This window comes from Kitasatospora sp. NPDC056138 (assembly GCF_042264695.1).
GTDB lineage: Bacteria > Actinomycetota > Actinomycetes > Streptomycetales > Streptomycetaceae > Kitasatospora.
The window spans coordinates 1-55647 of the sequence record NZ_JBHJVK010000036.1 but is presented as its reverse complement, the minus strand read 5'-3'; the positions used below and the strand labels follow the sequence as shown (position 1 = coordinate 55647).

Here is a 55647-nt window from a genome sequence, read left to right as displayed (position 1 = left end):
CTGTTCTCCAAGGACTCGCGCCGCTGGCGGATCCCCCGGGAGGGCAGGCTCAGGCCCGACTCCCGGCTGCTGCCGATGACCTCCTGGCGCCCCACCCTGCTCAACATGGACGGCTCCGAGCACCAGCGGCTGCGCGGCGCGGTCGCCGACACCCTGGCCCGGATCGACCACCGGCAGCTGCGGCAGACCACCGAGAACGCCGCCAACGCCCTGATCGACAGCTGGGGCCCGGACGGCACCGCCGACCTGATCACCCAGTACGCTCGCCGCCTGCCGCTGCTGGTCTTCACCCAGCTGCTGGGCCTGCCCGCCGAGGCGGGCCCCCATCTCATCGACCTGATCAGCCACTTCGTGGACAGCAGCGAGCAGTCGGTCCGGGCGAACGCCGAGTTCCAGGCCATCCTGTTCGACCTGGTCCGCAGCCGCCGGAGCACGCCCGGGGCCGACCTGACCTCCTGGCTGCTGGCCCACGACGCCGGGCTGACCGACGAGGAGGTGGTGCACCACCTGGTGGTGATCCTGGTCGCAGGCAACGAGACCACCATCAACTGGACCGGCAACACGCTGCGCCTGCTGCTCACCGACCGCCGGTTCCGGGCCACCCTCGCGGGCGGGCGGCTGACCGTCACGGACGCACTGGACGAGGTGCTCTGGCGCGACCCGCCCACCCAGAACTTCCCCGGCCGGTGGGCCACCGGCGACACCGTCCTCGGCGGCCAGTACATCAACGCGGGCGACATGCTGGTCCTCGGCCTGGCCGGCGCCAACGCCGACCCGGCCGTCCAGAGCCCCGACGGCCTCGGCGGCAACCGCGCCCACCTGGCCTGGGGCGCCGGCCGGCACGTCTGCCCGGCCCAGCACCCGGCCCGGCTGATCGTCGAGACCGCCGTGGAGACCCTGCTGCACCGGCTCCCGGACCTCCAACTGGCCGTCCCCGCCCATGAACTGTCCTGGCGACCGTCGCCGTGGTCGCGAGCACTGGTGTCCCTGCCGGTGCTCTACAGCGCCTTCACCCCGCCGCGCACACCCGCACCCGAAAGGCCCGTATGGACACCTCCGGTCCCCTCGACCGCACCCGCCCCGCACCCGTCCGACTCGACCCCTTCGGACACGACCAGCACGCCGAGAACGCCCGACTCAGGGAGGCCGGGCCCGCGGTCCTGGTGGAACTCCCTGGCGGGGTGGTGGTCTGGGCGATAACCCACCACGACACCCTCCAGCAGCTGCTCGCCGACCCCAGGGTCGGCAAGAACCCGCAGCTGTGGGACACCTTCCGGCAGGGGCTGCTGCCCAAGGGCTGGCCGCTGCTCAACTTCGTCACCGTACCCGGGATGACCACCGCCGACGGCGAGGACCACCGGCGCCTGCGCGGCCTGGTCAGCCAGGCGTTCACCCCGCGCCGGGTCAGCGCGCTCCAGCCCGGGATCGAGCAGCTCACCGAGCAGCTGCTGGACGGGGTGGCGCTGCTGGACGGCGAGTTCGACCTGCGCGAGCACTTCGCCTACCCGCTGCCGATGCAGGTGATCGGCAGGCTGCTCGGCCTCCCGCCCAAGCAGCAGGACGAGCTGCACGAGCTGTCGGACACCCTGGTGAGCAGCTCCGCCACTCCCGAGGCGGCCGTCGCCGCGCAGACCGGCCTGTTCGCGCTGCTGGCCGCGCTGGTCGAGGCCAAGCGGGCGGAGCCCGGCGACGACCTGACCACCGACCTGATCGCCGCCCGCGAGGACGAGGACCGGCTCAGCGAGCAGGAGCTGGTCGGCACGCTGCTGCTGATGCTGGTCGCCGGGCACGAGACCACCCTGAACCTGATCACCAACGCCGTGCGCGCCCTGCTCGCCCACCCCGAGCAGCTGCGGCAGGTGCTGGACGGGACGTACTCGTGGGCGGCGGTGGTCGAGGAGACGCTGCGGTACGACTCGCCGGTGGGGCAGTTCCCGCTGCGGTACGCGAGCGAGGACATCGAGGTGGGTGGCGCCGGCGGCGTGGTGATCCGGCGCGGCGAGGCCATGCTCGCCTCGTACGGTGCCGTCGGGCGGGACGGGGCGCACTACCCCGACGCGGACCGCTTCGACCTCTCCCGGCAGCCCGCCCGGCACCTCTCCCTCGGCCACGGCCCGCACTTCTGCCTCGGTTCGGGCCTCGCCCGGCTGGAGGCGGAGACGGCCCTGCGCGGCCTGTTCGAGCGGTTCCCCGGCCTGCGGGCGGCGGACGGCCCCGGGCCGGAGCCGATCGCGTCCTTCGTCAGCAACAGCGTCCGCGAGCTGCGCGTACGGGTGCGGTGAGCGGCCCCGCCCCCGCCCGGGGCCGCGACTGACCGCCGCGGCCGGGATCCGGGTGTCCGCCGGTCCCGGGCGCCCTGCCGGTGGGCGGGGCGCCCGGGACCGGCGGGTGGCTCAGCCCTTGGCCCGGCTCAGGTGCACGGCCACGGTCCGGTCCGCATCGTGGTGCCCGCGGCCAGCACCAGTGCGACCCCGAGCCCGGCCGCGGAGCGCGCCGGTACGGATCGTGTCAGCTTCATACGTGGTCCCCCCAGGGTGAAGCGTTGGGCCTGCGTCGGCGGCCTCCTGCCGCCGGGTCGCAGCGAGTGTTTCAGCCGTCACCTGGGCGGACAACTCGTTTTTGATCCACTGGAGTTGGGGGACCGGACCACCGTCGGGCGCGGCCGAACAACCGGGGTGCACCGGGCCGAGCCCGGTTGAACCGGGAGCACCCCGCGGCTGCGGCACCGGCTCGCCGGCTGCGGCGACCGGCGCCCCGTGACGCCGGTCACCACAGCCGGGAGGCCGACCTACTGATTCCCGGTCAGGCCGGGAACAGGCCGTTGAGCTCCGGATAACCGAGCCCGTCCGCGAGGCCGTCGTAGGTGCCGTCGGTGTAGACCTCGCGGGCGACCCGCCGGACCGCCGCGTACGCGACCTCGGCGAGCCCGGGGCCGAGGCTGATCCGGCCGACGCCGAGGGCGGCGAGTTCGGCGACCGCCGGGGCGTTCGGGGAGCCGGTCACGTTGAGCGGGACCGGCAGGGCCTTCGCGAGCGCCGCGATGACGGCCGGATCGGCCGTGCCCGGGACGAACACCCCGCTCGCCCCGGCCTCGACGTACGCCAGGCCCCGGGCGATCGCCTCGTCGAGACGGCCCTCAGGCTCGCCGACGCCGCGCAGGAAGACGTCCGTCCTGGCGTTGAGGTACAGCGGCACGCCCTCGGCGTCGGCGGCCGCGCGGGCGGCGGCGATCCGTTCGGCCGCCTCGGCGACCGGGCGCAGCTCGCGGGCCGCGCCGTCGGGGCCGTCCTCCAGGTTGACGCCGACCGCGCCGGTGGCCAGCAGGGCGGTGACGGTCTCGCCCACGTCCGCGGCGCTCGCACCGAAGCCGGTCTCCAGGTCCGCCGTGACCGGCAGGTCCACCGCGGCGACGATCAGGGCGGTCTGGGCCAGCGCCCGGTCCCGGTCGAGGCCGCCGCCGTCCCGGACTCCGAGCGCCCAGGAGACGCTCGCGCTGGCGGTGGCGATCGCCCGCGCACCGGCGGCGGCGACCAGCCGGGCGCTCACCCCGTCCCAGACGTTGGCCAGTACGAGCGGATCGCCGGGCCGGTGCAGGTCGTTGAGGAGCTTGGCCTTGTCGTGCTGAGTGGTCATGGTGACACCCTGTCGGTGAGGCGCGGGGGTGGGCCGGCGGAGATCGGACCCGGAACGGCGGGGCCGTCCGGAGGCCGGGGCGGGCCGGGGAGGGGGCCGTGCTCCGAGGAGCCCGCCGCCGCCCCGGGAGCGGAGGTCAGGACTGCTTGGGGGCCGGGCTGAGGCGGGTGGCGATGGCGATGCGGTTCCAGGAGTTGATCGTGATGATCATCGCGAGCAGCTGGGCCAGCTCCTTCTCCTCGAAGACCTTGGCGGCCTCCTCGAAGACCGCGTCCGGGACGTGCCCCTCGGTGACCTTGGTGACCGCCTCGGTCAGTGCGAGCGCGGCCCGCTCGCGGGCGGTGAACCACGGGGTCTCGCGCCAGGCCGGGAGGCTGAGCAGCCGGTGGTCCTGCTCGCCGATCTTGCGGGCGTCGGTGGTGTGCATGTCGAGGCAGAAGGCGCAGCCGTTGATCACCGAGGCGTAGGTCTTGACCAGCTCGGCGATGATCGGGTCCAGCCCGGCGGACGCCGCACGGTCCAGGTTGATCATCGCGCGGTAGAACTCGGGGGCCTGCTCGGGGAGCGAGATGCGCTGGATCGGGGCGGGGACGTAGGCGTTCTGGTTCGTCGTCATGTGTTCAACGGTAGATGCCGGATGGCCCGCCGGTATGGTTCATTTGAAGCATGGAATCCTGGGCCACTTTCGGTGGCGACCTGCACCTGGACCTGACCGCCGGACGGTCGCGCGGCCTCGGCCTGCGCGAGGCCCTGGAGGACGCGCTGCGTGCGGCGGTCCGCGACGGCCGCCTGCCGACCGGCACCCGGCTGCCCTCCTCGCGGGCGCTCTCCGGTGACCTCGGCATCGCCCGGAACACCGTCGCGGAGGCGTACACCCAGCTCGCCGCCGAGGGCTGGCTGGCCTCCCGGCAGGGCTCGGGCACGGTGGTGGCCGAACGCGGTACGCCGTCCGAGAGCACCGCACCCACGACCCGGCCGCTCAGGTCCGCGGCCCGCTACGACCTGCTCCCCGGCCGGCCCGACGTCTCGCTGTTCCCGCGCTCCGCCTGGCTGGCGGCATCCCGCCGGGCGCTGACGGCGGCCCCCAACGAGGCGTTCGGCTACTCCGACCGGCGCGGGCGGATCGAGCTGCGCCGCACCCTCGCGGAGTACCTGGCCCGGGTCCGCGGGGTGCGGACCGACCCCGAGCGGATCCTGATCTGCGCGGGCTACACGCAGGGCCTCGGCCTGCTCTGCGGGGCGCTGCGCGAGCGCGGCGTCCGGGCGGTGGCGGTCGAGGAGTACGGGCTGCCGCCGCAGCAGCAGGTGATCACGGCCGCCGGACTGGAGACCGTGGCACTGCCCCTGGACGAGGCCGGGGCCCGTACCGACCTGCTGGCGGACTCCGGTGCGGGCGCGGTGGTGCTCACCTCGGCGCACCAGTTCCCGACCGGCGTACCGCTGCGGGCCGCGCGCCGGGCCGCCGCCGTCGCCTGGGCCCGCGAGAGCGGCGGGATCATCGTCGAGGACGACTACGACGGCGAGTTCCGCTACGACCGGCAGCCGGTCGGCGCGATGCAGGCACTGGACCCGGAGCGGGTGGTGTACGCGGGCACCACCAGCAAGAGCCTCGCACCCGGACTGCGCCTCGGCTGGCTCGTCCTGCCCCGGGACCTGGTCGAACCGGTGGGGCGGCAGAAGGAGTTGGCCGACGGGCAGTCCGGCGCCCTGGAACAGCTGGCCCTGGCCGAGCTGATCTCCTCGGGCGGCTTCGACCGGCACATCCGCCGCTGCCGACTGCACTACCGGCGCCGCCGCGACCGGTTGACGAACGTCCTCGCCGAACGGGTCCCCGACGTCCGGGTCACCGGCATCGCGGCCGGACTGCACGCGGTCCTGCAGCTGCCGCCCGGATCGCTCAGCGAGGACGAACTGCGCCACCAGGCAGCCTGGTTGGGCCTCTCGCTGCAGACCATGTCCGAGTGCCGCACGCCCGCGGCCGGGCCGGCGCCGGACGCGCCGCCGGCGCTGGTGATCGGCTACGGGACCCCGCCGGAGCACGCCTTCTCCGCCGCGCTGGACGCGCTCTGCACGCTGCTCCGGCTGTGAGCGGGGCGCGGGGACGGCCCCGGCCCTACCTGCCCCGGCCGCCGAGCTCGAAGAGCAGGAAGAGGAACCCGGCGAACACGTGGCCCGCCACGGTGTAGAGGACTATGCGTACCCAGATACCGCGGTCCGGGACCCGACGGGCATCGATGGGTTGCTTGGCCATGATGGGCCTCCCTTCAGAGGCGTACGAGGCGTACTTGGGGCGGACGGGGACCTCGGGGCCTCAGTGCGCCCCGCCCAGGCAGAGTTCGCCGCCCGGGCTCTGCAGCAGGGTGTGCAGGAAGAGCAGCTCGACGCCGTCGGACGAGTCGGCGGCGATGCGGTGCGGGGTGAGCGAGTCGAAGTGGGCGGAGTCGCCCTCGTCCAGCAGGTGGACCTGCTCGCCGAGGGTCAGCCGCAGCCGCCCCCGCAGGACGTACAGCCACTCCTCACCGGGGTGCACCCGGACCACCGCGTCCTGCAGACCGGTCGGCACGTGGACGCGCAGCGCCTGCATCGCCCGTCCCGGGGTGCCGGCCCGCCGGTAGCCCCAGCCGCCGGCCCGGCCCGGCTCGATCGCACCGCCCCTGACCACCGGGTCCGGGTCGGCCGGCAGCTCGCCGAGCAGCCCGGCGACCGTCGTGCCGTACGCCCGGGCCAGCCCGAGCAGCACCGGCAGCGAGGGCTGCCGCTGCCCGGTCTCCAGGCGCGACAGATACGCTGGGGACAGGCCCACCCGGGTCGCCGCCGCTTCGAGCGTGTACCGGCTGCTCAGCCGGTGCTCCCGTAGTCTGGCGCCGAGGCCCTCGACCTCCTGGTCCGTACTCATGCGCCCAGTCCACACCTGCCCTGCCCCAGAGGCAAGGAAATTGCCTGTGAGGCAAGAGCGGCCGTCCTCTCCCCGGGCTCCCTCCCTGGGCTCCCTCCCGGGCCGCCGGGCCGCCGACGTCACATCGACGACGGACCGTCCCGCAGGCGATGCTGTGGGTCATGACGAAGTCGGACACCCGGGACTACCAGCGCGTACTCGATCTGGTCGTCGCGGTTCTGGAGACGGACGAGCCGGAGACCCTGTGGAACCTGCTCGCGGAGCACCTGCTCGACGTCTTCGGCAGCCGCACCGTGAGCATCACGCAGATGCACCCGGTCCACCGGCGGGCCCGCATCGAGGGCTGGGCGCCGCAGCGGATCGGACCGGCGATCAGCGAGCACGTCGAGCGGCAGATACGGCAGCAGCATCCGCTGGTCGGATACCTCTCCGCCGGTGAGGTCCGCCCGGTGTCGGTGGCCGGGATCTGTTCCGGGTGGCGCGGCTCGGCGTGCTACGACGAGGCGTACCAGGCCTTCGGGACCACCCACCAGCTGGGCCTCCCGCTGGTCACGGCCCGGCACACCATCCGGACCATCGTGCTCAGCCGCCGGGGCGCCGACTTCGGTGCCGACAGCCTGGCCATGGCCGACCGGATCCAGCCGCTGCTCGTCGGCGCGGACCGCCAGCAGCACAGACTGCGGCAGCTCCGCGAGGCCGCCGCGGCGGCCGGTGCCGGCGACACCGTGCAGCGGGCCGCCGGGTACGGACTGACGCCGCGCGAGGTGACCGTGCTGAGCCTGCTCACCGAGGGCCTCACGACCGGGGCCATCGCCCACCGCCTGGCCATCTCCCCGCACACGGTCAACCGCCACCTGGAGCGGATCTACCGAAAGCTCGACACCGACAACCGGGTCTCCGCCGTACGCATGGCCCACCGGCTGGGCCTGGCCCACTGAGGGCCCGCGGCCGGGGCCGGCGGGGAGCGGGGCCGGCGGGGAGCGGGGCCGGCGGGGAGCGGCGGTCGCCGCGTGCGGCTCATCGGCGGGAACGCACCACCGGATCCGGCCATAGGAAGTTCTCCCCATGGCACTGCCCCGGGCCGGTTGCCAGGATCTGGAGCGGGCGCGGGAGAGCGGCGGCGGCCGACCTCCCGCCCCCGGCCGCACGCGACCGCCCGGCCCTACGCGGGGCGGGACAGCCGCACGCGGGGCGGGACGGCACCCGACCCTGCCGCCTGGACCGCAGGGGAGTCCAGGGGGCGGGGTCCGGTGGATCCCCGGTCCCGCCGGCGAGCCCCCGACGGCACTACGGCCGGGGGATGTTCCGCAGGTTGCTCCGGGCCAGGTCGATCATCCTGCCGACACCGCCGGACAGGACGGTCCGGCCCGCCGCCAGGGCGAAGCCCTTGAGCTGGGCGGCGGTGACACGCGGCGGGATGGCGAGCGCGTTGGGGTCGGTGACCACGTCCACCAGCACCGGACCGGGGCGTTGCAGCGCCTCCGCCAGCACCTCCCGCACCTTCGCCGGATCGGTCACCCGCTTCGCCTGGATGCCCATCGCACGGGCGATGGCCGCGTAGTCCACGTCGCCGTTGTCGATCTCCCATTCGGGGTAGCCGGAGACCAGCATCTCCAGCTTGATCATGCCGAGCGCGCCGTTGTTGAAGACCACCGTCTTCACCGGCAGCCGGTGCTTGGCCACGCTGAGCAGTTCACCGAGCAGCATGCCGAGCCCGCCGTCGCCGGACATCGAGACCACCTGCCGCCCGGGGAAGGCGAACTGGGCGCCGATCGCGTGCGGCAGCGCGTTCGCCATCGAGCCGTGCAGGAAGGAGCCGATCACCCGGCGCCGGCCGTTGGGCGTCAGGTAGCGCGCGGCCCAGACGTTGCACATCCCGGTGTCGACCGTGAACACCGCGTCGTCGTCGGCGAGTTCGTCCAGCACGGCGGCCACGTACTCGGGATGGATCGGCACCTGGTTCTCGGTCTTCCTGGTGTAGGCGCTCACCACGCCCTCCAGTGCCCTGCAGTGCTTGTCCAGCAGCTCGTCGAGGAAGCGGCGGTCCTGCTTCTGCTCCAGCAGCGGCAGCACCGCCCGCAGGGTGGCCGACACGTCGCCGTGCACGGCCAGTTCGAGCGGCGTCCGGCGGCCGAGCCGGGTCGCGTCGTGGTCGACCTGGATGGTGCGGGCCCGCGGCAGGAAGGAGTCGTACGGGAAGTCGGTCCCCAGCAGCAGGACCAACTCGGCCTCGTGCAGCGCCTCGTGGCAGGCGCCGTAGCCGAGCAGCCCGCTCATCCCGACGTCGTACGGGTTGTCGTACTGGATCCACTCCTTGCCGCGCAGCGAGTGGCCGATCGGGGAGTTCAGCATGCCGGCGAGTTCCATCACCCCGGCGTGCGCGTCCCGGACCCCAGCCCCGCAGAACAGGGTCACCCGGTCCACCGAGTTGAGCGCCCGGGCCAGGGCCTGCACCTGGGACCAGGGCGGTGCGGCGACGGCCTGTTCGGTCAGGAAGTAGCTGCTGCCGGTCGGCCCGGCGGCCGGGAGGGCGGCGATGTCACCGGGGAAGACCAGCACCGAGACGCCGCGTGCGCCCAGTGCGTGCTGCACCGCGACCCGCAGCAGGCGGGGGAACTGCTCGGGGGTGCCGGCCAGTTCGCAGAAGCTGCTGCAGTCGGTGAACACCCGGTCGGGGTGGGTCTCCTGGAAGAACCCGGTGCCGATCTGGCCGGAGGGGATGTGCGAGGCCAGCGCCAGCACCGGGACGCCGCTGCGGTGGGCGTCGTAGAGGCCCTGGATCAGGTGGGTGTTGCCGGGGCCGCAGGAGCCCGCGCAGACCGCCAGGCGTCCGGTGAGCTCGGCCTCGGCCGCCGCCGCGAAGGCGCCCGCCTCCTCGTTGCGGACGTGCACCCAGTGCAGGTCGGGGGCGCGGCGGATGGCGTCCACCACGGGGTTGAGGCTGTCGCCCACCACCCCGTAGACCCGCTCGACCCCGGCCTGCCGGAGTACCTCCACCATCTGCTCGGCCACGCTGCCCATCGGGCCACCTCGTCTCACCGGCTGGTCACAGGACGCCACCAGCCTGCGGGCCCGGCGCCCGCCGGGCACCCGGCGCTGCGCCGGACGGGGTACGCCCCGGGGGTGCGGGGAGCCGTGCGACCGGGCAGTCGTCGAACTGCCCGGCTGCCCGCACCGCCCCCCGCGCCCCCGGACTCGCGCCGGGCGGGATCAGCCCGCGAAGGCGGTGGTGCCGTTCGGGGTGCCGAGACCGGTCGGGCCGTCGTAGCCGGAGCCCGCCTTGCAGAGGTAGGACGGCGAGCAGCTGCCGTTCGACCCGCTGGTCACGTCGTTCAGCGCGGAGGTGTGCGCGTACGGGAAGGACGCCGGGCTGCTGCCCGAGGACGGCGTGCCCGCCAGCGCGTACACGCCCGCGATGATCGGCGAGGAGGCGCTGGTGCCGCCGTAGACCGCCCAGCCGCTGCCGCCGTAGGTCTGGTAGACCGCGACACCGGTGGCCGGGTCGGCGACGGCGGAGACGTCCGAGACGGTGCGCTTGCCGCAGCCGGTGTCCTTCTGCCAGCTGGGCTTGGCGTCGTACGCCGAGCAGCCCGAGCCGGTGCCCTCGGTGCTGCTGGTGGACCACACCGACTCGCTCCAACCACGGGCGCCGGAGCTGCGGTTGAGCGCCGTGCCGCCGACGGAGGTGACGTACCGGGAGGACGCCGGGTACTGCGCGCCGTACGCCGAGTCACCCGCGCTGACGGTGATGGCGACACCCGGGTGGTTGAAGTAGGAGTTGTCGTACGAGGTGTCGGAGGAGGACTCCGGCCCGCCGTAGCTGTTGGAGACGAACTTGGCGCCGAGCTTGACGGCGGTGTTCACCGAGGTGCCGAGGTTGGCCGTGGTGGCACTGGTGGCCTCGACCAGGATGATCTTCGCGTTGGGCGCGACCGCGGAGACCATGTCGAGGTCGAGCGATATCTCACCGGCCCAACCGGAGTTCCTGGTCGGGTACTTGGTGCCACCGGTCTGGTTGACCTTCTTGAAGCAGCCGTTGGCGGTGGTGCAGGCCGGCAGGCCGTACTGGGAGCGGTAGACCGCCAGGTCGGACTCGGCGTTGGGGTCGTCGTACGCGTCCACGATGGCGACGGTCTGGCCCGCTCCGCCGCCCGCCGGGAGGTTGTACGCGCTGCGCAGGTCGCTCGGGCCGTAGCCGGACGGCGTCGCGTCGGGGGTGACGCCGAGCGCGTGGACCCGCTGGACCGTGCTGGTGACCCGCAGCGCGTCACAGGCCATGGTGTCGCCCTTGGCGAGGGTGTCACAGGCCCGCACCCACGACGTACCGCCCTTGGTGTGGACGGTGGCCGGTGCCGCACCGGCGGGAGCGGCGGTCGAGACGGCGGACACCGCGAGGGCTGCGGTGCCCGCGAGCGCCAGGACGAACCGGCGGGTGGACGCGGGCATGGTGGGGGAATGCACCGGACTGCCTCCTGTGGCTGGGCTGGTGAACCCTTGTGGGGCCGGGGGCCGTGCGTGGGGGCGGTCGCACGGGCACGGTGAGCGCCGGCGACCGGGCAGGCGGAAACGACGGCCGTCGAGGCCGCCACTCACCACCGGGAACCGGCGCCGACGCTAGCCAGCCATGGGCATGTCGAACAACGGGCCGGTCAGGATTCGACCATCCCTTTACCGCCCGGAGGGGAAAGCGGTGCCGAACTCACAGCTCCCGGTGATTGCGCCGGTGACCGCGAACTCCCCGGCCACAGAGGAGGAGTTGACCGTGTCACTCGGCAGGCAGGTGCTCCACCACGCCGATCGGCAGACCCGCCTGCGCCTGCCGTCTGGCCGGCTCACGGCCGGGCGGCTGGACGCACCGCTCGGGCTGGCCGGCGGGCGTCGCGGTCGGGCGGCCGACCGGCCTGCCCTGCTCCAGCTTCAGCTGCTCCCCCTCGTGCAGCAGGGTCATCACCGTGCCCCGGCGCAGCGTGTAGACGGTGCGCTGGTGGGTGATCTCCACGTGCAGCAGCTGGTCCCGCACCACCATGGCGAAGGACAACCGCCCCAGCCCTGCGGGCAGTCGGGGCCGGAAGGAGAGCTGTTCGTCGTGGTCGCGCAGGCCGCCGAAGCCGGCCACCAGGGCGATGCAGGCCCCGGCCAGCGAGGCCATGTGCAGGCCGTCCTTGGTGTTGCCGCCGAGGTCGTGCAGGTCCATCAGGGCGGCTTCGGCGGTGTAGTCGTAGGCCAGGTCCAGCTGGCCGACCTCGGCCGCGATGACCGCCTGGGTGCAGGCGGAGAGCGAGGAGTCGCGGACCGTGAGCCGCTCGTAGTAGGCGAAGTTGCGGGCCTTCTGCTCCGGGGTGAAGGCGTCGCCGCGCACCTGCATGGCCAGCACCAGGTCCGCCTGCTTGACCACCTGCTTGCGGTACAGGTCGAAGTACGGGTAGTGCAGCAGCAGCGGGTACTTCTCCGGCGGGGTGTTCTCGAAGTCCCAGAACTGGTGGTCGGTGAAGTTGTCGGCCTGCGGGTGGATGCCGATCCTCTCGTCGTACGGGATGTACATGGCCGCGGCCGCGTCCCGCCAGGCCGCCGCCTCCTCGGTGTCCACGCCGAGGCCGGAGGCCTGGTGCATGTACCGGGTGACGGTCTCGGCGGCGACCCGCAGGTTGGTCTGCGCCATCAGGTTGGTGAAGACGTTGTTGTCCGAGACGGCGCTGTACTCGTCGGGTCCGGTGACGCCCTCGATCCGGAACCGGCCGTCGGAGTCGTGGTGGCCGAGCGAACGCCACATCCGGGCGGTCTCCACCAGCAGTTCGAGCCCCAGGGTCCGTTCGAAGTCGACGTCCCCGGTGGCCCGGCAGTAGCGGGCGACCGCGACGGCGATGTCCGCACCGATGTGGAAGGCCGCCGTACCGGCCGGCCAGTAGCCCGAGCACTCCTCGCCGCGGATCGTCCGCCAGGGGAACAGCGCCCCGGCCAGGCCGAGTTGGGCGGCCCGGTCGCGGGCCATCGGCAGCGTCCCGTGCCGCCAGGTGAGCACCTGTTTGACCGCCGAGGGCATGGCGTAGGTGAGCACCGGCAGGACGAAGGTCTCGGTGTCCCAGAAGGTGTGCCCGTCGTAGCCGGGCCCGGTCAAGCCCTTGGCGGGGATGGCCCGCTCCTCGCTCCGCGCGCCCGCCTGCAGCACGTGGAAGAGCGCGAAGCGGACGGCCTGCTGCAACTCCAGGTCGCCGTCCAGCTGGACGTCGCTGGTGTCCCAGAACTTCTTGAGGAACTGCTGCTGTTCGGCGTACAGCCCCTCCCAGCCGGTGAACCGGGCGGCGGTCAGCGCGGCCTCGACCTGGTCGCGGACCGCGGGCAGCGAACGGGTCGCCGACCAGCCGTACGAGATGAGCTTGACCAGCCGCAGCTGCTCGCCCGGCTTCAGCACCGTGGTGACGCTGAACCGGCCCTGGTCCTCGGTGCATTCGGCGGTGGCGTCGAAGTGCTCGGGCCCCTCGACCAGGTGGTCCATCCCGGCCGCCACCCGCAGGCCGCTGAACCTGGTCCGGTGCACCAGGACGGCCTTCATCCCCGAGGCGTGCGCGGCCTCGCCGACCAGCGGCGCCTCCAGGACGGCCGCGGCCCGCGGATCGCCCGAGCCGTCCGGGAGCTGCTCGTTGGCGACCAGCTCGGACTGGAGCACGATCCGCACCGGACCGTCCACCGCGGTGACCCGGTAGTCGATCGCGGCGATCGCCCGCTGGGTCAGCGAGACCAGCCGGCAGGACTTGACCTTGACGGTCCGTCCGGCGGGCGAGGTCCATTCGGCGTCCCGTCGCAGGACCCCTTCGCGGAAGTCCAGCATCCGCCGGTGGCTGCGGAGTTCGCCGTAGCGCAGGTCGAAGGGCTCGTCGTCGACCAGCAGCCGGATGATCTTCCCGTTGGTGACGTTGATGACGCTCTGCCCGGACTCCGGGAAGCCGTAGCCGCCCTCGGCGTACGGCAGCGGGCGCAGCTCGAAGACCCCGTTGAGGTAGGTGCCGGGCAGACCGTGCGGCTCGCCCTCGTCCAGGTTGGCGCGCAGGCCGATGTGGCCGTTGGAGAGTGCGAACACCGATTCGGCGCGGGCGAGTCCGGGCAGGTCGAGGCCCTGTTCGGCGAGGCCCCAGGGGTCGATGGTGAAGACGTTGGAGCCGCTCATGCCGAAGCCTCCGCGTCCGGCCGGCCGTCGGACTCGATCAGCTCGGCGAGGTCGGTGACCACGATGTCCGCGCCGTGCTCGCGCAGCGCCCCGGCCTGGCCGACCCGGTCCACGCCGACCACCGTGCCGAAGCCGCCGGCCCGCCCGGAGACCACCCCGGCGAGGGCGTCCTCGAAGACGGCGGCGTGCTCCGGCGGGGTCCCGAGCGCCCGGGCGGCGGCCAGGTAGGTGTCGGGCGCGGGTTTGCCCGGCAGGTTCTCGCGCTTGGCGACCACCCCGTCGATCACCACGTCGAACAGCCCGTCGATGCCCGCGGCCCGCAGCACGTCCCGGCAGTTGGCGCTGGAGGAGACCACCGCGCGCGGCATTCCGAGCACCCGCAGCCGGTGCAGGTACTCCACCGAGCCCGGGTACGGCTGGACGCCCTGCTCCTGGATCATGCGCAGCACGGTGACGTTCTTGGCGGTGCTCAGCCCCTGGACGGTCCTGGCGCCCGGTGGATCGGCCGGGGTGCCCTCGGGCAGCCGGATGCCCCGGGAGGCGAGGAAGGCCCGGGTGCCGTCCTGCCGGGGGCGCCCGTCGACGTACGCGTCGTAGTCCCCGACGGCGTCGAACGGGACGAACTCCTCGCCGCTGCGGTCGGCCTCGGCCCTCAGGAAGGAGTCGAACATGTCCTTCCAGGCCGCCGCGTGCACCTTCGCGGTCTGCGTCAGCACTCCGTCGAGGTCGAAGAGGAATGCTCGGATGTGGTCCGGAAGTCCCAACATACCCGCCAGTGTGGCCCGTACGCCGCGCGAAGCCGCCCATTGGCGCTACGCCTGGCGCGTCGCGAACGGGCGGCTCCCGGGCCCCGTGGCCAAGGGGTGCCGGACCTACATCGGCTTGGCCTTGATCACCGCGAAGACGGCGCCCTGCGGGTCGGCGAGCACCGACATCCGTCCCGCGACCATGTCGAACGGCGGGACCAGTACCGTGCCGCCGCGCTTGACCAGCGCGTCCACCACGCTGTCGGCGTCGTCCACGGAGAAGTACGTCAGCCAGTGCGAGGGCGTGCCGGGCGGGTCGTTGGCGAGGTTGGCGACGCCGCCGACCCCGCGGCCGCCGACGTTGAACACGTGGTAGTCGCCGGCGCCCGGCATGTCCATCGGCGCGATCTCGGCCCCGAAGACGGCCCGGTAGAAGGCGGCCGCCGCGTCGAAGTCGGCGGTGTGCAGCTCGTTCCAGGTGAGCGCGCCGGGCTCGTTGACCACGTGCGCGCCGAAGAAGTCCACCGGCTGCCAGACCCCGAACACCGCACCGCCCGGGTCCGCCGCCACCAGCATCCGGCCGACCGTGCCGACGTCCGTCACCGGCATCAGCACGGTGCCGCCGTTGGCCGTGACGGCGGCCTGGGTGGCGTCCGCGTCGGCGGTCGCGATGTAGGTGGTCCAGACGGTCGGCGGCGTCGGCTGCCCCTCGGGCGCCATCGCCGCCATGACTCCCGCCACCGGCTTCCCGTTCAGCGTGCACATCGCGTACCCGCCGAACTCGGCCGGGCCGACCTCGCCCTGCCAGCCGAACAGATCCCGGTACACGTCCAGCGCGGCCTGCTGGTCCGGCGCCATCAGGTCCACCCAGCACGGGGTGCCGGGCGGGTACGCTTCGGTCACTTCAGGCATCTCGTCTCCCTCGCGGTGACCCCCGCCGCCCACCTTGACCGCAGCCGCCCGATCCTGCCACCGGAGAGTGCGTCGGCCGCCCGGCGACGGGCCGCTCCGCGCGCCCACGGCTCAGTTGCGGGCGTCGAGTTCGCGGCGCAGGAGTTCGCGGTAGGAGGCCCGGTAGGCGCGGGCGGCGATCTGGTTGCCGGCCGCGAGGTAGGCGGCGACGAGGGTTTCGTGGGCGCTCTCGCGCAGGCTGTCGGCGTGCACGGCGACCAGGGCGGCGTCCACGGCGGCGCCCGCCCAGCCGGCCTCGGCGAGGCGGGCGGAGAGGGTTTCCAGGGTGTGCAGGCGCTGTTGGCGCCAGCGCTCCTGGTGGGGGGCGAGCCAGTGCTCCTCCCAGTCGGGGAGCAGGTCGGCCCCGAAGTCGCAGGCGGCGGCCCGGCCGAGGTCCTCGGCGGGCATCGGCAGGGCGAGGTTGAGGACGCGGGCGGCGACCGCCCGCCGGCCGGCCAGGTCGACGCTGACGTGCGGGGCGAGCCGGAGGCGTTCGGGGGTGCCCTGGAGCAGGTGGGAGCGGTCGCCGGGGAGCCGGTGCAGGGCGGTGCGCAGCGCGGCCCCGGCCCTGGCCTGGTCGAGGGCGGGCCACAGCACGGCGGCGGCCCTGGCACGGGTGAGCCCGCCCGGTTCGACGGCGAGCAGGGCGAGCAGGCGGCGGGCCGCGATGGTGGGCTGGACCTCGCGCCCGTCCAGGTGCAGGGCGAAGCCGCCGAGCAGTTCGAGGCCGACCGCCGGCGGCGGCGGTGCGGGCGGCGGTGCGACGACCGGCAGCACTCTGGCCATGGCAGGACCTCCCCCTGTTCCTTCACCGGATGCACACGCTAGTGAGGGCGGCAGGGCGGCGGCGGGACCCATCGAGTCCTCTGATGCCCGCCATGGAAGAAACCGATCGCTCCTTGCCCCCGGCCCTTCCGGCTGACCAGCAAAAATACCGTCCGGCCTGATTGTTTGACGGGACGGAGACAAGACCGGGGCGGCGCCGTGCAATACCCGCGCAACGCTCCTGACACGCGCCGCAACCTACGGTCCCGGATGCCGGCCACGTCCCTGGCCGCCGCTCCCGAGCCCCAGCGTCGTGAGAAGGACCCCATGACCCCGCCCTCCGTACCCGCCCGCCCGCTGTCCCGCCGCACCGCGATCGCCGCCGCCTTCGGCGCAGCCGGTGCGCTCGCGCTGGCCGGCACCCCGTCCGCCTGGGCCGCCGAGACCCGTACCGGCCGCCGCGCCGCCGGTACGGCCGACGCCGACCCGAGCGTGGTCGTCCGCTGGAACCAGGCCACCATGGACGCGATCCTCGCCAAGTACCACGCGACCGGCGCCGTGTTCGGCCCGGCCACCATCAACGCCCGCTCGCTGGCCGTGGTGCACAACTGCATCTACGACGCCTGGGCCTGCTACGACCGCGTCGCCGTCGGCACCCGCTTCGGCGGGGACCTGCGCCGCCCCCGCTCCGAGCGGACCCCGGCCAACAAGAACGAGGCGATCAGCTACGCCGCCCACCGGGCGCTGTGCGACCTCTACCCCGACCAGACCCCCGCCGCCGACTCCATGCTGCGCAGCCTCGGCTACGACCCGGCGCGCACCGGCGGTCCGTCCACCAGCCCGGCCGAGATCGGCCGCCGCACCGCGCAGGCGGTACTGGACTTCCGCCACCAGGACGGCGCCAACCAGCTGAACGCGTACGCCGACACCACCGGCTACCAGCCGCTCAACCAGCCGCAGGACGTCACCGCGTTCGACCCGGGCCTGATCACCTCCCCCGCGCACTGGACCCCGCTGATCGTCAAGGGCGCCACCCAGCACTTCGTGACGCCGCAGTTCGCCACCACGGTGCCGTTCGCGCTGGAGCGCCCGGACCAGTTCACGGTGCCCGCGCCGCCCGCCCACCCGTCCTCCCGGCTGGCCGACGCGGTCGCCGAACTCGTCGGCATCAGCGCCGGCCTGACCGACGAGCACAAGGCCATCGCCGAGTTCTGGCTGGACGCGGACGTCACCCCGCCCGGCGCGCAGCAGGCCTGGGGCCGGTTCGTCTCCGCCCGCGACGGCTACACCGTGGATGAGGACGCCAAGCTGTTCTTCGGCCTCAACATGGCCGAGACCGACGCCGCCATCGGCTCCTGGGCGGTCAAGCGCCGGTACGACTTCGCCCGCCCGAGCACCCTGATCCCGTACGAGCTGCGCGGGCAGCAGATCAGCGCCTGGGGCGGCCCCGGCAAGGGCACCGTGACCATGGACGGCGTCAACTGGCGCGCGTACGTGCCGGTTCCGGCCTTCCCGGCCACCGTCTCCGGGCACAGCACCTTCTCCGGCGCCGCGGCCGAGTTCCTGCGCCGCTTCACCGGCTCGGACGACTTCGGCGACTCGTACCTGTTCAAGGCGGGCACCTCGACCATCGAGCCGGGACTCACCCCCGCCACCGACATCACCCTGACCTGGCCGACCTTCACCGCGGCCGCCGCCCAGGCCGGCATCTCCCGCCTCTACGGCGGCATGCACTGGAGCTTCGACAACGAGCCCGGCCTCGCAATGGGCCACCAGATCGGCCGCGTGGTGCACTGCAAGGCCGAGCGCTACTTCCGCGGCTACTCCAACTGACCTTCCACGGAGAGGAGTTGACTTCATGAGCAACTCGACCACCACCCGTCCCACCGCCCCGGGCACCGCCGCCAAGCCGGCCGCGCCGCCGATCCCCGGGGCTCGGGCCCTCGTCCTCGGGACCGTCACCACCACCGTCGCACTGCTGGTCCTGGTCGCCCTCGGGAAGGCCGCCGGCCAGGTCCTGCTGGTCGCGCCGCTGGCCGCCACCGCGATGATCGTCTGCGCCAGCCCGGCGCTGCCCCCGGCCCAGCCGCGCTCGGTCCTGCTCGGGCAGCTCGGCTCGGCCGCGCTCGGCCTGCTGGCCGGCGCGCTGGCCGGGCACTCGCTCTGGTCCGCGGCCGTCGCCGCCGGACTGTCGGTCGGGCTGATGGCACTGCTGCGGGCCGTCCACGCCCCGGCGGCGGCCACCGCCGCACTGGTGGTCCTCCAGCACCCGGCCCCGGTCCGTTTCCTGGTGCTGCTGGCCGTCGGCAGCGTGCTGCTGGTCCTGCTCGGGCTGCTGGCCTCGCGGGCCGGCGCGATCGGCAAGTACCCGGCGTACTGGTGGTGACCGCGGCCTCCGGCCGCCCGTCGCCCCGCCCACCGCGTGCATCCCCCATCAGCGCGAGGAACCGGCGCACCAGGACCGCCGCACGGCAACCGCCGCGTCGGACCCGTCGCACCGGAACCACCGCGCAGGAACCACCGCACAGGAATCGGAGTACCCATGGACCGTGACAAGTACCTGGTCAGCACCGACTGGGTCCGGGCGCACGCCGCCGACCGGGGTGTGGTCCTGATCGAGATCACCGACGGCGGCGAGAACCCCGCCGGGCGGATACCCGGGGCGGTCAGCCTCGACTGGAGCAGGGACCTGCAGGACCCGGTCCGGCGCGACCTGCTCACCCCCGAGGACTTCGCCGCCCTGCTCGGCCGGCACGGCATCGCCGAGGACGACACCCTCGTCTTCTACAGCGGCAACTGCAACTGGTGGGCCACCGCCGGGTACTGGCAGTTCCGGCTGTACGGGCACCGCGAACTGCGGGTGCTCGACGGCGGCCGGGGCCGGTGGGAGGCGCAGGGCGGCGAGCTCACCTTCGAGGTCCCGGTCAGGCCCGCCACCGACTACCCCGTCCGGCAGCCGGACGAGTCCATCCGGGCCCGGCGCGACCGTGTGATCGCCGGCATCGGCGGCACCAACCTGGTCGACGCCCGATCGCTGGAGGAGTACCTCGGCGAGAGCACCTCGCCGCCCGGCGTCCCCGAGGACCTCGGGGTCCGGCCCGGCCACGCGCTGTCCGCCCAGCACATCCCGTGGAACCTCGCCGTCCGCCCGGACGGCACCTTCCGCACCGACGAGGAGCTGAACGCCGTGTACGGCCAGCTCGACCCGAAGGCGCCGACGGTCGTCTACTGCCGGATCGGCTGGCGCTCGGCGCACAGCTGGTTCGTCCTGCACGAGCTGCTCGGGCTCGCGGACGTCCGCAACTACGACGGAGCCTGGCGGGAGTTCGGCTCGATGGTCGGCGCCCCCGTGGTGCTCGGCCCGCTGCCCTGGGGGACGGTACGGACCGGCAAGGTGGCGCTCGATGCCTGACGTGACCATCCTGCGCGACGTGCTGCGCAACGGCTTCGAACAGGACGGACTGCCCTGGGTGCCGTGGACCGAACCGGGCCGCGCGGGCGTGGAGTTCGTGGTGCTGTGGGGTCCCGACGAGGGCAGCGGCGAGGACTCCGCCGCGCTGCTGCTGCGCTTCCCGCCCGGCGCGCACGGGGACTTCCACGAGCACCTCGGGCACGAGCTGATGCTGGTGCTCGACGGGGTCCTCGACCACAGCGACGGCCGGCGCTTCCACCGCGGCGACCTGGTCATCGAGGAGCCGGGCACCCGGCACCAGATGTCTAGTGCCGAGGGCTGCACGGTGCTCGCCGTCCGCGCCCGCCCGGCCGCCAACCGGCAGCCGGAACCGGGCGAGATCACCACCGGCGTGGGCGCGGCGCTCCCCGCCGCGTGACCCGCACGCGGACGGCTGCCGCACAGCCGCGCCGACGTGCTCGCCAGGGCCAGGGACCTGCGCGGACGTGCAGGTCCCGACCCGCCCCGTACCCCCGGGGGCGCGGGGACCGCGCGAGCGGCCACGCACCTTCGCAGCGTGCCGATCGCACGGACCCCCGACCGCACGACTCCCCGCGCCCCCGGGAAACCCGTCCGCCCCGTGCCCCCGGAAGACACCTGACCAGCCCGTTTCGAGGAGTAGTCATGGCCCAGTCGGCCGCACCGCAACTGCTGCGTCCCGCACCGCAGGCCGCCCCGGCCGGCGGCCGCCGGGTCCTGCTCACCACCGGATCCTCCGACGCCCACACCTGGAACCTGGTGCACCTGCAGCTCTTCCTGGAGGAGCACGGCCACTCGGTGCTCAACCTCGGCCCCTGCGTGCCCGAGGAACTCCTCGTGGACACCGCCAGGTTGACCATGCCGGACCTGGTGGTGTTCAGCTCGGTGAACGGGCACGGGCACCTGGACGGGCTGCGCGCCGTCCGGGCGCTGCGCGCGGAGTCCGACACCCGGGACATCCCGATGATCGCCGGCGGTCTGCTCGGCATCTCGCCGGAGGGCGCCGCGCAGCGCAGCGCCGACCTGCTGGAGGCGGGTTTCGACGCCGTCCACCCCGACGGCACCGGGCCCGAGGTGCTGCTGGAGCGGCTGGCGGAGCTCGTCCCGCTCGCCGCCCCCGCCCCGGCCGGCCCGGCCCGTGCCGAACGGGTCGCGGCATGACCCGCTCGCTCCCCACCCGGAGCCGCCCGATCCCGCCCGACCTGGGCGGCTACGTCCGGGCCGCCGCCGAGGCGGGTGAACTGGTGGTGCAGCCCCGGATGGGCATGGCCCGACCGGAGGAGATGGCCGCCGGGGTCGCCGCCGTCGCCCGGCTGCCCGAACGCACCGTCGCCACCGTCACGTTGGACAGCTACACCCGGGTCGGCGACCACGCCGCCGCCACCGCGGCCGTGCGCGCGGGCCGACCGCTGAACGGCTTCCCGCTGGTCGCCCACGGCCCCCGGGCCGGCGCCCGGGTGGCCGCTGCGGCGGGCCCCGGCACGCCCGTACAGGTCCGGCACGGCTCCGCCGACCCGATCGCCATCTTCCGCACCATGACCGCCGCCGGGCTGTACACCAGCGAGGGCGGCCCGGTCTCGTACTGCCTGCCGTACGGGCGCACCCCGCTCGCCGAGTCGGTCGCCGCCTGGCGGGACGGCACCCGGCTGCTCGCCGAGGAGAGCCGGGCCGCCGGGGCCCGCGCCCACCTGGAGTCCTTCGGCGGCTGTCTGCTCGGACAGCTCTGCCCGCCCTCGCTGCTGGTCGCGGTGTCCGTCCTGGAGGGCCTGTTCTTCGTCCAGAACGGCATCACCAGCGTCTCGCTCAGCTACGCCCAGCAGACCCACGCCGGGCAGGACGCCGAGGCGCTCACCGCCCTGCGCCGGCTCGCCGACGAACTGCTGCCGCCCGATGTGGACCGCCATCTGGTGCTCTACACCTACATGGGCGTCTTCCCCAGAACCGCGCCCGGGGCCCGCCTGCTGCTGGCCCGCAGCGCCGAACTCGCCGTCCGGGGCGGCGCCGAGCGGCTGATCGTCAAGACCGAGACCGAGGCGCACCGCATCCCGACCGTCGAGGAGAACCTGACGGCGCTGCGCAACGCCGCCGAACAGGCCCGCCGCACCCGGCTGGAGCCGGCCGGCCCGGTGGCCGACGGCGGCGAGGTGCTGGCCGAGGCCCGGGCCCTGGTCACCGCCGTGCTCTCGCTCTCCGACAACGTCGGCACCGCCCTGCTCCGGGCCTTCGGGCGCGGCCTGCTGGACGTCCCGTACTGCCTGCACCCCGACAACCGGGGCGCCGCGCGGGGCGTGATCGCCGAGGACGGCCGGCTCCGCTGGGCCGACCTCGGCGCGATGCCGCTGCTCTCCGCCGGACGCCGGACCACCCCGGTCACTTCCGACCGGCTCTCGCTGATGCTCCGCCGGGTCGCCGAGCAGCACGACACGGCGGCCCGGCGGGAGCCGGACGGCCGCCAGGAACCGGGAGCACGGCCGGAGCCGGGGGCACCGCCACAGCCCGCCGCCGGCGCCGGGAGCGACGCCGGGCACGGACACCGGCCCGCCCCGCTGCGGGTCGCCCTGATCGGCGTCGGCCCGCGCGGCCTGTCGGTCCTGGAGCGGCTCGCCGCCCGCTGCCTGGAGCAGCCGCTCGCCCGCCCGGTGGAGATCCACGCCATCGACCCCTACCAGGCGGGTGCGGGACGGATCTGGCGGCAGTCGCAGTCCCCGCACTTCCTGATGAACACCCCGGCCCGCGAGGTCACCATGTTCTCCGGCCCCGGCGACGACGGGCCCGCCCGGCCCGGCGCCGGACCGACCCTCGCCGAGTGGTGGGCCGCGACCGACCCCGAGAACGCCGACCCCGACGGCTACGCGCCCCGGGTGGTCTACGGCCGCTACCTGAGCCACGTCTTCGACCGCGTCGTGGCCGCCCTGCCCGTCGGACTGACCGTGCAGCGGGTCCCCGCCCGGGTTCTCAGCGCCGACCGGATCCCCGACGGGGACGGCGGCACCAGGGCCCACCGGCTGCGCCTGGACCGCGGGGACGTGCTGACCGTGGACCGGGTGGTGCTCGCCACCGGCCACCCCTCCAACGATCTGGACGGCCCGCAGCGCGACCGTGCCGCCTTCGCCGCCGGCAGCGCCACCGTCCGCTACATCAACGGCGACTCCGCCGGCGAGATGCCGCTGAAGGACATTCCGCCGGGCGCCTGCGTCGGCATCCTGGGCATGGGCCTGACCTTCTACGACATCCTGGTCGAGCTGACCCAGGGGCGCGGCGGCCGGTTCGCGCCGGACGGCTCCGGCGGCCTGCGCTACCTGCCCAGCGGGCGCGAACCCCGGGTCTTCCCGGCCTCCCGCAGCGGGGTTCCGCTGCTGGCCCGGGGCGTCAACCAGAAGCCGCCGCTGCACCGCTACCGGGCCCGGCTGTTCACCCCCGAGCGGATGGGCGCGGTCCGGGCCAGGAACGGGGTGGACTTCCACGCCGCGGTACTGCCCTGGCTGATGGCCGAGGTGAACCTGGTCCTGCTGGCCACCCGGATCCGAACCGCGGCCGGGGACACGGCGATCGGGAACTTGGCAGCCGGGGCCACGGCAGCCGGGGCTACAGCAGCAGCCGAGTTCACCGAGCGGGCCGCGGCCGCGCTCGCCGATGTCGACACGCCCCTGCTGGAGCCACTCTCCCGGCTGGCCGCCGGGTACGGGGTGGACCCGACGGTGCTGGCCGACTTCGACACACTGGCCCGCCCGTTCCGGGGCCAGCGGTTCTGCACCGCGGCGGAGTTCCGCACCGCGCTGACCGACTGGCTGCGGGCCGACCTGGCCGACGCCCGGCTGGGCAACGCGGACGGGCCGCTGAAGGCCGCCTGCGACGTGCTGCGGGACGTCCGGCAGACGATCAGGTCGGTGGTCGACTTCGGCGGGCTCACCCCCGAGTCCCAGCGCCGCTTCCTGACCGAGTTCAACCCGCTGGCCGCGCTGATCTCCACCGGACCGCCCGCCGTGCGCTCGGAGCAGTTCCTCGCCCTGCTCGACGCCGGGATCCTCGAACCCGTGGGCCCGCAGGCGGTGTTCCGCAGCGACGGCACGGCCGGACGGTTCACCGTGGAGTCCCTCCAGGTGGACAGCTCCCGGGTCGGCCTGGACGCCCTGGTGGACGCCCGGGTGCCCGGCACCGACCTGCGCTCCGACCGCAACCCGCTGATCCGCGGCCTGCTCGCGGACGGCACCATCCGCACCTTCGTCAACTCCTGGGAGGGGCACGCCTACGACACCGGCGGGCTGGCCTCCACCGACTCGCCGTTCCACCCGATCCGGGCCGACGGGACGGTGGAACGCAGCATGCACGTGATCGGGATCCTCAGCGAGCACACCCGGTGGTTCACCCAGGTGGGCAGCGGACGGCCGGGGTCGTGGGGCGCCTTCACCCGGGACGCCGACGCCATCGCCGCCGCGCTGCTGGACGGGACGATGCTGGAGCCGGCTCTTCTGGCGGACCGGGCGGGTACGCGATGAGCGGCGACTACTGGCGCCATCGCAGGACGGCCGCGCACCGGGAGTTCCGGGCCGCCCGCGACCTGCTGCTGCGGCTGCGCGGCGACCGGGAGTCGGCGTACGCGGAGTTCCGGTGGCCGCGGGCCGATGAGTTCAACTGGGCACTGGAGTGGTTCGACGTGGTCGCCGCCGGGAACGACGGCACCGCGCTCGAAGTGCTCGGCTCCCCCGGACCCGACGGCCGGGTCACCGCCCGCGAACGGGTCTCGTTCGCCGAACTCTCCGCCCGCTCCGACACCCTGGCCACCGAACTGACCGGGCTGGGCGTCCGCCGGGGCGATCGGGTCCTGCTGCTGCTCGGCACCCGGGTCGAGCTCTGGGAGGCCCTGCTCGGCTGTCTGAAGATCGGCGCGGTGGTGGTGCCGACGTACCAGGACGTGACCCGCGAGGAGGCCACCGACCGGATCGGCCGCGGCCGGATCGCCCATGTCCTGTGCACGGGCGAACTCGCCGCGCTGGTCGACGACCTGCCCGTGCCGGGGTGCCGGATCACGCTCGGCGCGGAGCGGCCCGGCTGGCTCCGCTACCCCGACACCCGCGTGCGGCGCCCCTACCTGCCCACCGGCCCGACCCGCTCGGCCGACCCGGCGTTCTGCTACTTCACCTCGGGCACCACCTCGCTGCCCAAGCTGGTCGAGCACACCCACGCCAGCTACCCCGTCGGCCACCTCTCCAGCCTCTACTGGAACGGCCTGCGGCCCGGCGACCGGCACCTCAACCTGTCCGCGCCCGGCTGGGCCAAGCACTCCTGGAGCAGCTTCTTCGTGCCCTGGACGGCCGGGGCCACGGTGCTCGCACCGCCCGACGGCGGGCTGCCCGCCCACCTGCTGCCCCGGGTGCTCACCGCGCACCAGGCCGACAGCTTCTGCGCACCGCCCAGCGCCTGGCGCGCCCTGCTGCCCCATCTGGCCTCCGGACGGCCGAAGTTGCGCGAGGCGACGGCCGCCGGGGAACCGCTCACGGCCGAGGTGATCGAGCAGGTGGCCGCCGCCTGGGGCGTCCGGGTCCGGGACGGCTACGGGCAGACCGAGGCCACCGCGCTGATCGGCCGCACCCCCGACGAACCCGAACCGCTCTCACCGCTCGGGCACCCGCTGCCCGGCTACCGGATCGTGCTGCGCGACCCGGTGACCGGCGCGCCCGGGGAGGCGGGCGAGGTCTGCATCGACCTCACCGACCGGCCGGCCGGCCTGATGGCCGGTTACGCCGACGCTCCGGAGCGGACGGCGGCCGCCTTCGCCGACGGCCTCTACCGCACCGGTGACAGCGGCGAGCGCTGCCCCGACGGTTCGATCCGGCTGCTCGGCCGGACGGACGAGGTCTTCAAGTCCTTCGGACACCGGATCTCGCCGGTGGAGATCGAAGCGGTACTGCGCGGACACCCGGCGGTGGCCGACGCGGCCGTGGTGCCCAGGGCCGACCCGCTCGGGGGGTTGGTGCCGCACGCGGTGGTGGTACTGCGTTCGGGGCTGCCGACGGGGGCGGGAGCGGCGGCGCTGCGGCGTGCGCTGCTGGAGCGGGCGGCCGCGCAGCTGGCGCCGATCTTCGTCCCCCGGGGGCTGGACTTCTCGGCCGGCCTCCCGAGAACCCGCTCGGGCAAGGTCCGCCGGACCGAACTGGCCGCAGCCCTCCGGGAACAGGGGTGAACCTCCGGGGGCGGTGCACGGCAGTTCGAGTGCCGGAGCATCCCCCCACAGGGGGTTGCCCGCGCAGTTCCCCGCGCCCCGGAGTGGTGCACGGCCGAGCGGGTGCCGAAGGGTCAGCCGTCGGCCCGGGGGGCCGTGCCGAGCAGGGCCGCCGCGACCGTGCGGGCGCGGGTGGCGGCCTCCGGGGTGGCCTCGCGCAGGGCGGTGATGATCGCGCCGTCGCCGAGCAGGGCGAGTTGGCGGGCCAGCGCGAGGTGGTCCCGGTAGCCCCCGGCGGCGAGGAGCCGGTCGAGGAACTCGATCACCTTCTCCTTGTGCTCGTGGGCGACCCGGTGCGCCGCACTCTCGTGGTCGGCCTCCTCGACCATCGTGTTGATGAAGGCGCAGCCCCGGAAGTCGGCGGCGGCGAACCGTTCGGCCAGGCCGTCGAAGAGGGCGAGCGGGAGGTCCGCCGGGCCGAGCGAGCTGGCCGCAACCGTCTCGGCCAGCCAGGCCCGCCAGTTGGCGTCGCGGCGCCGCAGCACCTCCACCACCAGCTCGTCCTTGCTGGGGAAGTGGCGGTAGAAGGAGGCCCGGCCCACGCCGGAGTCCGAGAGGATCCGCTCGATCCCGACCGCGCGGACGCCCTCCTCGTAGAACAGCCGCTCGGCGGCGACGAGGAGTCGTTCCCTGGCTTGGCTCGGCATTCGAAAACGGTACCACTCGATTCTGAATCGCGGCACGGTCCACCACCCGACGCCGGATCGACCTCCGCCGCGCGACCTGACATTGACGAGAGCCCGCGTTGACCGAGACGGAACCGATCGGTACCGTCTTTTTCGGTACCGATCGGTTCCATATGATGCTGATCCGAGGAGACTCGCCATGTCCCGTCTGCCCCAACTGACCGTCGAGACCGCCACCGAGGAGCAGCGCGAGCTTCTGGAGGGCACCCTCAAGCAGCTCGGCAAGCTGCCCAACCTGTACGCGGCGATGGCCAACGGGCCGGCCGCCCTGCGCGGTTACCTGGCCATGCGGGAGGCCCTGGTCGGCGGCAGCTTCAGCACCAAGCAGCGCGAGCAGCTCGCCCTGTTCATCGCCCAGAAGAACAGCTGCACCTACTGCGTCTCGGCGCACACCCTGCGCGGCGGCAAGGTCGGCCTGAGCGAGGAGCAGCTGCTCGCCACCCGCAAGGGCCAGGACACCGACCCGCACATGGACCAGGTGCTCAAGCTCACCGACGCGGTGATGACCGAGCGCGGCCGGGTCAGCGACTCCGCTCTCGCCGAGGCCCGCGCGGCAGGTGTGACGGACGCCGAGATCGCCGAGATCGTGGGGCACGTCGCGCTCAACGTGCTGTCCAACTTCTTCAACCACGTCGCCGAGCCGGAGCTCGACTTCCCGCTGGTCGACGCCCACCTGGCCGAGTAGAGTCCAGCGCGACGAGCAACGGCGCCCGGCACGGAGACGAGCCGGGCGCCCCTGGGGCCCGTCCTCGAACTCCCGCCCACCGGGCGGACGGCGGGAGTTCGAGGACGGGCCCCGGCGTCTGTCTACGAGGGCCCCGCCACCAGCGTGGCGGCACGGGGGAGCAGCAGTGGATATCGACGTCAGAACCCTCCGCACCTTCTGCGAGGTCATCCGCACCGGGTCGTTCACCAGGGCCGCCCAGCGGCTCGGCTACTCCCAGTCGAGTGTGACCGCCCAGATGCGCGCACTGGAGCGCGAGGTCGGCGAACAACTCTTCCAGCGGCTCCCAAGCGGCGTCCAGCTCACTCCCGCCGGACTGACCCTGCGCGGCTACGCCGACCAGCTGCTCATCCTGGTGGGCGAGCTGGAGGAGGCGCTGCGCGGCCCGGCCACCACCGTGCCGCGGCTCACCGTCGGCGTCGTCCCGACCCTGGCGTACGGCGAACAGCTCGCCAGGATCGCCCACTTCGGCCGCGCCCAGCTCCCCGGCGCCCACCTGGCCCTGCGGGTCCTGGGGACCACCGAGCTCCAGGCCGCCCTGCGGAACGGCGAGCTCGACTGTGCGGTCGCGCTCACCGGCCCCGCGGCCGGCCGGGAGCCGGCCAGGACCTCCGCCGCCACCACCGCCCTCGCCGGCGCTGCCGCCCAGGCCGTCGCCGGTCCGCCGGCCGCTCCGGCCGCCACCCCGGTTCCCTCCCCGGCTTCCGCTCCGGCTGCCACCCCCGCGGCCGACCCGGCCCCCACGGGGCCGGTTCCGCAGGCGGTCACCGGCCCGGTCTCCGCAAGAGGGCACGAACCCCCGGCCGAGTGGAGACGGACCGGTGCGGGCCACCGCACCGCCGTGCTCGCCGAACGGGCGGCCCGGGCCGGCCACACCGACCGCCGCGCCGCCGAGGATCTGGTCGAAACCCCGGTCCGGGCACTGGACTTCGCGCCCGTCGCCGCCCTGCCGGGACACCGCAGGCCCGTCGGCCGCACCGGCTCCGCCGCCGCCCCCCAGGTCCTGCTCACCGACCCCGACTGCCCCTCCCAGCGCTGGCTCCCGGAGTTCCTCCGGCTGCGCTCGGGCGAGCCCCCGGACAGTCTCGAACTCGGCTCGGTGGAAGGCGTGCTGGCCTCCGCACAGTCCGGCCTCGGCTGCGCGATGCTCCCGTGCGGGCTCACCACCGCCCGCCACGGCCGCAGTCTGCTCCCGCTCCCCGGTGTGCCGCGGATGCGCTGGCAGATATCCCTGCTCTCGGCCCGTACGCCCGCCCTGCCGGAGCCGCACCTCCGGGGCCTGGCCGAGACCGTCCGCCAGGCTCTGGGCACCGAGGCGATCCGCCTGCCCGGCGGCCCCGCCTGACGCTCCACCGCCCGGCACCGCCGGGAACCGCCGGGAACCGCCCGGATCCCCCGCTACACGCCAAGGGTGTCGTGGACCAGTACCTGACGGGTGAGCTGGACCCGGCTGGAGACATTCAACTTCGCGAACGCGTGCCGGAGATGGGTGTCCACGGTGTGGGGCGAGAGAAAGAGTTCCTCGGCCACCGCGCGGTTGGTCATGCCCAGGGCCACCAGGCGGGCAACGCGCAGTTCGGCCGGGGTGAGGGCGTGCCATCCGGCGCTGATCCGGCCGGGACGGGCCCGCCGTCCCATCTCGATCGTACGCACAGTACCCCGCCTTTCTGATCTGTCGTCACTTCGGCTCCGGGCCGGCGGATCCGTGCTCCGCTGAATTCGATGCTGCCGCAGCGCGGAAAGCACCGGCAAGGCGGCTTTGGCGACAGCGACAGGTGACGGACAGAACGTCAGTTGCGGGTGAAAACGTCAGGTCGTGTGTCAGGTCTGCGCAGTCGGCCGGTACACCGGCCGACCCGGCCGGCCGGAACGCACCGGTCGGAACCCGCCCCCGGACACGCCGGAACACACGCCCCGAACGCACCGGGCGGAGCGGCCGCGTGCTGCGGCCGCTCCGCCCTCCGGTACGGCGGGGGTCAGGCGGTGGCGCCGCCGTCGATGACGTGGTCGTGGCCGACCACGAAGCTGGAGTCCTCCGAGGCCAGCCACAGGACGGCCGCGGCGATCTCCTCCGGCTGGGCGACCCGGCCGAGCGGGTTGGTCGGGGCGAGACGGGCGTCGCGCTCCTCGCGGGTCTCGCCCGGGAGGTAGGACATCGGGGTGTCGATCGGGCCGGGGCTGATCGAGTTGATCCGGACGCCCTGCGAGATCGCCTCACGCGCCGCCGTACGGGTCAGGAAGCTGACGCCGGCCTTGGAGGTGGCGTACGCGCTCATGCCCGCCAGGCGCCAGTGCGCACCCAGATTGGAGGCGGTGTTGACGATCACGCCGCCGCCGTTGACGCCCATGTGGGCGATCTCGTGCTTCAGGGCGAGGAAGACGCCGGTCAGGTTGATCGAGAGGACCCGGTTCCACTCGTCCTCCTCGTGCTCGCCGACGGGGGTGCCGCCGCCGAGGACACCGGCGTTGTTGAAGGCGATGTGCAGGCCGCCGTAGCGGGACACCGCGGTCTGGACCATGTTGGCGACCGAGGCGGAGTCCGAGACGTCCACCAGGACGCCGCTGGCCTCTCCGCCCTCGGCCTCGATCAGCTTGACGGTCTCGGCCACGCCGTCCTCGTTGCGGTCGGCGACCAGGACGGTGGCACCCTCCCTGGCGAAGGCGAGGGCGGTGGTCCGGCCGAGCACACCGGCGGCACCGGTGACGAGCGCGATCTTGCCGGCGAAGCGGGTCATGGGAATCTCCTTGATGATGAGGTGAGGTGTCAGGTTTCGGTACTGCTGGGTCATGTCGCGTGCCGTTAGGGCTGCTTGGCCCTGCCCCGCTGGAGCAGCGCGAGGACTGCGACGGCGGCGAGCGCTGCGGCGGCGACGGCGAAGGCGAAGCCGTAGCCCCCGGCGGCGGCCGCACCGGGGGTGAGCCCGGTGAGGGAGGCCGCGTGTGCGGTGGCGATCGGGACCAGGACGGCGAGGCCGACCGGCGGGCCGATCTCCATGGCGGTGTTCATCACGCCGCCGGCCAGTCCGGCCTGGTGTCCGGGAGCGTCGCTGACCGCCCACACGGTGGCGCCGGAGAAGGTGAATCCGGCGCCGATCGGGAAGATCACCAGGCCGGCCAGCAGCGGCCCGAAGTACGGGGTGTCCTGCTCCATCCCGGCCAGGATCAGCAGTCCGAGGGCCGAGACCCCCAGACCGGCCGCGGTCACCAGGCCGGGCCGGAAGCGCTGCAGGGCGCGCCCCGCCAGGGTGGCGGCGAGCAGGACGGACAGTGCGGGCGGTACGAAGGCCCCCGAGGTGGCGATCGGCGAGTACCCCCGGACCTGCTGGAAGAACAGGGTCAGCAGGAAGAAGTAGGTGGCCATGCCGGCCGCGGTGAGCGCGATCGCCACCAGTGCCGTCGCCCGTCGGGGTGAGGCGAGGAAGGGGAGCGGGACCAGCGGCTTGGCGGTGACCTTCTGGGAGAGGACGAAGGCCGCGATCAGCACGGCTCCGGCCGCGATCCAGCCGAACCGCAGTTCGCCCAGACCGAAGATCAGTGCTGCCAGGCCGGCCGTGATGAGCACCGCGCCGACGGTGTCCAGCCGTTCCCTGCGGACACCGGGGCCCGTCGGCAGCACGCGGGGTGCGAGCAGCACCACCACGGCGGCCAGGACGGCCGGGACCACGAAGATCCAGCGCCAGGACACCCAGGTCAGCACCACCCCGGAGAGAATGTTGCCGGAGCTCGCGCCGATGCTGGCCAGTACGCCCCAGACCGCCAACGCCCTCCCGCGTTCCACGGGTTCGGGGAAGACCGAGCCGAGGAGTGCCATGGCGGCCGGTGCGGCGCCCGCGGCGCCGACCCCCTGAGCGAACCTGGCCAGAACCAGCACCCAGAGCGAGGGTGAGGCGGCCGCCGCCGCCGAGGCCAGTCCGAAGACCAGCACTCCGGCGACGAACACCCTCCGGTGGCCGAACAGGTCGGCCAACCGCCCGCCCAGCATCAGCAGTCCACCGAAGGAGAGGCTGTACGCCGAGATCGCGAAGACCATCTCGGCCTCGGTGAGCCGCAGTTCACGCTGGATGGCCGGCAGCGCCACCGTGATCACCGTGATGGTGGCGATCAGGACGATCTGTACTGCGCCGAGCAGCACGAACGAGGCCCGTTGCCGCTCGACCCGGGGCGGGTCCTCCACGGCCAGCTCCACAGCCATGCCCACTCCTTAGAAGACTGATCGTTCTAGATAGAAGCGATGTCGGTGCAGTGAATCCGCAGGACCCGATGGCCAAAACCGTAGCAGCCTCAGAACGCTCGGTCTAGATAAGCCCGGACTGCGCCCTCCGAGTCGCCCGTTTCAGCCCCTCGGAGGTGCCTCCAGTCTGCCCGCCGAGCACCCGCCGAGTATCACGTGAACGAGCGATGTCCCGGCCGCCCGGACGCAGCAGACTCATCCTCAGCAATTCCGAGATCGAGAGGAACTCTCATATGTCTCAGCTGAGTTGGACTCTTCCGGTGGCAGCGCAACGCGGCGCCGGCGAATCCCGCGAAGTCCGTCTGGACCGCACCCAGGTGTGGCAGGGACTGGTGCGCAAGGCCGAGAACCCAAGCCCCTACGTGCCGGCCGTGACCGCCTGCCGAATTCTGGAACGCTTCGACAACGGCTTCCTGCGCGAGATCACCGTCCGGGACGAGATCCAGGTCCAGGAGCGGGTCACCTTCGAGCCCGACAGCCGGGTGGTCTTCCGCCCGGTGAACGACCCCTGCATCGCCGAGATCGTCAACGAGATGGGCGAGGGGCCGGACGGCGCGCCGACCCTCACCCTGCGGGTGACCCTCTCGCCGGAGGGCGTGACCAAGGCCGAGCGGACCCGCTACTTCCGGCACGAGACCGAGCGCTACTTCTCCGACGCGCTCCGGTTCATCGTCGACGGCCTGGTCGACCAGCACGCCGCCCCCTCGTTCGCTTGATCGTCCGTCACATCCCCACCCCCACAACGGAGGTTCGCACCATGGCCGGGTACTCCCGCCGCCTGTTCATCAGAGACACCGCCCTGGTCACCGGAGCGGCGGCGGTCCTGCCGACCGTGGCGTCCGTCGCCACCGCGTTGGCCGCCGACACGACCGCCGACGGTTCGGGCGTCAGCCCGGTGGTGACCGTCCGGCCCGCCGACCGGCAGTACCCCGACCTGGTCTGGGGTGCCAACCGGCGCTGGGTCGGCACCCCCGACTACGTGCACGTGGTCAGCTCGGACGCCCAGGTGGTGACGGCGGTCCAGCAGGCCGTCGACAGCGGCCGGGGCATAGCCGTGCGCAGCGGCGGCCACTGCTACGAGGACTTCGTCAGCAACAGCCGGGTCCGCGTGGTCATCGACATGTCCGCCATGAACAAGGTCTCGTACGACACGGGCCGCCGGGTCTTCGCGATCGAGGCCGGCGCCAAGCTGGGCGAGGTCTACCGCGGGCTGTACCGGAGCTGGGGCGTCACCCTGCCCGGCGGCAGCTGCCCCGGGGTCGGCGCCGGCGGGCACATCGCGGGCGGCGGCTACGGGCCGCTGTCCCGGCTGCACGGACTGATCGTCGACCACCTCTGGGGCATCGAGGTGGTGGTGGTCGACAGCACCGGTACGGCGAAGAAGGTGGTCGCCACCCGCGAGGCCGGCGACCCCAACCGTGAGCTCTGGTGGGCCCACACCGGCGGTGGCGGCGGCAACTTCGGGGTCGTGCTGCGCTACCTGATGCGCTCGCCGAACGCGACCGGCACCGCACCGGCGGACCAGCTGCCGAAGCCGCCCGCCGAGGTGCTGGTCGCGAGCGTGAGCTGGCCCTGGGCCGACATGACCGAGGCCGCGTTCACCAGGATCCTCGGCAACTTCGGCCGCTGGCACGAGAAGAACAGCGCCCCGGACTCCCCGTACGCGAGCCTGTTCAGCCAGCTCAAGCCGCAGCACAGGTCGGCCGGTTCGTTCGCGCTGACCGCGCAGATCGACTCCTCGGTGGCCGGGGCGGACAAGCTGATGGACGACTTCCTCGCAGCGGTGAACGACGGCTCCGGCATCTCGTTCCGCGTCGACGACCGGCGCCGGATCTCCTGGCTGCACGCCGTCACCCAGTGGCCGGGCTTCACCGGGACGGACACCTCGACCCGGTTCAAGGCCAAGTCCTCGTACATGCGCCAGGGCTTCACCGACGCCAACCTGAAGGCGTTCTGGACGCACATGACCAGAACCGACTACTCCCACCCGGCCTCTCTGGTGATGATCACCTCCTTCGGCGGGCGGATCAACACGGTCGACTCCGCCGCCACCGCGGTCCCGCAGCGCGACTCGATCCTCAAGCTGCACTTCGTGAGCTTCTGGACCGACGAGGCCGAGGACGCCGCCAACGCCGGCTGGGTCCGTGCCCTCTACCAGGACGTGTACGCGGCCAGCGGCGGGGTGCCCGCCGCCAACGCCTACACCGACGGCTGCTTCATCAACTACGCGGACGCCGACCTGGCGGACCCGAAGCTCAACACCTCCGGGGTGGCCTGGTCCGACCTGTACTTCAAGGGCGGCTACCGGCGGCTGCAGACCGCCAAGGCGCAGTGGGACCCCAAGAACGTCTTCCAGCACAGCCTGTCGATCAAGGCGGCCCAGTAGTGGCCCGGCCGGAGGGCAGCGCCCTCTCCCGGCGCCGGATGCTGGCGGGCACCTCCGCCGTGCTCGGCGCGGCGGCCGCCGCCTCGGTGGGCGCGGCCGGGCCCGCCCCGGCCGCGCCCGGCCCGGCCGCGCCGGCGGCACCGGGCGGCACGCCGTTCGGACCGGTCACCGTGGCGCCCGGTGACGCCCGCTACCCGGACCTGGTCTCCGGGATGAACCAGCGCTGGAGCGCCCGGCCCGAGGCCGTCCAACTGGTCGACTCCACCGAGCGGGTGGTCGCCGTGGTGCAGCAGGCGGTGCGGGCCGGCAAGCGGGTCTCCATCCGCAGCGGCGGCCACTGCTACGAGGACTTCGCGTACAACGCCGAGGTCCAGGTCGTGATCGACATGTCCGAGATGACCGCCGTGTACTACGACGAGCAGCGGGCCGCCTTCGCCGTCGAGGCCGGGGCGACCAACCTGCACGTCTACGAGCGGCTCTACAAGGCGTACGGCGTGGTGCTGCCCGCCGGGGTCTGCTACTCGGTCGGCGCGGGCGGCCACGTCAGCGGCGGCGGCTGGGGCCTGCTGGCCCGCAAGTACGGGCTGGCCGCCGACCACCTGCACGCCGTCGAGGTCGTGGTGGTGGACCGGGACGGCACTGCGCGCGCGGTGGTCGCCACCCGCGAGGCCGGCGACCCCAACCGCGAGCTCTGGTGGGCCCACACCGGCGCCGGCGGCGGCAGCTTCGGGGTGATCACCCGCTACTGGTTCCGCACCCCGGGTGCCACCGGCGCCCCCGGCGACCTGCTGCCGAAGCCGCCCGCCGAGGTCTACCTCAGCGCGGTCTCCTGGCCCTGGGAGCAGTTGACCGAGTCCTCCTTCACCACCCTGGTCCGCAACTACGCCGCCTGGCACGCCGCCCACGCCACCGCCGGGACGCCGTACGACGGGCTGTTCGCCAACTTCAACCTCAACCACCGCTCCAACGGCGAGATCAGCCTGCTCACCCAGATGGACGCGACCAGGCCCGACTCCCGCCAGCTGCTGAACGTCTTCCTCGCCGACATCACCGAGGGCGTGGACGTTCCGCACGGCGCGGCGACGGCACCGATGGGCGAGCACGGCCCGATGCCCGAGTACGCCACCCCGCAGCGGCTGCCCTGGCTCCAGGCCACCCGCTACCTGGGCACGACCAACCACATCCTGGTCGACCCGACGCTGCGCGGCGACCAGAAGTCCGCGTACATGCGCAAGGGCTTCCCGGACGGCCAACTCCGCAAGATCTACCGGCACCTGACCCGCACCGACTTCACCAATCCGGGCGCGATGCTGCTGCTCAGCGCGTACGGCGGCAGGGTCAACAGCCTCGCCCCCGGGGACACCGCCTCGGTGCACCGGGACTCGATCTTCAAGCTGCTCTACCAGACCTACTGGAGCGCCCCGGAGGACGACGCGCGCAACATCGGCTGGCTGCGGGAGTTCTACGAGGACGTCTACGCGGAGACCGGCGGCGTGCCGGTGCCGAACGACACCACCGACGGCTGCTACGTCAACTACCCCGACATCGACCTGAGCGACCCCGGCCGCAACACCTCCCAGGTCCCCTGGTCCACGCTCTACTGGGGCTCCAACTACCCCCGCCTCCAGCAGGTCAAGGCGGTCTGGGACCCGCGGGACTTCTTCCGCCACGGCCAGTCCGTCCGGCTGCCGGGCAAGTAGCGCGGGCAACCGGTCCGCTTCTAGTGGAACAAACGGTCTCGAATGCTGCTACGGTCGTGACATGGCGAGGACCAAGGATTTCGATCCCGACACCGTACTCACGCAGGCGATGGACCTGTTCTGGGAGCGCGGATACGAGGCCACCTCGATGGCGGAGCTCGTGGAGCATCTCGGAATCGCCCGCGCCAGCCTGTACGGAACGTTCGGCAGCAAGCACGACCTGTACCTGGCGGCACTGAAGCGCTATCTGGAGATCAGGGAGGCCGGGTTCGTCCGGGCGATGTCCCAGCCGGGCCCGGTCCTCCCCGCCGTCCGCGCCCTGGTGCACAGCTGGGTCGACGAGGCGCTGCACGACCCCGCGCAACTGGGCTGCCTGGTGGTCAACGCCGCCGTCGAGCTGAGTCCGCGCGACCCCAAGGTCGCCCACCAGGTGGAACTCAGCTGGGGTGTCCTGGAGACCACCCTGACCTCCGCGCTGATGCGGGCCGTCGCCCAGGGCGAACTCCCCGAGGACCGGGACCCGCAGACGCTCGCCCGCTTCCTGCTGGTGATGCTCCAGGGCATCCGGGTGATCGCGCGCGCCGCCCCCGACGCCGGCCGGCTCCAGGCCGCCGCCGCCCAGACCCTCGCCGCCCTCGACTGAGGCCGGTCCCGGCCGTCCGGGAGCGGCGGGGTCACCCCGAAGGGCCCGGGGCCGGGCGGGACGAAGAGCACCGGCCCGCCCCGGGAGGCAGGGTGCGACCTGCCCTCCGGGGCGGTCCGGACGAAGTCCCCGCTCCGTCCCGCACGGTTACCCGCGCCGCCCGAGGGGCACCGCGGGAGTCTCAGCGCGGTTCGCCGAACCAGCGGCTGAGCGCCTCCCGCAGCCGGTCCGCGTCGTCGTCCGAGCCCTGCGCGCTCCACGCCGCGTACCCGTCCGCCCTGACCAGCACCGCGTCGGTCGCCGCCTCGCCGCCGAGCCGCGCGCCCACCACGTCCACCCGGTCCGCCCAGCCCCGGGCGACCGCCCGCAGGTCGGCCCGGTCCGCCAGGTCGAGCAACACCGCCCGCCCGCCGTGCAGCAGTTCCGCCAGGCTCCCCACGCTCCCGTGCGCGGCCTTCAGCGCCAGGTCCGGCACGAACCGCCCGGCGACCGGGTCCTGCGGCAGGCCCACGTCGTAGACGGTACGGGTGCCGCTGACCATGCCCGCGAGGTAGTCGTTGACCTCGGGCATCTGCATCAGCTCGCCGAAGAGTTCGCGCAGCGCGTCGGTCCGCGGGTCCGGGTTCATCAGCGCCACCTGGGCGCGCACGTTGTACAGGACCTCGGCCGCCACCGGGTGCCGCTCCGAGTGGTAGCTGTCCAGCAGGCCGTCGGGCGCCCAGCCGGCCACCACACCGGCCAGCTTCCAGCCGAGGTTGACCGCGTCCTGGAGACCGGTGTTGAGCCCCTGCCCGCCCGCCGGGAAGTGGACGTGCGCCGCGTCACCGGCCAGCAGGACCCGCCCCTTGCGGTAGTGCTCGGCCTGCAGCGCGGCGTCGCTGAACCGGCTGAGCCACCTCGGCGAGTCCATCGGCACGCCCCGCCCCACGATCCGCTCGGTCTCGCCGCGCAGCTCGTCCAGGGTGACCGGTGCCTGCCGGTCGGGGTGCGGGCCGCGGAAGTCGTAGGTGCCGACCCGGCTGTGGCCGTACGGGTTGACCCAGAAGATGGTCCAGCCGCGCTCGGTGCGCTGCCAGCCCGCCGGAACGTCCTCCGGGTGCGCCAGCCGCACCTCGCCCATCAGGCAGGACATGGTGGCGGGCGTCCCGAGGAAGTCGATCCCGGCCGACTTGCGGACCACGCTGCGCGCGCCGTCGCAGCCGACCACCCAGCCGGCCTCCAGCCGCTCGGTGCCGCCGTCGGCGGTGCGCAGCGTGAGGGCGACCCGGTCACCGTGGTCCTCGACCCCGGTCACCTCGACCCCGCGCCGGACCTCGGCGCCCAGTCCGAGGGCACGACGGGTGAACACCTGCTCGGCGTACGCCTGCGGGCTGCCGATCAGCGCGGGCTGCTCGTCCACCACGGGGGCCAGGTCGAGTCCGAAGATCCCGCCGAAGTGGAACGGCACCCGCTGCTGCGGCCGCCGGGAGGCCGGGTACGGGCCGGGCTGCACCGCGTCCAGCAGACCGCGCCGGTGCAGGGTCTGCGCCGTCCGCGCGTGCAGGGTGCCCGCCTTGGACTCGTCGGTGGGCGCCGGGAGCTTCTCCAGGACCAGCGTCCGCACCCCGTGCAGCGCCAGTTCGCCGGCCAGCAGCGTGCCGACCGGCCCGCCGCCCACAATCGCGACATCGATGGGCAAGGCGGTGCCTCCAGTTCGGTGCGGCCGGTTACGGCGCGGTGGTGCCGATCGCGCCGATCGTGCGTTCCGGTCCGCGGATCCCTCAAGGCCGGCAGGGGCGCTGTGTCACCTGCCGGATACTCCGTCACCTCGGCCGCAGGTGACACGGTGGCCGAACCACCATGCTGACGCTCCGTTACTGTGGTGGTCGCACACCATCCTTCTCCGACCGTCCACGAATCGTGTTGACCTGGTCATTGCCGAGTCATAGCGTCCCCTTGCACAGCGAAGGTTCTCGGCCATCCGGAGGGGACGGTGTTCTCAAGTCCGGCGCAGCACGGCGCCCTTGCGGTCCTGGAGCTGCTCGCCACCCAGGCCCCGCCCGGCGAGCTGGACGAACTGATCCGCTCGGCCCGGCGCAGCGGGGCGAGCCCCGAGACCCTGGAACGGCTCGACCGCGCCCGCCAACTCGCCCTGCGGGTGCACTCACTGCTCGACCGCCACCAGCAGCGCGAGGCCGTGCTCTCCTCACTGGTGGACTCCGCCCGCGACCTCGCCGGGCCGCACGAGCAGGACGGCCTGCTCGAAGTCGTGGCCCGGCGCGCCCGGCTGCTGCTCAACCTCGACATCTCCTTCATCAGCATCCACGAGCCCTCGGACGGGACGGAGTCGGTCCGCGCCGCGGACGGCCACTCCAGCACCCTGCTCACCGGGTTCGAGGTGGAGCGGAACGCCGGAGTCGGCGCGCTCGCCCACGCCGCCTCGGCACCGTTCTGGACCCCCGACTACCTGGCGGACGAGCGCTTCCCGCACACCGAGCGGCTCGACCGGCTGATCCGCACCGAGGGCGTGCGCACCCTGCTGGCCGTCCCGCTGCGTCACGGCAACGAGGCTTTCGGCACCCTGTACGCGGGCGCCCGGAGCATCAGGCACCTGCGACCTGACGAAGTGTCACTGATGAGTTCGCTCACCGACCTCGCGGCCGGCGCCCTCGACCGGACCAGGCTGATCTCCCGGGTCCAGGCCGAAGTCGCCGAACTGGCAAGGGACTCCACCCGTGCCCGGTCGGGCCTCAGCACGGTACGCCGGGCCGCCGACGCGCACCGGCGGCTGATCGAACTGGTGCTCACCGGCTGTGATCTTCCCACCCTGACGGCCGAGGCCGCCCGGGTCCTGGACGGCAGCCTGGCCGTCACCGGCTCCTGCGGCGAGGAGTTCGCCACCGCGGGCGACCCCCTGGACCTCGACCGGCGGACCCTGATCGAGACCTACCTCGACGCACACACCTCCCTCGACCCGTTCGCACTGGCCGACGGCACCTGGGTCGCCCCAGCGGTCGCGGGCAGCGAGAGCCTGGCCCTGCTGCTGCTCCGGCCGAGGACGCCGCCGGACGAGCACGGCGTCCGGCTGCTGCGGCTCGCCGCCCAGGCGGTCTCCCTGCAACTGGTCCTGCTGCACAGCGCCGCCATCGCCGAAGGGCCGGTCCGCGACGAACTCCTGGACGACCTGCTGGCCGAACCGCCCCGGCCCGAGTCCCAGCTCCAGGTCCGGGCGCAGCGGCTGGGCCTCGACCTCGACCAGCCGCACATCCTGGTGATCGCCCGGCCCGAGGGCGGCGCACTCGGCCGCGCGGTGATCTGGGCCTCCTCCTACGCCGGACGCACCGGCGGCCTGAAGAGCGTGCGCGACGGCTGCCTGGTCCTGCTGCTGCCCGGTACGGACGCCGCCGGCACCGCACGGGCCGTCTGCGACGAACTGGCGCCGCTGATCGGCCACCCGGTCACGGCGGGCGCCGCCGGTCCCGGCCGCGGCCCGGCCTCCTCCACCCGGCTGCACCGCGAGGCGCAGCGCTGCCTGGAGGCCCTCACCGCCCTCGGCGGCACCGGCGGCAGCGCCGCCACCGAGGACCTCGGCTTCCTCGGCGTGCTGCTCTCCGACAGCCAGGACATCGGCGGGTTCGTCACCGGCGTCCTGGGGCCGGTGCTGGAGTACGACCGCCAGCGGTTCACCGAGCTCACCCGCACCCTGGACGCGTACTTCGATTCCGGCGGCAGCCCCACCTACGCGGCCGAGGCCCTGCACGTCCACCCCAACACGGTCTCCCGCCGTCTGGAACGGATCGCCGAACTCCTCGGCCCCGACTGGCAGAAGCCCGCGCAGGCGCTGGAGATCCAGCTCGCCCTCCGCCTGCACCGCACCCGCCGGGCACTGGGGAACCAGTAGGCCCGGTCCGGCCCGGACACGCTCCCTTCGGGCCCTCTCCCGTCGGGCCCGCTCGGGTCAGGCCGAGAGCCTGGGCAGGTGCGCCAACTCGCAGCGGCTCTGCGCCCCGAGCACCGCCGCCGCGTGCGCCGCCGACGCCAGGGTCATGTGCCGGTGCCAGCCGGGGTAGGACCGGCCCTCGAAGTCGCGCAGGCCCACCCGGCTGCCCTCGCCCGCGCTGGCCGCCGCCACCTGCCGCCCCAGCTTGGACATCCGCAGCAGCGCCTCCGGCGCCAGGTCGGTCCGGTCGGTCAGCCAGAGCTGGACGGACGAGCAGTGCTGGTAGCGCCACTCGCCGAGCAGCCGCAGCGTCCGCCGGTCCCCCGGCAGCCGGACCGGTACGGACACCAGCAGCGAACTCGTCGTGCGGCCGCCGTCCTCGGGGTCGGCCCACTCGACCGGTCGCCGCAGCGCCCGGACGGACTGCACGATCCGCTGCGCCGGGAGGGGCCGGCCGTGGCCGGGCAGCGCCGGGTCCGCGACCTCGAAGCGGGTGGTCCCGCTGGTCCTGGCCAGCAGCGGCACCGCGGCCTCCCGGAACCGCTCCACCACCGGCTGGAGCTCCTGCAACCGCACGTCGAGCACCACCGGCCGGACGGCCAGGCCCCAACCCGCCATGGTGTCCAGGACCGCGGACACCGCCGCGTCCTGCGGCCGCTCGCTCCCGACCCCGGCCGGGATCTCCGCGCGCCGCCGCCGGTCCCCGTCCTGTGCCCAGGACGGGGGCAGGAGCAGCCGCCAGTTCACCGGCGCGCTGCCGTCGGGACCGGCGAACCAGACCCCGAGCGCCTGCTGGCCGTTCACGGTCTGGTTCAGCTGCGGGACGAACTGCCGTTCCACACCGGCCGAGTGGCTCCCGGCCTTCGGTATGTACATCGGCTGCACCACCAGGGCGGCCGGCGGCAGGGCCTGCTCCAGGTAACGGGCCAGCGCGGCGCGCATCGGCCGCCAGTCCCAGGTGGAGTTGCTGATGAAGTGCTGGAGGTTCTGCTCGGCCCCGGGACCGCCGGAGACGGCCGAGACAGTGCGCATCGACTTGCGGCCCTCCGCCAGCAGCAGTCCCCGCAGGTACTGCACCGCCTTCCGACGCTGGTCGGTACGGCGCAGCTCGGCGAAGACCACGGCGCACAGCTCGCTGACCACGTCGTCGGCCACCGGCTCGACCGTGCTGCCGGCCGACCCGGGCAAGAACTGCCCCCGGCCCCGACGGTGGTGGGTCCCCCAGGTGAGAACGTTCTCGCTCACGCCACGCCCCTCGAGTCTGGACAACCTTGTTGTTGCCCTCCTCACCCTGGCCCACCCGCCCCCGCCGGGACGAGGTGCACCGGCCACACCGTTGCGGCCGTTCCCGGTTGCCGGCCCACCGCACCGGCCGCCGGAGTGCCCCGGCCCAGCTCAGCCGACCTGCGGGCGGACCCGGGCTGCGACCAGCTCCAGGTGGTCCAGGTCGTCGAGGTCGAGGATCTGGAAGTAGATCCGCTGGGTCCCGGCCTCCCGGTGGCGGCCGATCTTCTCCGCCACCTCCCCCGGAGCACCGGCCAGGCCGTTCGCCTTCAGCTCGTCCACCTCGCGCCCGATCGCGGCCGCCCGGCGCGGACCGTACGGCCCCGGTGCAGGCGGCCGCCGACATCCGCGAACACCAGGTCCAGGCCCCGGCCCTGACGCTCGGCATGGAGGTGCAGATGGGGTTCGCTGCTGTTGCCCGAGTTCCCGATCCGGCCGAGCAGCTGCCCGGCGCCCACCTCCTGACCCACCGTCACCGCCACGCTGCCGGGCAACAGGTGGGCGAGCTTGACGAGCTCCGTTCCGGTGTCGATGAAGACGTGGTTGCCGTACAGCGGGCCGTACCGGATCACGCCGGGGACCTGGTCCGCCAGCCCGTCGACCGCCGCCACCACCCACCCGTCGCAGGGCGCGAACACCTCGGCCCCGTAAGCGTGGTAGGACGTGAGCTCCCGGGGGTCGCCCCGGTACGACCCGCTGCGGCCCACCTGGAGCAGGTCGACGGCTCCACGCTGCTCGGGCACATCGACGTGGTGGTTCAGGTACCGGCCCCCGCCCTGGCAGACGTACCAGCTGCCCCGCATCGGGAACCGGGCCAGCGGCACCTCCGGGCCGGTCCCCCAGCTGTGCCGGCGGGCCCGGATCAGCACTCCGGTGCTCACACCCGCCAGCACCGCCCCGACCACGAGCGGCACCCGGTCGCCGCCCGGCGGCAGCCCGGGAAGCCGCCAGGCCGAGCCGAGGGCCGCCAACGCCACCGCCTCGAGCGGCCGACGGCTCCACCAGGGCTCGGTGCCCACAGCGCCGTAGCCCTCGAACAGGACGCACCCGAACGCGAGACCGAGCAGCGCGCCGGCCCACCCGGTGACGTCCGTCGAAGTCCAGCAGCAGAAGGCCCAGTAGCCGATCAGCAGCCAGTGGAACGCCCGGACCAGGAGGCGCTGCACCGCCACCGGAGGCTCCGCACGGCCCTGCGGCGCCGGGGAGATCAGCAGACCGGTGAGCAGTCCGTCCCGGTCCACCTGCACCCAGGCGAGGGCCCGGCCGCCCGGCCCGGCCACCACCAGCCCCGCACGGCTGTCGGAGACCTCCCGGAACCCGCCCACCCGCTCCCGGGTGGCGGCCACGATCCGCCGCAGCCGATCGGCGCCCACCCGCTCCACCACCTGCGGCGCCAACTCCGGCCACCGCGCCGGGTCCGCCCACAGAAACCCGCGCAACGCCTCCACCTCGACGCGGCGATCACTCCCGTACCCAACGGACGACATCAGGGCACCATACAAGGCCGCACCGGCACCCCCTCGGCAGGGACGGCCGGTACCCCCACACGCACGAACACCCCGGCCGGGGTGCTGCGTTGCAGGTCGGAAGCGCCCTGGCCGCCTTGCTCTCCCCCATGGGCGGCGGCCTCGTGCTGTTACGACCCCCAGGCCCAACGCCTCAGGCCATGGGCCCGTGCCCACGCGGAGAGTTCGAGCGAGCTCGAGAACCGGCGCGGAGTGCGGTAGCAGCGGACTCGTCGGAGTCCGAGAAAGCAGCAGCACCCCGGCTGCTCGCATGAGCCGGGGTGCCGCGTTGCAGTTCAGAGGCGGTGTGACCGCCGCATTCCGAGTGGGCCGCCAGGGGCTCGAACCCTGAACCTACGGATTAAAAGTCCGCAGCTCTGCCAATTGAGCTAGCGGCCCGCCGACCGGCGCTCCACCGTGGTGGTAGGGCACCTGCCAGGGCGATCCTACCCGGAGATCACCGGCTGTTGGCCAGTGGATTGCCCGGGTTGCGCCGGGGTGTCCGGTGGGGCCGGGCGGGCAGGTGTGACGGGTGGGGCGTTCGGGCTGGTCAGGACGGAGTGGACAGGTGCGCCGCGCGGACCCGGCGCAGCCAGGACTCGACGGGCGCCTCGTCGGGCTCGGCCGGAAGGACACCCGGTCGGCGGAAACGGGACTCCGCGTCGGCGAGCAGGTCCACCGCCAGGTCCGGCCGGTCCGCGTACCGCTCGCCGAGTTCGCGGACCTGGGCCGGGTCGGCCAGCCGGATCCCCAGCTCGCCGGTCTCGTGCAGCGCCAGGCCCTGCCCGACCAGGCGGACCAGGTGCCTGGCGTGCTTGGCGGCCCGCCGCCGGGACGTCTCGTCGGAGCTGTCCCGGCTGCTCAGTTTCCTGAACTGCTGGGTGGCGTACCCGAGATAGGCGTTCCGCACCGCGCGCTCACCGAGGAAGGAGCGCCGGATTGCGATCAGCTCCTCGCCGAGCGGCGTGCGCACCTCGTACAGCTCGGCGGGCAGCCAGACCAGTTCGGAGGCGGTCGGGTTGCCGTTGAGGGCGAGCCGGCACCACTTGGCCGCCTCGTGCAGGGTGGTGTCGGGGGCGGTGGTGACGTGCGACTCCACCGGCCGGTGCAGCCCGTGGAACTGCTCGGTGGGCGCGGCGAACAGGCCGAGCCGGTCGAGGTCGGAGCCGGCGTGCGCGAGGCCGTAGGCGGTGGAGCCGACGATGCCGGAGAGCAGTAGGTGCATGAGTACGTCGCTCCCTCGGCGAGGCGGTGTGTGGTGCGCGCGGTGGTGCACGCGGTGAACAGTGGGCTGTGGACGGTCGGCGGCGAACCGGGGACCAGGGACCGGGCACGGACCGGGCGGACCGGCGCGCCGTCGGCAGTCTCCCCCGACGGGCGAGCCACGCGCGAACGAATTCCCGATGCCCCGAACAGCCGCGCGCACTCCTGTCCGCTGCCCGCCCGGCACGGCGCCTGCCCAGCGCGCCCGCGGCGCCTGCCCAGCGCGGCACCCGCCCGGCACGTCGCCGCCCCGCCCGGGGCACCGCGCGCCGATACTGGACCGCATGGCGAACAGCGAGATCCCGGCGGCCAGACTCCGTGCCTGGTGGGCGCATCGGCAGTGGCTGGACGGCGCGCACCGGGGCGCCTCCCCGGCCGAGGTGCTGACCGCCACCGGATGGGCCCGCTCGGTCGGTGGCGCGGCCCCGTACCTCGGGCTGTTCGCCCGCGCCGGTCTCGACCGGGAGACCGTCGACGCGGCCGTCGCCGACCTGCAGGTGCACGAACTCCCGGCCGCCCGCGGCTGCACCTACGTCCTCCCGGCCGCCGACTACGCACTCGGCCTGGCCGTCGGCGCCGCCGCGCCGGAGGGCGAACTCGCCACGGCGGAGCGGCACCTGGGCGTCCGCCGGGACGAGATCGAGAAGCTCTGCCTGCGGATCTCCCGAGTCCTCGCCGGATCGGAGCCGTTGAACCCGGCCGCGATCCGGGAGGGCACCGGGGACGCCGTCCGCAGCCTCGGCGAGGCGGGGAAGAAGCGCGGGCTGTCCACCACCCTCCCGCTGGCCCTCGGACTGATGCAGGCCCGCGGCCTGATCCGCCGGGTCCCGGTCAACGGCCGTCTGGACCAGCAGCGTTACGGCTACGTCGCGTGGGACCAGCCGGTCCGGGGATCCGCCACCGAGCTGGCCCGGCGGTACTTCTCCTGGGCGGGCCCCGCCTCGCTCAAGAACTTCCGCTGGTTCTCCGGCTTTCCGGCGGCCACCGCCAAGCAGGCCGTCGCCGCCCTCGACCTGAGCACGGTCCCCGGCACCGACCTTCTGATCGACCGGGAACTCGCCGACGAGTTCGCCGAGTTCACCGTTCCGGCCGCACCCGGCTACGCACTGCTCGCCGGAATCGACGGCCTGCACCTGCTACACCGGGCGCTGCCCCGCCTGATCGACCCGGCCGACGCCGACCGCCCGGTGCCCGGCGCCAAGGCCGGCCGCAGCTTCGGCAGCGAGGCCGGCCCGCAGACGCACATCGTGGTGGACCGCGGCCGGATCATCGGTTTCTGGGAGTACGACACCGAACAGCGCGAGATCGTGCACCAGTTGTTCGTGCCGGCCGACGCCGAGCTGCGCGACACCATCGCCCGCACCGAGGCCTTCGTCCGCGAACAGCTGGGCGACGCCAGGGGGTTCAGCCTGGACTCGCCGAAGAGCCGCGCCCCGAAGATCGCCGCGATCCGGTCCGCCGCCGCAGCGGGCTAGCCGAGGACCGGCCGAGCCGGGCCGCGGCGCACCTACAGCTCCGACGGCAGGTGACCGAACCCCTGCTCGCCCGGCCTGGCCCGGGCGAGCGCCCGGCGCAGGACCGGTGGCGTACTCGGGTACACCGTCGGGTAGTCGAACTCGCCCGCCGCCGGATCCGGCACCCAGGCCAGCCGCTCCGCACCGGGTTCGGCGGCGAACCGGGCGTCCGCACCCGGCTTGTTGCCGCGCGGGTCGAGCCGCACCCATCCGCCCGTCGCGGGCCAGTGCACGGCGACCAGCCCGTGCAGCACCCCGAGCCGCTGGTAGCACAGGCCGGCGGCGGTGCCCTGGGCCCGCAGCAGCGCGGTGAGCAGGTGTGCCTTGCCGTGACAGATCGCATTGCGGCTCGCGAGCACGTCGGACGCCCGGTACGCGGCACTCCACTCGCCGACGTCCCCGGAGTGCGCCACCTCGTCCCGTACGTACTCGAACGCGGCGCGCGCCCCGGCCTGTCGGCTGTCACCGCACAGCCGGTCGGCGAGGACCCGGATCTCCGGGTGTCTGTGGTCGATCACGTCGTCGGCGGCCAGGTAGTCGGCGAGGTCGGCTGAGGCGGGCGACAGCCCGATCGGTCCGGGATTCATGGCGTCATGATGGCCGGACTCCGGCCCGTGCTCATCGAATTCCGGCATGTGGGCTACGGTGACCCGAGCAGTCCACCCAGCCCGTGTCGGAGGCCGCCATGTCCGAGGTCGTTCTGGTCACCGGCGGCAGCCGCGGGATCGGCGCCGCCACCTCCCGGCTCGCGGCCGCCCGCGGGTACCGCGTGTGCGTCAACTACCGTGCGGACGAAGCCGCCGCGGCCGCCGTGGTGGCGGAGATCCGCTCGGCCGGCGGCACCGCGGTCGCGGTCCGGGCGGACGTCAGCCGGAGCGCCGAGGTGGAACGGCTGTTCCGCACCGTGGACGACGAGCTCGGACCACTGACCGCCCTGGTCAACAACGCGGGCACGCTCGAAAAGCACTGCCGCCTGGACGAGTTGGACGAGGACCGGCTGGCCAGGATCTGGTCCGCCAACATCACCGGGCCGTTCCTGTGCGCGGGCGCGGCCGTCCGCCGGATGTCCACCCGGCACGGCGGCACGGGCGGCGCGATCGTCAACGTCTCCTCCACCGCCGCCCGGCTCGGCGCGCCGAACGAGTACGTGGACTACGCCGCCTCCAAGGGTGCGCTGGACAGCATGACCCGTGGCCTGGCGCTGGAGGTCGCCCGTGAGGGCATCCGCGTCAACTGCGTACGCCCCGGAGTGATCCACACCGGCATCCACGCGCTGGGCGGCGAACCGGGCCGGGTGGACCGGGTCGCGCCCAACCTGCCGATGGAACGCGGCGGACAGCCCGAGGAGGTCGCCGAGGCCATCCTCTGGCTGCTCTCCCCCGCCGCCTCGTACGCCACCGGCACCTTCCTCGACATCTCCGGCGGACGCTAGCCGCCCCGGCGTGGCCGGCCGCACCTCCACCGGGGCACGGCCGGCCACCCGACCGTTCACCTGGAACGCCCCCGCCCGGACGGTCCGGCGGGCTACCGTTGCGGACATGAGCCTCCGTCACTCCGACGCTGCGTCCCCCCTCCTCGACATCCCCGGCGTCCGGAACCTCCGCGACGCGGCCGTCGGCCCGATCCGTCCAGGTCTGCTCTACCGTTCCGGATCGCTCAACGAACTGACCCCGGAAGGCGCCCAGCGCCTCAAGGCCCTGGGCGTCCGCTCCGTGATCGACCTGCGCGGCGACCACGAGCTGACCCACTGGCCGGACCGGCTGCACGGCCTCGACCTCGCCACCCGCCACCTCCCGACCCTCCCGGAGCGCACCCCGCAGGGGCAGCCCTGGCCGGACGACCAGGCCGCGCTGTACCGCTTCATGGCCGAGAGCTCCGGGCCCTCGATCGCCGCCACCATCCGGCACCTGGCTGCTCCCGGCGGGCTCCCGACCCTGGTCCACTGCGCGGTCGGCAAGGACCGCACCGGCCTCACCATCGCGGTCCTGCAGCACCTGCTCGGTGCCGCCGAGTCCGACATCACCGCCGACTTCCTCCACTCCAACGCGGGCCTCGGCCTCCTCGACGGCCCCACCCCGTACATCGACGAGACCGGGGCCGAGCGCCTCTCCCGGCCCGTCACCGCCGACTTGCTGGCCGAGGCCCTGCACCGGCTCCGCACCCTGCACGGCACCATCGAGTCCTTCCTCGACACCCACGGCGTCACGGCCGCCGAACTCACCGCCCTGCGAACCGCACTGACCCGCTGACGCCCGGCTCCCCCTGCCACCCCGCTCCCACTGCCACCTCACTCCCGTGAGGCCCGACTTCCTGCACTGGCACGACCGCGAGGTCTTCAAGCACTGAGCGCCGCTCGGCAGCACCGGCCCCACCCGAACCGCCGACGACCCGGCACTCCCCGCGAAGGACGCGCGTTAGGGTCGGTGGAAACCCCAGGACAGAGCAGCGGAGGAGTTGGACGATGGCGAAGATCCCGACGGCAGCGGTGGCGGCGGCCGGTCTCATCGGCGGTTACGGCACCGCGCGTTGGAGCGGCCGGCGCGAGCTGGGCGGAGTGGTCCTCGCCGCGGCGGGCGCCGCCTCCGCGTACCAGTGGCAGCGGCAGGCCGGCACCGGCACCGCCGCCGCACTGACCGGCCTCTACGTGGCCGCCTTCGGCGGCTCCCACCCGCTCTCGAAGAAGATCGGCGCCTGGCCCTCGGTCCTCGCGGTCACCGGCGTCGTCGCAGCGGCCTCCGTCGTCGCCACCCGGCGCTGATCCCGGGGGCCTTGAGGCCTCCAGGAGCGCCCGGCCCGGACCGAGGCGGAGCGCTCCGGAGGCAGGCCGCACCGCCCACCACCGGCGTCCGGGGCACAACCGCCCCACCCGGCCGGCCCGGTAGCAGCCACCCGCCCCTGACGGATCGCCCCGCTGCCGAGCACCCGCATCCGAACAACCGCGTCCGAGCCACCACCCCCGCACCACGGCATCCGAGCAACCGCGCCCGAGCAACCGCCGTTACGAAGCGGCGAAGCGCCGCTCGAAGGCCGCACGGTTCGCGGACACCGGCGACCGGTCCCAGACCGCGAAGACCACCCGGGTGAACGCCGCGCCGTACACCCCCAGGGCGTGCTCGAAGGCCGCCGCGACCTCCGCCGGGTCGTTGCGGAAGACCCCGCAGCCCCATGCCCCCAGCACCAGCTCGCGCACACCGTGGTGCGCCGCCACCGCGAGCACCCGCTCGGCCCGCTCGGCCAGCACCTTCTGCACGCCCACCGGTGCACCGCCCGAACGCAGGGCCAGCTGACCCGCGTTGGGCGCCGGCGAGGTGAGGAAGGAGACCGGGTACGGCTGCGCCGACAGGGCTCCGTCCCCCTGCCGGATCACCGGAACCCGGGGGGAGAAGATCACCCGGTGGCTGTAGCGCAGGTCCGGGGAGGCCCGGTGCGCCTCGTAGTAGTCGGGCGCGGCGAGCAGGCAGTGGTACAGCAGCGCACTGCGGCAGAGGTCCTCCTCCTGCGCGCGGGCGCCCCGCAGGTAGCCGCCGCCGGGGTTCCGCGCGGAGGCGAAGTTGAGCACGCCGACGTGCTCGCCGCCGTCCTCCACCAGGCGACGGGCCGCCTGCATGCTTCCCTCGGCGGTGACCTCCGGCGTCCCGGCGAACGGCCCACGGGACGCCTCGGCCACGCCGACGGCGTCCTCGGGCGCGTAGGAGACCGTCCCGGCCCGTGCGGCGGCCAGTGACCCGCCGATCTCGACCACCGCCCCGGTGCGGTCGGCCCGGTAGCTGCCGCGCTCCGCGATCTCCTCGTTGACTGTCGCGACCTGGTGCAATCGACTGCTCATACCGGTGACGGTACGTCAGCCGAGTGCCGCCCCACCAGGGGGTTTCCGCCCCAACGCGGACGGGCCCGCCCCACCGAAGTGGAGCGGGCCCGACCAGCGGTCACTGCGAAGCGTCAGTTCTTCCAACGCGGCTTGCGGTCGCCGCCGTTGAAGCTGCCGCCGCGCGAGTCGCGGTCGCCGAAGGAACGGCCGCCACGGTCGTCGCGGTTGAAGCCACCCTGCGGACGGCCACCGGAGCGGTGGTCGTCGCGACGGGCGAACGGACGGGTGTTGCCACCGCGGTCGTCACGGTTGCGGTCACCGAAGGCCGGACGGTCGCCGAACGAACGGGCCGGACGGTCGCCGAAGGAACGGGCACCCCGGTCGTCACGGTCGCGGCCGGCGAAGCCACCCGAACGGTTGTCACGGTCACCGAAGGAACGGCCACCGCGGTCGTCACGGCTGCGGTCACGGTCGCCGAAGGAACGGCCTCCGCGGTCGTCACGGTCGCGGCCGGCGAAGCCACCCGAACGGTTGTCACGGTCACCGAAGGAACGGCCGCCGCGGTCGTCACGGTTGAAGCCACCCGAACGGTTGTCACGGTCACCGAAGGAACGGCCACCGCGGTCGTCACGGTCGCGGCCGGCGAAGCCACCCGAACGGTTGTCACGGTCACCGAAGGAACGGCCACCGCGGTCGTCACGGTTGAAGCCGCCCGAACGGTTGTCACGGTCACCGAAGGAACGGCCACCGCGGTCGTCACGGCTGCGGTCACGGCCGAAGGCCGGACGCTCCCGGTCACGGTCCCGGCTGAAGCCGCGGTCGTCACGGTTGCGGTCACGGTCACCGTACGAGGAGGTGCGCTCGGAGCGCGCCTCGCGGTACGACGGCGCACGGCCGGCCTCGGCCGCCGGAGCGGCGGTCTCGGTCACGACGGCGGCGGCCTCGGTGGAGACGGCAGCCGACTCGGCGCCCTCCTCGGCAGCGGCCTCGACCTCGTCCTCGATGCCCAGCTCGGCCCGCTCGCGCGCGGCACGCGCGGCCAGGCGGTCGGCCTCCTCGCGCAGCTCGCCGGCGCGGCGCTGCGCGCGCTCCAGCTGGCGGGTCATCTCGGCGACCTCGCGCTCGGCCGCACCGGCGATGCCCGAGGCGGACTCGGCCTGGACCTCGATCAGCGAGCGGGCGCCGGTGATCCGGGCGACCTCGGGGTCGAAGGCGTGGTCCAGGATGTGGCGGCCCGCGTCGACACCGGCGTCCTCCATCAGGCGGAAGACGCTGCGGCGCTGGTGCGGGAGCACCAGGGTGACGACGGTGCCGGAGCGGCCGGCGCGGGCGGTGCGGCCCGAGCGGTGCAGGTAGTCCTTGTGGTCACCGGCCGGGTCCACGTTCAGGACCAGGTCGATGCCGTCCACGTGGATGCCACGGGCGGCGACGTCGGTGGCGACGACGACGTTGACGTAGCCGTCCTTGAAGTCGCCGAGGACCCGGGTACGGGCGCCCTGGGTCATGCCGCCGTGCAGCGCGTCGGCCTTCACGCCGGCCTCGATGAGCTGCTCGGCGACGCGGTCGGCGCCCATCTGGGTGCGGACGAAGATGATCGTGCGGCCCTTGCGGGCGGCGATCGCGTTGGTGATCGGCGCCTTGTCCTTGGGCTTCACCACGAGGATGTGGTGGGTCATGGTGGTGACCGCACCGGCCGACGGGTCGACCTCGTGGGTGACCGGGTTGTTCAGGTAGCGCTTGACCAGGGTGTCGATCTCGTTCTCCAGGGTGGCGGAGAACAGCAGGCGCTGGCCGCCCGACGGAACCTGGTCGAGGATCTCGGTGACCTCCGGCAGGAAGCCCATGTCGGCCATCTGGTCGGCCTCGTCGAGCACGGCGACCTGGACGTCGGCCAGCTTGGCGCTGCCACGGTTGATCAGGTCACGCAGGCGGCCCGGGGTGGCGACCAGGACGTCGACACCGCGCTCCAGCGCGTAGATCTGGTTGGACATCGAGGTGCCGCCGCAGACGACCTTGAGCTTGAGGCCGAGCACCGAACCGAACGGCTCCAGGGCGTCGGCGACCTGCATGGCCAGCTCGCGGGTCGGGACCAGGATCAGGCCGCGCGGGTGCTTGGGCTTGGTGCGCTCGCCGTCGGCGAGGCGGGTGAGCAGCGGGAGACCGAAGCTCAGGGTCTTGCCGGAGCCGGTGCGGCCACGGCCCAGGACGTCCTTGCCGGCCAGCGCGTCCGGGATGGTCGCGGCCTGGATCGGGAACGGGGTGGTGACACCGCGCTTGGCGAGGGCGCGCACGACGTCGTCGTGCAGGCCCAGGTCGCCGAAGGTGATGGTGGGCTCGGCCGGCTCGGCGGGCTCGCTGTCGGCGGCGGCCTCGACCGCGTCGACGGTCTCGGGGGCCTCGACGGCCTCGACGGCCTCGGCGATCTCGGCGGAGTCGGTGGTGGCGGGGACATCGGCGTCCGAACCGTTCGCGGGCATGGCGAAGCGGTCGTCGTCAACGAGAGACATTCAAAACCTTCCGGAAGTGGCACGCGCCTAAGTCCGGGGTTCTGTTCACAACCGCCTCTATGCGGTCAGCCACGGATCGCCGGAACGCGCCAAGGGCGCCAGATCGGAACAGGGCGCCAGTCAAATGGATCAAACGAACGATCTACCACCATAGAGGAACCTCCGGATCCTAGGCAAATGCGCTGGCCACAGCGCTAATGGCCGGTGGGTTCGCCGGTCGGGGCCACTGTTCCGCTGCTGCTCGGCGCGGGATCCGGGGTCGTGGTGGGCGACGGGGGAGGTGCGCTCGGGGCGCTGCTGGGCGAACCGCCCGAGGACGCGGAGGGGCCCGTGGTGGTGCCGCCCGGAGGCTTCGGCGAACCCGCCGGGTGGGTGTCCGGACTGTCGCTCGGAACCCCGCCGGCCTGCCCGCCGGGCGGCGGCGCCGGCTGGCCCGCCGGGGGCGGCGCGGTGGCCCCGGGCGCCGTGGCGCCCGGCGAGGCCGCAACGGCCACGGCAGCCGCCGCCTCCGGGCCCCCACCGCCGCCACCGGGGCGCTCCAGCCGCTGCACGCTCCCGGCCTTGCCCGGCACGACGCTGGCGCCGGACTTCCCGACCACGCCGGTCTGCCCGACCGGCTGGGTGCCCGGCTGCTCCGAGGCGCCCGCCCCGACCGACATGCACCCGGCCATCCCCATCCCGGCCAGGGCCAGCACCACCCCGCCGGCCACGCGCGCCCGCGCACTCCCCCGGGTCCGGCGCCCGGCGCGCGCGGCGACCACCCGGACCACGGGCCCCGCCCCGGACCGTCCCACGGGCTCCGGTGCAGGTGCCGCAGGCTTCTGGCGCACCTGTGCCGTCCGCGCCGCCCCCGCCGTCCGTGCCTGCCGAGTCGTACGCCCTGCCATCACCGAGCCACCTCTCCTGCCCGCCCCGCCCGGGTCGGCCGAGAACGGCCTCCCGCGCACGCTCCGGCTCGCCGCGCACACGCTCCGCACGGACGGCCGCTTCCGGTGCCCAACGCGCGCGCGGCCCACCGGACACGGTCAGCGACCCGATCCGCACGAGCGCCGGCGCCCGGGGGCGCACTCCGCCTCCCGCTCCGCACCAGCGCTCACCCCCGCCAGGGGCGCGGGGATCCGCGCGAGACGGAAGGCACCCGCCTTCGGCCCGGCACCCCGCCGCACCTCGCCGACCCCTGGCGAATCGCCACCCCGGCCCGCCGCCGCCCCGACCGGCCCCTCGCCTTCGCCCACCGCTCCGCGCGAGCGCTCACGCCCCTCACCGCCGCCAGGCCCCCTCCGCGCCGCCAGGCCCCCCTCAGCGCCCCCGGGACGGCCGGCTCAGCCCCAGAACGCGTCGGCCCCCGCCGAGCCCGCCCACACCGCCCCCAGGCCCGCCAGCAGGCTCCCCACGACGTTCGCCGCCGCGAACAGCCGGGCCCCGCTCTCGGCCAGCCGGAACGTCTCGTACGAGAAGGTCGAGTACGTGGTCAGCGCCCCGCACAGGCCCGTGCCGAGCAGCAACTGGACGGGTGACCCGACGGCGCCGGCGGTCACCGCCCCCGTGACCAGCCCCAGCACCAGACAGCCGCCCACGTTGACCGTGAAGGTGCCCCAGGGGAAGACCGTGTCATGCCTGGCCTGCACCGCACGGTCCGTCAGATAGCGCAGCGGCGCGCCGACCGCCGCCCCCGCGAGCACCAGCAGCCAGTTCACCAACCCGGTGGAGCTCACTTCGCCCCCTCCGTGCCCCGGCCGTTCCCGGCTGCGGGGGCGCCTCCGGCCCGGGGCCCGGGGCGGACCACCTCGCACTCGTCGAGGGTCACCAGCCCGTCCCCGACCAGTCCGTCGAGTTCGGGCAGGAAGGCCCGGACCCGCTCCGCGGCGTCCACGATCACCACCGCCACCGGCAGGTCCTCGCCGAGCGACAGCAGCCGTGCGGTGTGGACGAGCGAGGACGCCCCGAAGCCCTCGACGCCCCGGAAGACGCTGGCCCCGGCCAGCCCGGCGGCGTGGGCCCGGTGCACGATCTCGCTGTAGAGCGGCCGGTGGTGCCAGGAGTCGCTCTCCCCGACGTACACCGTCAGTCGCAGCGCGTTACCCGCCGACCTGCTCATTCCGCACCCCGATCTTCCGCACTCCGCTCGCCCGAGTCCGCCCGGGGCGCGGGGCTCACCGCTCCCGGCGCCGCCGTCCGCGACTCGGCCCGCGACTCCACGCGGGCCTGTACCCGGGCCTGCCACACCGCCCGCAGCCGCCGGGTCAGTACCGACGCGGTCCAGACCGCCGTCAGCGCGGCTAGCAGGGTCGCCGCCAGGTACGCCACGCCGCGTCCCGGCTGTCCGTGGCCGACCAGGCGCTGCACGTCCACGGCGTACGTCGAGAAGGTGGTGAACCCGCCCAGGACGCCGGTGCCGAAGAACGGGCGCAGCAACGGGTGCGGCGTCCGCCCCTCGGTGATCTGCACCAGGAAGGCACCGATCACCGCACAGCCGACGACGTTCACCACCAGGGTGGTCCACGGGAAGGCGGTCGGCGCGGTGGGCCACAGCAGGGCGGCGCCGTACCGCAGCGCGGCACCGAGCATCCCGCCCAGCGCGACCACGGCCACCGTCGGGCCCTGCCCCTTGAGGACCGACGGCCGGGCCCGTCGCACCGCCGCAGCCGCCTCGGGCCGCCGCTCCTGTCCGATCCGTTCCGCACGCACACTTCAGTCAATCACCGGCGGATCGCCGCCCCGGCACCGGCGCCCGACACGGCCACCGCGCCGGCACCGCCACCGCCCCGGCCCGGCCTCCGGGCGACGGGCCGTCGAAAACCGCCGCCGATCATCTGGCAACGCGTCACCCGTCACCCGACAATGGGGCGGTGGACATGACCCGGGACGAGTTCGAGACGTTGGTCGCCGATGCCCTGGACCAGATTCCCCCGCAGCTCGCGGCGATGATGGACAACGTCGCCGTCTTCGTCGAGGACGAACCGGACCCGGCCGACCCCGAGCTGCTCGGGCTGTACGAGGGCACCCCGCTCACCGAGCGCGGCGAGTGGTACGCGGGCGTGCTGCCGGACCGGATCCTGATCTACCTGGGCCCGACCCTGCGGCACTGCGAGACCCGCGAGCAGGTGGTCGAGGAGGTCCGCACCACGGTGATCCACGAAGTGGCCCACCACTTCGGCTTCGACGACCACGAGCTGCACGAGCTCGGCTGGTCCTGACCCCACCCCCGTTCGGAGGGGCCCGCCTCGCCCGGACGGAAACCGTTTTGGTGTTCGCGCCCGGCATCCCATATGCTTCTCGACGTCCCCGAACGCTGGATAACAGCCGGAAGGGCCGCAAGCCCTCATCGTCTAGTGGCCCAGGACGCCGCCCTTTCAAGGCGGTAGCACGGGTTCGAATCCCGTTGGGGGCACGCAGTACCCGTAGTAAAGTCAGTGCCGCAAGGCCTGCGCGGAGAAATACCGTGCATGGTCCCGTGGAGCAGTTGGTTAGCTCGCCACCCTGTCAAGGTGGAGGTCGCGGGTTCAAGTCCCGTCGGGATCGCTCGTCTCGCAAGAGACGGTGTAGTACGGCCAGGTAGCTCAGTTGGTACGAGCGTCCGCCTGAAAAGCGGAAGGTCGCCGGTTCGACCCCGGCCCTGGCCACCAGTGCTGATCAGCACAAAGCCCCCGAGCGCAAAGCGCTACGGGGGCTTT

48 protein-coding genes, 4 tRNA genes and 1 pseudogene (1 of these 53 only partly in view) are annotated in these 55647 nt (G+C 73.7%); 26 read left to right on the top strand and 27 right to left on the bottom strand.

The window, feature by feature from the left end:
* On the top strand, positions 1 to 1200 hold the 3' portion of the coding sequence (locus tag ACFC1R_RS21950) for a cytochrome P450 (protein ID WP_375941035.1). It extends 252 nt beyond the left edge of the window; 1200 of the gene's 1452 nt are visible here — the last part of the coding sequence; the start codon falls outside the window, past its left edge; the stop codon is at positions 1198 to 1200.
* A complete protein-coding gene (locus tag ACFC1R_RS21945; RefSeq protein WP_375941033.1) occupies positions 1164 to 2282 on the top strand; it encodes a cytochrome P450 in 1119 nt (372 codons plus the stop codon). Before ACFC1R_RS21950 ends, ACFC1R_RS21945 begins: the two co-directional genes overlap by 37 nt.
* A 520-nt stretch (positions 2283 to 2802) precedes the next feature.
* Here the strand turns inward: ACFC1R_RS21945 and ACFC1R_RS21940 are convergent.
* Together ACFC1R_RS21940 and ACFC1R_RS21935 are read right to left on the bottom strand one after the other, a co-directional pair.
* Entirely contained in the window at positions 2803 to 3633 is an 831-nt protein-coding gene (locus tag ACFC1R_RS21940; protein WP_375941031.1) for an isocitrate lyase/phosphoenolpyruvate mutase family protein, read from the bottom strand.
* Between the two features lie 136 nt (positions 3634 to 3769).
* The gene (locus tag ACFC1R_RS21935; protein WP_375941029.1) at positions 3770 to 4249 is read right to left on the bottom strand and encodes a carboxymuconolactone decarboxylase family protein; all 480 of its coding nucleotides are present in this window, start codon (positions 4247 to 4249) and stop codon (positions 3770 to 3772) included.
* Positions 4250 to 4299: 50 nt separating this feature from the next.
* Between ACFC1R_RS21935 and ACFC1R_RS21930 the strand changes: the two genes are divergently transcribed.
* Positions 4300 to 5721, top strand: a complete 1422-nt coding sequence (locus ACFC1R_RS21930; protein WP_375941027.1) for a PLP-dependent aminotransferase family protein — start codon at positions 4300 to 4302, stop codon at positions 5719 to 5721.
* A 25-nt stretch (positions 5722 to 5746) separates the two neighbouring features.
* Here the strand turns inward: ACFC1R_RS21930 and ACFC1R_RS21925 are convergent, their stop codons facing one another.
* Together ACFC1R_RS21925 and ACFC1R_RS21920 are read right to left on the bottom strand one after the other, a co-directional pair.
* Positions 5747 to 5884: a DUF6126 family protein gene (locus ACFC1R_RS21925; RefSeq protein WP_375941025.1), complete on the bottom strand. Its 138-nt coding sequence runs from the start codon at positions 5882 to 5884 to the stop codon at positions 5747 to 5749.
* Positions 5885 to 5944: 60 nt separating this feature from the next.
* Complete coding sequence (locus tag ACFC1R_RS21920) at positions 5945 to 6529, bottom strand: helix-turn-helix domain-containing protein (RefSeq protein WP_375941023.1); 585 nt, start codon at positions 6527 to 6529, stop codon at positions 5945 to 5947.
* Between the two features lie 161 nt (positions 6530 to 6690).
* On the opposite strand from ACFC1R_RS21920, the gene ACFC1R_RS21915 reads away from it, so the two are divergent.
* On the top strand, positions 6691 to 7467 hold the full coding sequence (locus ACFC1R_RS21915; RefSeq protein ID WP_375941021.1) for a response regulator transcription factor: 777 nt from the start codon (positions 6691 to 6693) through the stop codon (positions 7465 to 7467).
* 349 nt (positions 7468 to 7816) lie between these two features.
* Here the strand turns inward: ACFC1R_RS21915 and ACFC1R_RS21910 are convergent, their stop codons facing one another.
* The 6 genes from ACFC1R_RS21910 to ACFC1R_RS21885 form a co-directional block, all read right to left on the bottom strand.
* Positions 7817 to 9550, bottom strand: a complete 1734-nt coding sequence (locus ACFC1R_RS21910; RefSeq protein WP_375941020.1) for a pyruvate dehydrogenase — start codon at positions 9548 to 9550, stop codon at positions 7817 to 7819.
* Between the two features lie 189 nt (positions 9551 to 9739).
* Entirely contained in the window at positions 9740 to 10975 is a 1236-nt protein-coding gene (locus ACFC1R_RS21905; RefSeq protein ID WP_375941095.1) for a peptidase S8, read from the bottom strand.
* Between the two features lie 319 nt (positions 10976 to 11294).
* The gene (locus ACFC1R_RS21900) at positions 11295 to 13691 is read right to left on the bottom strand and encodes a glycoside hydrolase family 65 protein (protein WP_375941018.1); all 2397 of its coding nucleotides are present in this window, start codon (positions 13689 to 13691) and stop codon (positions 11295 to 11297) included.
* Positions 13688 to 14458, bottom strand: coding sequence for an HAD family hydrolase (locus ACFC1R_RS21895; RefSeq protein WP_375941016.1), 771 nt, complete (start codon positions 14456 to 14458; stop codon positions 13688 to 13690). Before ACFC1R_RS21895 ends, ACFC1R_RS21900 begins: the two co-directional genes overlap by 4 nt.
* 105 nt (positions 14459 to 14563) lie before the next feature.
* Positions 14564 to 15349: a VOC family protein gene (locus tag ACFC1R_RS21890; RefSeq protein WP_375941014.1), complete on the bottom strand. Its 786-nt coding sequence runs from the start codon at positions 15347 to 15349 to the stop codon at positions 14564 to 14566.
* A 111-nt stretch (positions 15350 to 15460) separates the two neighbouring features.
* Positions 15461 to 16174 carry a BTAD domain-containing putative transcriptional regulator gene (locus tag ACFC1R_RS21885; protein WP_375941012.1) on the bottom strand — a complete coding sequence of 238 codons (714 nt, stop codon included), beginning with the start codon at positions 16172 to 16174 and terminating at the stop codon, positions 15461 to 15463.
* Between the two features lie 306 nt (positions 16175 to 16480).
* Here ACFC1R_RS21885 and ACFC1R_RS21880 point away from each other — a divergent pair, with 306 nt between their 5' ends.
* The 7 genes from ACFC1R_RS21880 (at position 16481) to ACFC1R_RS21850 (ending at position 25764) form a co-directional block, all read left to right on the top strand.
* Entirely contained in the window at positions 16481 to 17986 is a 1506-nt protein-coding gene (locus ACFC1R_RS21880; protein ID WP_375941010.1) for a vanadium-dependent haloperoxidase, read from the top strand.
* Positions 17987 to 18011: 25 nt separating this feature from the next.
* Complete coding sequence (locus ACFC1R_RS21875) at positions 18012 to 18539, top strand: HPP family protein (protein WP_375941008.1); 528 nt, start codon at positions 18012 to 18014, stop codon at positions 18537 to 18539.
* Between the two features lie 156 nt (positions 18540 to 18695).
* Positions 18696 to 19565: a sulfurtransferase gene (locus ACFC1R_RS21870; RefSeq protein WP_375941006.1), complete on the top strand. Its 870-nt coding sequence runs from the start codon at positions 18696 to 18698 to the stop codon at positions 19563 to 19565.
* A complete protein-coding gene (locus ACFC1R_RS21865) occupies positions 19558 to 19983 on the top strand; it encodes a cupin domain-containing protein (protein WP_052681769.1) in 426 nt (141 codons plus the stop codon). The genes ACFC1R_RS21870 and ACFC1R_RS21865 overlap by 8 nt, the downstream gene beginning before the upstream one ends.
* 245 nt (positions 19984 to 20228) lie before the next feature.
* Positions 20229 to 20744 (top strand): cobalamin B12-binding domain-containing protein, encoded by a 516-nt coding sequence (locus ACFC1R_RS21860; protein ID WP_375941004.1) that lies wholly within the window; start codon positions 20229 to 20231, stop codon positions 20742 to 20744.
* The gene (locus ACFC1R_RS21855) at positions 20741 to 24079 is read left to right on the top strand and encodes an FAD/NAD(P)-binding protein (protein ID WP_375941002.1); all 3339 of its coding nucleotides are present in this window, start codon (positions 20741 to 20743) and stop codon (positions 24077 to 24079) included. Before ACFC1R_RS21860 ends, ACFC1R_RS21855 begins: the two co-directional genes overlap by 4 nt.
* The gene (locus tag ACFC1R_RS21850) at positions 24076 to 25764 is read left to right on the top strand and encodes an AMP-binding protein (RefSeq protein ID WP_375941000.1); all 1689 of its coding nucleotides are present in this window, start codon (positions 24076 to 24078) and stop codon (positions 25762 to 25764) included. The genes ACFC1R_RS21855 and ACFC1R_RS21850 overlap by 4 nt, the downstream gene beginning before the upstream one ends.
* Positions 25765 to 25877: 113 nt before the next feature.
* Here the strand turns inward: ACFC1R_RS21850 and ACFC1R_RS21845 are convergent, their stop codons facing one another.
* On the bottom strand, positions 25878 to 26450 hold the full coding sequence (locus ACFC1R_RS21845) for a TetR/AcrR family transcriptional regulator (RefSeq protein ID WP_375940998.1): 573 nt from the start codon (positions 26448 to 26450) through the stop codon (positions 25878 to 25880).
* A gap of 178 nt (positions 26451 to 26628) precedes the next feature.
* Between ACFC1R_RS21845 and ACFC1R_RS21840 the strand changes: the two genes are divergently transcribed.
* Together ACFC1R_RS21840 and ACFC1R_RS21835 are read left to right on the top strand one after the other, a co-directional pair.
* Entirely contained in the window at positions 26629 to 27174 is a 546-nt protein-coding gene (locus ACFC1R_RS21840) for a carboxymuconolactone decarboxylase family protein (RefSeq protein ID WP_375940996.1), read from the top strand.
* Positions 27175 to 27340: 166 nt separating this feature from the next.
* Positions 27341 to 28558 (top strand): LysR family transcriptional regulator, encoded by a 1218-nt coding sequence (locus ACFC1R_RS21835; protein ID WP_375940994.1) that lies wholly within the window; start codon positions 27341 to 27343, stop codon positions 28556 to 28558.
* Positions 28559 to 28611: 53 nt separating this feature from the next.
* On the opposite strand, the gene ACFC1R_RS21830 is transcribed toward ACFC1R_RS21835, so the two are convergent.
* From ACFC1R_RS21830 to ACFC1R_RS21820, 3 genes are all read right to left on the bottom strand, one after another.
* Complete coding sequence (locus ACFC1R_RS21830) at positions 28612 to 28866, bottom strand: response regulator transcription factor (protein ID WP_375940992.1); 255 nt, start codon at positions 28864 to 28866, stop codon at positions 28612 to 28614.
* A gap of 323 nt (positions 28867 to 29189) precedes the next feature.
* Complete coding sequence (locus tag ACFC1R_RS21825) at positions 29190 to 29948, bottom strand: SDR family NAD(P)-dependent oxidoreductase (RefSeq protein WP_375940990.1); 759 nt, start codon at positions 29946 to 29948, stop codon at positions 29190 to 29192.
* Positions 29949 to 30013: 65 nt separating this feature from the next.
* Complete coding sequence (locus ACFC1R_RS21820; RefSeq protein ID WP_375940988.1) at positions 30014 to 31405, bottom strand: MFS transporter; 1392 nt, start codon at positions 31403 to 31405, stop codon at positions 30014 to 30016.
* Between the two features lie 299 nt (positions 31406 to 31704).
* Here ACFC1R_RS21820 and ACFC1R_RS21815 point away from each other — a divergent pair, with 299 nt between their 5' ends.
* The 4 genes from ACFC1R_RS21815 to ACFC1R_RS21800 all read left to right on the top strand — a co-directional run bounded on the left by ACFC1R_RS21815 (position 31705) and on the right by ACFC1R_RS21800 (position 36173).
* Positions 31705 to 32160, top strand: a complete 456-nt coding sequence (locus tag ACFC1R_RS21815; RefSeq protein ID WP_375940986.1) for an SRPBCC family protein — start codon at positions 31705 to 31707, stop codon at positions 32158 to 32160.
* A gap of 41 nt (positions 32161 to 32201) precedes the next feature.
* Entirely contained in the window at positions 32202 to 33830 is a 1629-nt protein-coding gene (locus ACFC1R_RS21810) for an FAD-binding oxidoreductase (protein WP_375940984.1), read from the top strand.
* Positions 33831 to 33868: 38 nt separating this feature from the next.
* Complete coding sequence (locus tag ACFC1R_RS21805; protein WP_375941093.1) at positions 33869 to 35530, top strand: FAD-binding oxidoreductase; 1662 nt, start codon at positions 33869 to 33871, stop codon at positions 35528 to 35530.
* Positions 35531 to 35591: 61 nt separating this feature from the next.
* A complete protein-coding gene (locus tag ACFC1R_RS21800) occupies positions 35592 to 36173 on the top strand; it encodes a TetR/AcrR family transcriptional regulator (protein WP_375940982.1) in 582 nt (193 codons plus the stop codon).
* 181 nt (positions 36174 to 36354) lie between these two features.
* Here the strand turns inward: ACFC1R_RS21800 and ACFC1R_RS21795 are convergent, their stop codons facing one another.
* Entirely contained in the window at positions 36355 to 37851 is a 1497-nt protein-coding gene (locus ACFC1R_RS21795) for an FAD-dependent monooxygenase (RefSeq protein ID WP_375940980.1), read from the bottom strand.
* A gap of 294 nt (positions 37852 to 38145) precedes the next feature.
* Between ACFC1R_RS21795 and ACFC1R_RS21790 the strand changes: the two genes are divergently transcribed.
* Entirely contained in the window at positions 38146 to 40053 is a 1908-nt protein-coding gene (locus tag ACFC1R_RS21790) for a helix-turn-helix domain-containing protein (RefSeq protein ID WP_375940978.1), read from the top strand.
* A 57-nt stretch (positions 40054 to 40110) separates the two neighbouring features.
* Here ACFC1R_RS21790 and ACFC1R_RS21785 read toward each other — a convergent pair whose 3' ends face one another.
* The 5 genes and pseudogenes from ACFC1R_RS21785 to ACFC1R_RS21765 all read right to left on the bottom strand — a co-directional run bounded on the left by ACFC1R_RS21785 (position 40111) and on the right by ACFC1R_RS21765 (position 44106).
* Complete coding sequence (locus ACFC1R_RS21785; RefSeq protein WP_375940976.1) at positions 40111 to 41337, bottom strand: IS701 family transposase; 1227 nt, start codon at positions 41335 to 41337, stop codon at positions 40111 to 40113.
* A 150-nt stretch (positions 41338 to 41487) separates the two neighbouring features.
* Positions 41488 to 41685 (bottom strand): annotated as a pseudogene (locus tag ACFC1R_RS21780) (LLM class F420-dependent oxidoreductase); the annotation flags it as partial.
* Positions 41646 to 42179 carry a M23 family metallopeptidase gene (locus ACFC1R_RS21775; RefSeq protein WP_375941091.1) on the bottom strand — a complete coding sequence of 178 codons (534 nt, stop codon included), beginning with the start codon at positions 42177 to 42179 and terminating at the stop codon, positions 41646 to 41648. The pseudogene ACFC1R_RS21780 and the gene ACFC1R_RS21775, both read right to left, overlap by 40 nt.
* A gap of 1028 nt (positions 42180 to 43207) precedes the next feature.
* Positions 43208 to 43280, bottom strand: a tRNA-Lys gene (locus tag ACFC1R_RS21770).
* Between the two features lie 151 nt (positions 43281 to 43431).
* On the bottom strand, positions 43432 to 44106 hold the full coding sequence (locus ACFC1R_RS21765; protein WP_375940974.1) for a DNA polymerase beta superfamily protein: 675 nt from the start codon (positions 44104 to 44106) through the stop codon (positions 43432 to 43434).
* Between the two features lie 322 nt (positions 44107 to 44428).
* On the opposite strand from ACFC1R_RS21765, the gene ACFC1R_RS21760 reads away from it, so the two are divergent.
* Positions 44429 to 45619 carry a DNA glycosylase AlkZ-like family protein gene (locus tag ACFC1R_RS21760; protein WP_375940972.1) on the top strand — a complete coding sequence of 397 codons (1191 nt, stop codon included), beginning with the start codon at positions 44429 to 44431 and terminating at the stop codon, positions 45617 to 45619.
* A 32-nt stretch (positions 45620 to 45651) separates the two neighbouring features.
* Here the strand turns inward: ACFC1R_RS21760 and ACFC1R_RS21755 are convergent, their stop codons facing one another.
* Positions 45652 to 46245 carry a transglutaminase family protein gene (locus ACFC1R_RS21755; protein WP_375940970.1) on the bottom strand — a complete coding sequence of 198 codons (594 nt, stop codon included), beginning with the start codon at positions 46243 to 46245 and terminating at the stop codon, positions 45652 to 45654.
* Positions 46246 to 46343: 98 nt separating this feature from the next.
* Here ACFC1R_RS21755 and ACFC1R_RS21750 point away from each other — a divergent pair, with 98 nt between their 5' ends.
* The 3 genes from ACFC1R_RS21750 to ACFC1R_RS21740 all read left to right on the top strand — a co-directional run bounded on the left by ACFC1R_RS21750 (position 46344) and on the right by ACFC1R_RS21740 (position 48416).
* A complete protein-coding gene (locus tag ACFC1R_RS21750; RefSeq protein ID WP_375940968.1) occupies positions 46344 to 47090 on the top strand; it encodes an SDR family oxidoreductase in 747 nt (248 codons plus the stop codon).
* 106 nt (positions 47091 to 47196) lie between these two features.
* Positions 47197 to 47907, top strand: a complete 711-nt coding sequence (locus ACFC1R_RS21745) for a tyrosine-protein phosphatase (RefSeq protein ID WP_375940966.1) — start codon at positions 47197 to 47199, stop codon at positions 47905 to 47907.
* Positions 47908 to 48119: 212 nt separating this feature from the next.
* Positions 48120 to 48416: a hypothetical protein gene (locus tag ACFC1R_RS21740; RefSeq protein WP_375940964.1), complete on the top strand. Its 297-nt coding sequence runs from the start codon at positions 48120 to 48122 to the stop codon at positions 48414 to 48416.
* A 240-nt stretch (positions 48417 to 48656) separates the two neighbouring features.
* On the opposite strand, the gene ACFC1R_RS21735 is transcribed toward ACFC1R_RS21740, so the two are convergent.
* The 6 genes from ACFC1R_RS21735 to crcB (ACFC1R_RS21710) form a co-directional block, all read right to left on the bottom strand.
* Positions 48657 to 49484, bottom strand: coding sequence for a TIGR02452 family protein (locus tag ACFC1R_RS21735; RefSeq protein WP_375940962.1), 828 nt, complete (start codon positions 49482 to 49484; stop codon positions 48657 to 48659).
* A gap of 113 nt (positions 49485 to 49597) precedes the next feature.
* The gene (locus ACFC1R_RS21730) at positions 49598 to 51973 is read right to left on the bottom strand and encodes a DEAD/DEAH box helicase (RefSeq protein ID WP_375940960.1); all 2376 of its coding nucleotides are present in this window, start codon (positions 51971 to 51973) and stop codon (positions 49598 to 49600) included.
* A gap of 194 nt (positions 51974 to 52167) precedes the next feature.
* Complete coding sequence (locus tag ACFC1R_RS21725) at positions 52168 to 52683, bottom strand: hypothetical protein (RefSeq protein ID WP_375940959.1); 516 nt, start codon at positions 52681 to 52683, stop codon at positions 52168 to 52170.
* A 612-nt stretch (positions 52684 to 53295) separates the two neighbouring features.
* Complete coding sequence (gene crcB, locus ACFC1R_RS21720) at positions 53296 to 53670, bottom strand: fluoride efflux transporter CrcB (protein WP_375941089.1); 375 nt, start codon at positions 53668 to 53670, stop codon at positions 53296 to 53298.
* Positions 53671 to 53684: 14 nt separating this feature from the next.
* Positions 53685 to 54071 (bottom strand): DUF190 domain-containing protein, encoded by a 387-nt coding sequence (locus ACFC1R_RS21715; protein ID WP_375940957.1) that lies wholly within the window; start codon positions 54069 to 54071, stop codon positions 53685 to 53687.
* Complete coding sequence (crcB, locus tag ACFC1R_RS21710) at positions 54068 to 54661, bottom strand: fluoride efflux transporter CrcB (protein ID WP_375940955.1); 594 nt, start codon at positions 54659 to 54661, stop codon at positions 54068 to 54070. The genes ACFC1R_RS21715 and crcB (ACFC1R_RS21710) overlap by 4 nt, the downstream gene beginning before the upstream one ends.
* Positions 54662 to 54828: 167 nt before the next feature.
* Between crcB (ACFC1R_RS21710) and ACFC1R_RS21705 the strand changes: the two genes are divergently transcribed.
* From ACFC1R_RS21705 to ACFC1R_RS21690, 4 genes are all read left to right on the top strand, one after another.
* On the top strand, positions 54829 to 55170 hold the full coding sequence (locus ACFC1R_RS21705; protein ID WP_375941087.1) for a metallopeptidase family protein: 342 nt from the start codon (positions 54829 to 54831) through the stop codon (positions 55168 to 55170).
* Positions 55171 to 55291: 121 nt separating this feature from the next.
* Positions 55292 to 55364: transfer RNA gene (locus ACFC1R_RS21700), tRNA-Glu, on the top strand.
* A 57-nt stretch (positions 55365 to 55421) separates the two neighbouring features.
* Positions 55422 to 55495, top strand: a tRNA-Asp gene (locus ACFC1R_RS21695).
* 27 nt (positions 55496 to 55522) lie between these two features.
* Positions 55523 to 55599, top strand: a tRNA-Phe gene (locus tag ACFC1R_RS21690).
* The last annotated feature ends 48 nt before the right edge of the window (positions 55600 to 55647 follow it).

What these genes read in the sequence shown, in the direction of transcription:
- ACFC1R_RS21870 (WP_375941006.1), top strand. Translation starts at nt 18,696, where the DNA reads ATGGACCGTGACAAGTACCTGGTCAGCACCGACTGGGTCCGGGCGCAC.
- ACFC1R_RS21920 (WP_375941023.1), bottom strand. Translation starts at nt 6,529, where the DNA reads ATGAGTACGGACCAGGAGGTCGAGGGCCTCGGCGCCAGACTACGGGAG.
- ACFC1R_RS21840 (WP_375940996.1), top strand. Translation starts at nt 26,629, where the DNA reads ATGTCCCGTCTGCCCCAACTGACCGTCGAGACCGCCACCGAGGAGCAG.
- ACFC1R_RS21850 (WP_375941000.1), top strand. Translation starts at nt 24,076, where the DNA reads ATGAGCGGCGACTACTGGCGCCATCGCAGGACGGCCGCGCACCGGGAG.
- ACFC1R_RS21905 (WP_375941095.1), bottom strand. Translation starts at nt 10,975, where the DNA reads ATGCCCGCGTCCACCCGCCGGTTCGTCCTGGCGCTCGCGGGCACCGCA.
- ACFC1R_RS21885 (WP_375941012.1), bottom strand. Translation starts at nt 16,174, where the DNA reads ATGGCCAGAGTGCTGCCGGTCGTCGCACCGCCGCCCGCACCGCCGCCG.
- ACFC1R_RS21865 (WP_052681769.1), top strand. Translation starts at nt 19,558, where the DNA reads ATGCCTGACGTGACCATCCTGCGCGACGTGCTGCGCAACGGCTTCGAA.
- ACFC1R_RS21940 (WP_375941031.1), bottom strand. Translation starts at nt 3,633, where the DNA reads ATGACCACTCAGCACGACAAGGCCAAGCTCCTCAACGACCTGCACCGG.
- ACFC1R_RS21765 (WP_375940974.1), bottom strand. Translation starts at nt 44,106, where the DNA reads ATGCACCTACTGCTCTCCGGCATCGTCGGCTCCACCGCCTACGGCCTC.
- ACFC1R_RS21875 (WP_375941008.1), top strand. Translation starts at nt 18,012, where the DNA reads ATGAGCAACTCGACCACCACCCGTCCCACCGCCCCGGGCACCGCCGCC.
- ACFC1R_RS21880 (WP_375941010.1), top strand. Translation starts at nt 16,481, where the DNA reads ATGACCCCGCCCTCCGTACCCGCCCGCCCGCTGTCCCGCCGCACCGCG.
- ACFC1R_RS21860 (WP_375941004.1), top strand. Translation starts at nt 20,229, where the DNA reads ATGGCCCAGTCGGCCGCACCGCAACTGCTGCGTCCCGCACCGCAGGCC.
- ACFC1R_RS21855 (WP_375941002.1), top strand. Translation starts at nt 20,741, where the DNA reads ATGACCCGCTCGCTCCCCACCCGGAGCCGCCCGATCCCGCCCGACCTG.
- ACFC1R_RS21820 (WP_375940988.1), bottom strand. Translation starts at nt 31,405, where the DNA reads ATGGCTGTGGAGCTGGCCGTGGAGGACCCGCCCCGGGTCGAGCGGCAA.
- ACFC1R_RS21735 (WP_375940962.1), bottom strand. Translation starts at nt 49,484, where the DNA reads ATGAGCAGTCGATTGCACCAGGTCGCGACAGTCAACGAGGAGATCGCG.
- ACFC1R_RS21810 (WP_375940984.1), top strand. Translation starts at nt 32,202, where the DNA reads ATGGCCGGGTACTCCCGCCGCCTGTTCATCAGAGACACCGCCCTGGTC.
- ACFC1R_RS21890 (WP_375941014.1), bottom strand. Translation starts at nt 15,349, where the DNA reads ATGCCTGAAGTGACCGAAGCGTACCCGCCCGGCACCCCGTGCTGGGTG.
- ACFC1R_RS21825 (WP_375940990.1), bottom strand. Translation starts at nt 29,948, where the DNA reads ATGACCCGCTTCGCCGGCAAGATCGCGCTCGTCACCGGTGCCGCCGGT.
- ACFC1R_RS21730 (WP_375940960.1), bottom strand. Translation starts at nt 51,973, where the DNA reads ATGTCTCTCGTTGACGACGACCGCTTCGCCATGCCCGCGAACGGTTCG.
- ACFC1R_RS21755 (WP_375940970.1), bottom strand. Translation starts at nt 46,245, where the DNA reads ATGAATCCCGGACCGATCGGGCTGTCGCCCGCCTCAGCCGACCTCGCC.
- ACFC1R_RS21740 (WP_375940964.1), top strand. Translation starts at nt 48,120, where the DNA reads ATGGCGAAGATCCCGACGGCAGCGGTGGCGGCGGCCGGTCTCATCGGC.
- ACFC1R_RS21915 (WP_375941021.1), top strand. Translation starts at nt 6,691, where the DNA reads ATGACGAAGTCGGACACCCGGGACTACCAGCGCGTACTCGATCTGGTC.
- ACFC1R_RS21745 (WP_375940966.1), top strand. Translation starts at nt 47,197, where the DNA reads ATGAGCCTCCGTCACTCCGACGCTGCGTCCCCCCTCCTCGACATCCCC.
- ACFC1R_RS21845 (WP_375940998.1), bottom strand. Translation starts at nt 26,450, where the DNA reads ATGCCGAGCCAAGCCAGGGAACGACTCCTCGTCGCCGCCGAGCGGCTG.
- ACFC1R_RS21775 (WP_375941091.1), bottom strand. Translation starts at nt 42,179, where the DNA reads ATGCGGGGCAGCTGGTACGTCTGCCAGGGCGGGGGCCGGTACCTGAAC.
- ACFC1R_RS21925 (WP_375941025.1), bottom strand. Translation starts at nt 5,884, where the DNA reads ATGGCCAAGCAACCCATCGATGCCCGTCGGGTCCCGGACCGCGGTATC.
- ACFC1R_RS21750 (WP_375940968.1), top strand. Translation starts at nt 46,344, where the DNA reads ATGTCCGAGGTCGTTCTGGTCACCGGCGGCAGCCGCGGGATCGGCGCC.
- ACFC1R_RS21805 (WP_375941093.1), top strand. Translation starts at nt 33,869, where the DNA reads ATGCTGGCGGGCACCTCCGCCGTGCTCGGCGCGGCGGCCGCCGCCTCG.
- ACFC1R_RS21705 (WP_375941087.1), top strand. Translation starts at nt 54,829, where the DNA reads ATGACCCGGGACGAGTTCGAGACGTTGGTCGCCGATGCCCTGGACCAG.
- ACFC1R_RS21900 (WP_375941018.1), bottom strand. Translation starts at nt 13,691, where the DNA reads ATGAGCGGCTCCAACGTCTTCACCATCGACCCCTGGGGCCTCGCCGAA.
- ACFC1R_RS21910 (WP_375941020.1), bottom strand. Translation starts at nt 9,550, where the DNA reads ATGGGCAGCGTGGCCGAGCAGATGGTGGAGGTACTCCGGCAGGCCGGG.
- ACFC1R_RS21760 (WP_375940972.1), top strand. Translation starts at nt 44,429, where the DNA reads ATGGCGAACAGCGAGATCCCGGCGGCCAGACTCCGTGCCTGGTGGGCG.
- ACFC1R_RS21715 (WP_375940957.1), bottom strand. Translation starts at nt 54,071, where the DNA reads ATGAGCAGGTCGGCGGGTAACGCGCTGCGACTGACGGTGTACGTCGGG.
- ACFC1R_RS21930 (WP_375941027.1), top strand. Translation starts at nt 4,300, where the DNA reads ATGGAATCCTGGGCCACTTTCGGTGGCGACCTGCACCTGGACCTGACC.
- ACFC1R_RS21935 (WP_375941029.1), bottom strand. Translation starts at nt 4,249, where the DNA reads ATGACGACGAACCAGAACGCCTACGTCCCCGCCCCGATCCAGCGCATC.
- ACFC1R_RS21800 (WP_375940982.1), top strand. Translation starts at nt 35,592, where the DNA reads ATGGCGAGGACCAAGGATTTCGATCCCGACACCGTACTCACGCAGGCG.
- ACFC1R_RS21895 (WP_375941016.1), bottom strand. Translation starts at nt 14,458, where the DNA reads ATGTTGGGACTTCCGGACCACATCCGAGCATTCCTCTTCGACCTCGAC.